The following is a 56,720-nucleotide window of genomic DNA, read 5'->3' on the forward strand; positions in this document are numbered from 1 at the left end:
CTGCTCCAGGGTGGAGAAACGCCAGTACAGTGCGTCCCGTACGGCGGCGGGATGGGTGTAGGTCAGCACCGGCAGGACGAACATCTCGGTGTCCCAGAACGCGTGCCCGTCGTACCCGGGGCCGGTGAGCCCCTTGGCCGAGATAGGCCGCCGTTCCGCCCGCGCGCCCGCCTGGAGCACGTGGAACAGGCCGAACCGGACCGCCTGCTGCACCTCCGGATCCCCGTCGACCACGACGTCGGCGGCGTCCCAGAACTCGTCCAGGTACTCCCGCTGCTCACGGACCAGCCCATCCCAGCCGTCCAGCTTCGCCGCTGCCAGGGCGGCACCGACCTGATCGCGCAGGGCCGGCAACGAGCGCCGGCTGGACCAACCGTAGGTGAGGTACTTGACCACCTGGAGCTTCTGCCCCGGCTCCAGCACGCACGCCACGGTGGTACGGACCCAGTCCTCGTAGCCTTCGGAGCCGACGGACGTCCGGGCCGGCGAGGCCACCTCGTGGTCCATGGCGGCGGCGACCCGCAACCCGGAGACCTTGGTCTGATGGACCAGCAGCCCACCGGCCGGGGTGGTCAGTTCCTCCTCCGCCTGCAACGGTGATTCCAGCACCGCGGCGACGCGCGGGTCGCGGCTCTGTGGCGGCAACGTCTCGTTGGCCACCAGCTCCGACTGGATGATCAACCGCAGCGGCTTGTCGTCGGCCACCTCCACCTCGTAGCGGATCGCGGCCACCGAGCGCTGCCGGAAGGAGACCAGCCGGGTGCTGTTCACCCGGACCTCGCGCCCGGCCGGCGACCGCCAGTGCAGCGACCGGTGCAGGGTGCCGGCGCGCATGTCGAGGATCCGCTCGTGGGCGAGCACCTCGCCGTAGCGCACGTCGAGCGGCTCGTCATCGACCATCAGCCGGATGAGCTTGCCGTTTGTGACGTTCACGATGGTCTGGCCGGACTCGGGAAAACCGAAACCGGCCTCCGCGTACGGCAGGGGCCGCAGCTCGTAGAACGAGTTGAGGTAGGTGCCGGGCAGCCCGTGCGGCTCCCCCTCGTCCAGGTTGCCGCGCAGCCCGACGTGTCCATTGGAGAGTGCGAACACCGACTCGGACTGGGCGAGCACGTCCATGTCCAGCCGGGTCTCCCGGACGTGCCACGGTTCGACCGGATACGCCCGCTCCCGGATCACTCGGGCCGCCCGGTGTCGAGCAGGTCTCCGAGGTCGTCGACCACCACATCGGCGCCGTGTGCGCGCAGTTCGTCTGCGTGGCCGGCCCGGTCCACGCCGATCACGTACCCGAAACCGCCGGCCCGCCCGGCTTCGACGCCGGCCAACGCGTCCTCGACCACAGCCGCCTTCTCCGGTGCCACGTCGAGCAGTTTCGCCCCGGCGAGGAAGGTGTCCGGGTGCGGCTTGCCGCGTAGCCCTTCGGCTCGGGCGGTGAGCCCGTCCACCCGCGCCTCCAGCAGCGGCTCCAGGCCGGCGGCGGCGACCACCTCGCGGCCGTTGGCGCTGGCCGTGACGACCGCCCGCCGCAGCCCCGCCGCAGCCACCGCCTTGAGGTACGCGACCGAGCCGGGGTAGACGTCCACTCCGATGGTGCGGATCCGCTCCAACACCATGGCGTTCTTCTGGTTGCCGAGGCCGTGCACGGTCTGGGCCCCCGGCGGATCCTCCGGTGCGCCCTCGGGCAGGGTGATGCCGCGGGAGGCGAGGAAGGTCCGCACCCCGTCCAGACGGGGGCGACCATCGACGTAGCGGTGATAGTCCGGCCCCGGATCGAACGGTCGGTACGGCTCACCTGTGGTGGCCGACCGCCGTCTCAGGTAGTCGTCGAACGTCTCGGTCCAGGCGGCGTTGTGCACCCGGGCGGTCTGCGTGAGCACCCCGTCGAGGTCGAACAGAACAGCGGTCACATGATCAGGCAGGCCGAGCATCGTATCAATCTATCCGCCGACACGTACCGGCAAACGCACTTCCACGGATACCGGCGCGGCGGCGTGCGGGGTGCAGTCAGTCGACCGCAGCTGGTTCACCTCGCATGGTCAGAGTCCGGCTGCGGAGTCGTACCGACGGCGCAGGTCGGCCATCTCGGACGCCTCCAGCGCCTCCTTCTCCGCCAGTTCCGCGTACTTGGCCGGGAACATCTGCCGCAGCCGGTCGATGAACCGGGTGTCCTCGGTCGCCTCGACCACCTCGATGCCCGCCGGCTCAGTGGACATGTCGATGATCACCGGACCGGCCAGTTTGACCGCCCAGTCCCAGGGGCGCCCCTGCTCGGCGACCCCGCAGAGATGGAAGCCGTAGACCGTCTGCACGTCAGCGAGCACGGTGACCTCGGCCGGCTCGAAGCCGTAGACGTGCACGCCGCAGATCACCGCGGGCTTCGTCTCCTCGCCGTTCGCCACCTGCTGGATGTCGTGCCCGGCATGATTGTGCTGCTCCGGGTCCGCCTCCTCCAGCGTGGTACGCATCCAGTTCATGATCTGCCCGTGCAGATCCGGCGGCTCCGTCTTCGAGCTGGCCGAGCTGACCAGTACGACAGCGCCCGCCGACACCACCAGCAGGATCGCCGCCGCCCACACGTAGCGGTGTCGGAGCCACCCTGCGAAACTCTCCCGGGAAATCATGATCGCTTCTCACCTCGTCGCCGGTTCTGTGCTTTGCGGACCACTGGGACGCCTCCGGCGGGTCGACGCTCGACCGCCTCGGTCGACGCGCAGACGCATGCCGGTGATACGAACGGTGGAACACCGTGCCCGGGTAGGTGTGACCGGTGAAGTTGGCCCAGGTGAGCGGCGCGCAGGCATCCGCCCGAGCGATGCGCAACCGGCACTGCGTTGACTCCCGTGCTGGCCGTGCTCAGCGCGTTTGCCCCCGCGCTGCGGCGATATGAGCCATTCCAGCACGCTTGGGCCCGCTCCGGCAACATCGACGGCCCTCAACGGTCACGACGACAGCCGCAACGGTCTCGGCGGCGGCGCTCAATCCGATCATCGCCGCACGACCCGACGACATCCCAGTCACCCGGCACCCGGCACCCGGCACCCGGCACCCGGCACGATCCCCCGGCGCAGGGCAGGCGCAGGATGCCGCATGTCGGGTGATCCCCGAGTCAGGAAGCCCCAACATGCCGCATGCCGCGCGCGCAACCAGAGAGGGAGGGGGCGACGACATGCCGCGCGCAACCAGGACAGGAGGGGGGCGGCGACATGCCGCATGTCGGGCCATCACCAGGACGGGAGAGGGCGAGTTGCGGCATGTCGGGCCGCCATGAGGACCCGAAGCACCCGACTTGCGGCCATGTCGGGCGTGCGACCAGGATGCGACGGAGCGACTTGCGGCAGGTTGGGGGGGACTGAGGCGGGGGTGTTGCGGGCCCGAGCGGCAGGGTGAGCTTGCGCGGTCAGTTCGGGCGAAGGGTCCAGATGACGGTCATTTCCGAGGTCGGCTTGCCTTCCTCGGTGGCGATCTCCACGCGTACCGGAAACTCGGGTCGCTCGCCCGCCTCAAGTTCCGCGACCACCTCGGCCGGCGGGCGGCCGAGCCGCGCCGTCGCTCGCACCGGCCCGAGAGCGAGCTTGCGGTACGCGATCTCCGCCCGCACCGCCAGCGGCGTGGCCCGGTCGAGCAGGTGACCGAACGCGGCGAGCACCACCGCACCGGAGGCCGTCTCTCCGAGGGTGAACATGGCCCCGGCGTGCGGGCCACCGATGTGATTGTGGGTGGCCGGCGAGTCGGGCAGCCGGACCACCGCCCGGACCGAACCCTCCGCCTCCGGGGCCACCTCGACGAATTCGAAGCCGAGCGTACGGGCGAAGGGCACCGCCTCAAGCATGCCGGCCGCCACCTGCCGCGAGTCGATGGTCATACCCAGACGCTACCCGTCGGTAACTTCCCCGGCAAGGAGCCGTTCGGGTCAGCGCCAGCCGACGTCGATGCGGTCGCCGCGCTCGTCGAAGAAGTGCAGGGCGTCCATGCGTACCTGGACCGCGAGCGGGTGGCCGGCGGTGACGGCGGGGTACGGCGCGAGGCGGACCGCGAGTTCGGCCGGGCGGCGGTGGTGCCGGCCCGGGTCGTGCAGCACGCTGGTCCGGCTGCCGTTGGTCGCCTGGGTCGTCGGCTCGTTGGCCCGGCCGGTGATCCGCTGCATCACCTGGCCGAACCGGCGCAGGCCGCGCTGGCCGGGCGGAGTGTCCGCATCCACCGGGGCACCGATGTCGTCCACCATGATGGCGGTCGCACCGATGTCGAGGAAGGCGAGCGACTCGTGGCCGTGGTGTTCGAGATAGCGGATGCGGCCCTGGAGCACGTCACCGGGGGTGTCCGGGGCGACCGGGGTGAGTGCCTCGGCCCGCATCCCGACCACGATCCGCTCGCCGTGGTAGTGCGCCACGGCCCGGCTGCGGATGTCGTCCCAGGGCAGGTAGAGCGCCTGCTCCCCGAGGGTGAGCGTGACGTAGCGGTCGAGGTGGACGTAGACCGACGCCTCCAGCAGATTCATCCGGGGGCTGCCCAGGAACGCGGCCACGTAAAGGGTCGCCGGTCGGCCGTACACCTGGGTCGGCGTACCGACGTCCTGGAGAACGCCCTTGCGCATGATGGCGACCCGGTCGGCCATGGTCAGCGCCTCGGCCTGATCGTGCGTCACGTAGATGGTGGTGACCCCCAGCTCGCGGGTCAGGCCGGAGATCTCCGCCCGCAGTTCCGCCCGCAGGCCGCTGTCCAGGTTGGACAGGGGTTCGTCCATCAGGAACAGCCCCGGCCGGCGGACGATCGCCCGGCCCATCGCGACCCGCTGCCGTTGCCCACCGGAGAGCTGGCTTGGGCGCCGCGCCAGTACGTCACCGATGCCGAGGGCGCTGGCCACGTCGGTGACCCGCTCGCCGCGCGGGGTCGGCTCGACCCCGGCCAGTTTGAGCGGGAAGGCGATGTTGTCGTTGACGCTCATGTGCGGGTAGAGCGCGAAGTCCTGGAAGACCATCGCGATCTTCCGCTCCCGGGGCGGCAGGTCGTTGGCCAGTTCCCCGTTGAGCATCACCGCACCCGAGGTCGGGTCCTCCAGGCCCGCGACCATCCGCAGCACCGTCGACTTCCCACAGCCGGACGGCCCGAGCAGCACCATGAACTCACCGTCGTTCACGTCCAGATTGATGCTGTCGACCGCGACCGTGCCGTCGCGGAAGACCTTTGTGACGTCCTTGAGCGCGACGGTGGTCACCGTCTCCTCCCCACCTCGTCCACGGAACCCCGAATGACTGTGGCCAGGATCATGCGGATGGCACATCGGGTAAACGTGCCATGTTTGAATCGTGACAGACCTATTACGTTCCATCGATTAGCGGCGATTGTGCGGAACTTCCAACTCAGACCGGGTTCTCCCCGAGGAACACCTGGCGTACCACCCGCTCTGCGGCACGCCCGTCCTCCAGAGCGCAGAACCGCTCCCGGAAGCGTGCCCGGGCCCGCTCGGCGTCGGGTGACCGCAGCGCACCCGAGCGGAACACGTCGAGCAGTTCGGTGAAGGTCCGGGCCACCGGGCCGGGCGGCTCGGCGACGATGTCCAGGTAGACGCCCCGGGTCAGCCGGTAGGCGTCCCAGTCCGGCGCGTAAATGACGATCGGCCGGTCCAGGACGGCGTAGTCGAACATCGCCGACGAGTAGTCGGTGACCAGCACGTCGGCGGCGAGGTAAAGGTCCTCGACCCGGGGGTGGGCGCTGACGTCCAGGAGCCGACCACGGGTGGTCGGAGGAGGCAGCCGCCGGTCCCGGTCGTGGAAGTAGTGGCTGCGCATCAGCAGCAGGCCGGTAGGGCCCAGCGCGTCCAGGAAACGCTCTGGTTCGAATGGCGGCCGGTACCGGGGCAGATGCTCCCGGTGGGTTGGCGCGTACAGCACGACCTGCTCACCGAGGCCGGCGTCGAGCTCCGCGCGCAGCCGCAGCACCTCCTCGGGGCTTGCGGTGACCAGCCGGTCGTTGCGCGGGTAGCCCACCTCCAAGGTGGCGTACCCGGCCGGATAGGCGCGTTCCCACATCTGGGTGGAGAAGCTGTTCGAGGTGACGCTGTAGTCCCACCGGTCCACCCGGCGCAGCAGCCCGACGAAGTCCATCCCACCCGCGCCGAGCGGATAGCGCTGCTGGTCCAACCCCATCACCTTGACCGGGGTGCCGTGGTGGGTCTGCACGTGCACCGTGCCCGGCCGCTTGCGTACCGAGTCCGGGAAGTTGACGTTGTTGATCAGCCACCGGGCCCGGGCCAGCGCCCGGTGGTACGCGGGAGTGCCGGCGACCACGTACTCGACTCCCTCCGGAAGCGTGTGCACCCGGTCGCGCCGGACGATCCACACCCCCCGGACCTGCGGTGCCAGCCGGCGGGCCGCCTCGTAGACCGCGGCGGGATTGCAGGCGTAGCCGCGATACCAGTACGCGGCGTAGACGGCCAGGTTCTCCTCCACCGGCCGACGCCGCTCGGCCCGCTGGTACTGGCGCAGCACCGCGTCACGCGCACGCCGCACGCCGACCCGGGCCGGTGGCAACACCCGACGGCGGGCCCCGCCGGCAACCCGGCGAACGGTCTCCCCCGCCCGGCTCGCGGTCCGCAACGCGCTGAACGTACGCCACCTGCCGGCCGCCACCAGCCGGTGCTTGAGCCCCGCCACCCCAGCCGGCACCCGGTGCCCGTCGGGCGGCCGGAACCGGGCGTGCTCGATGGCGACCCGGGAAAAGAAGGTCGGTCGCAGCTCGGGCCCGATCCGGTCGCCGTTGCCGAGCACCACCAGGTAGTGCCACATCATCCGCTCGAAGATCGCCGGCCGTAGTTCCTCGGCCCCGAGCCGGTCCAGTTCCCGGAACACCCGGTGCCACTGCTCGAACACGTCGAAGTGGCGCTCGCCGCGGGTCCTCGTGATCGCCCCTGCCCGCCGCTGCCGGTAGTTCACGCAGACCAGGTCCAGCACGCCGATCCGGTCGGCGGCCAGCAGCGTCGGGTAGCTGAAGGAGACGTCCTCGTACCAGCCGGGCGCGAAGCGCAGCCCCGTGTCAGCCAGGAACTGCCGACGGACCAACCGGTTCCACGCGGTGTGCAGCAGCTGCACCGTCTCTGGCCGCTCGACCAGCCGGAACGTGACAGGACCGGGCGGGATGGGAAAGACCTCGGCCATGGCGCTGCGGGTCAACGTGTCGTCCCAGTGCGCGCGTACGTGGTCGACGAGCAGCACGTCCGGCCGGGTCTCGCGCAGTCGGGCGGCCACCTCGACCAGGCAGTCCGCCGTCAGCCAGTCGTCGCCGTCGACGAACCAGACGTACTCGCCGACGGCCCGGTCCAGCCCGACGTTGCGCGCCGGGCCGAGCCCGACGTTGCGGTCCAGGCGTACGGCGGTCACCCGGTCGTCGCGATCGGCGTACTCGGCGAGGATGTCGCCGCTGCCGTCCGGTGAGCAGTCGTCGACTCCGATCACCTCGATGTCGGCAACCGGTTGCGCGAGAATCGAATCCAGGCATTCCCGCAGATAGCCCTGCACCCGGAAGGCCGGGACGACGAAGCTGACAAGCGTCATCGTCCCGGCCCCTCCTCAGCGCGTCGCGCGACCTCCCGCACCCGCCGGCGCCTGCGCGGCACGTACCGGCCGGACCACCCAGGCCAGCACCACGCTCGCCACGAACAGGGCCAACAGGTAGATACCGAGTGTAGCCAGACCAATACTCACGATTCCGGCGATCGCCGCCAGTGCCAGTACCGCCGAACGCCCCTCCCAGCCGAGTGTGGCGGCGTGCAGCGGCGGTGCGGGCTGCCGTTTCTCCAGCCGGGCGACGAGATCGTAGTGATGCAGGGTGAGCACGAAGAGGTACCCGAAGATCAGCCAGAAGGGTGCTCCGCCGATCACGCCGACCGCGATGGCGAACAGGTACTCCCCAGCCCGCAGCGCCGCCGGCACCAGCCAGTCCAGCGGCCCGTTGTGCGCCGCCCGCGCCCCGGCCGCACCGACCAGCAGCACCAGCAACGCCACCAGCACCGCGACCCAGCGAAGCCACGGCGGCGCGCCGTTCCCGCTGGCGTCCACCAGCGTCACCAGCAGCAGGATCGCCGCGCCGAGCGCCGCCACCACCGCGAGCGCCAGTGGCCCCGGCCGCCGCAGCACCGGTAGCCGAGCGGCCAGCGGGCCGTCGTCGCGGTGCAGGGTCGCGTCAAGCGTGTCCAGCACCGGCACCCACATCCAGCGGGCCCGCAGGGTACGCAGCGCGCCGGTGTACGCGAACGCCAGCACACCCCAGGTCAGCACCGCGAACAGGGCGATCCGCTGGTCGAAGAGCGCCACGGTCAGCGAGATCAACGCCCACCGCTCCCCGATCGGGAAGACCACCGTGCGCTTGAGCCAGTACGACACCGAGCCGGCGTCGGCCTGCACCCGGGTCGACGCGGCGTTCAGCCGGTCACCGATGCCGCCGCCACCGGCACCGACGCTCTTCGGCCGGCGTGCCGCCTCGTCGTGCAGCACGCCGTACCACGCGTCGGTCATGTGCCGCACGGTCTGCAGCGTCATCGCGGCGATGGCGAGGGCCCAGCCGTACCGGAACCCGGCCTGGGTCGCGCCGAGGCCGAGCCCGGCGTAGACGAGGTACTCCTTCGCCCGGTCGGCCATGGTGTCCAGCCAGCCGCCCCAGGCGCTGAAGTTGCGGGTGTACCGGGCCAACTGGCCGTCCACGCAGTCCAGCACGAACCCGAGGTAGAGCAGCACCGCCCCGACGACCAGCAGCGGCCGGCCACCGGCGGCGAACATCGCCGCCGCGGCCACCGCGAAGGCCACCGACACCATGGTCACCGCCGTCGGGCTCAACCCCAGCCGGGCGCAGAGCTTGGTGACGTACGGCGACCAGGTGCTGACGAAGTAGGTGGTGAAGAAGTCGTCCTTCTCCTTCACCGACAGCCGCAGCTCGGCCCGGTCCTCGTCGACCGCGGCCACCGCCGCCTCCGCCCGGGCCAGCTCCGCGGCCTCGTCGACCCGGTGCGCGACGAGCAGGCGTACCCGGTGCGCGAAGACCAGCGCGCCCTGCCCGGTGAGGGCGGCGAAGAGCTGGTCCACGACGGGCCCCGCCGCTGCATCCGGGCGGGCGGCCGGCCCGGCCGGTTCGACCGGCCCCGCCCGCTCGGCCGGTCCGGCCGACTCGAACAGCTCGACCGCGACGGCTCCGGCCGGTAGCCGACCGGCGGCGACCGCACGGGCGGCGGCCACCAGCGCCGGTACGTCCTCCCGGCCGACCCGGACCGCGCCGCCGAAGATGCCGGTGGCCGCACCTCCCACCAACTGGTCGGGGCGGCCCGCCTCGACCACCTGGCCGCGCTCCTCGCGCAACACTGTCCGTCCAGCGCTGGGCGGATCGGTCAGCACCAGCGCCACGGTCGGCCCGACCGGACTGGTCAGCAGGTGGCGCAGTACGGCCGTGTGGGCGACCAGGTCGGCCCCGCTGATCACCACCGGGCCGGTCGCCGAGCCGGCCAGCTCGGCCAGCTCGTCCAGGTCGGCGGCCACCCGCACCTCGGCCGCACCGGCTTGGCGCCACTGACCGGCCAGCCGTTCGCCCATGCTCCCGCCGGTACCCGTCGGCAGGCTCGCGGCCGGTGATCCGGCGGCGAGCACGATCGCGAGGGTCACCGGGGAACCGCGTCGTGGTACGCGGCCAGCGCCTCGGCGATCGTGCCATCGACGCTCAGCCGACCCGCGTCGAGGTAGAGCCCCCGACGGCAGAACCGGGTCAGATCCTTTTCGTTGTGTGACACCAGCACCAGAGTGCGCCCCTCCCCGAGCAGCCGATCGATGGTCGTGTAGCACTTTTCCCGGAACTCGGCGTCGCCGACCGCCGTCACCTCGTCCATCAGCAGGATCGGGTGCGGCAGATGCGAGATGATCGCGAAGCCGAGTCGCACCTTCATGCCGGACGAGTAGTGGCGTACCGAGGTGTCGATCGCCCGTTCCACCTGCTCACCGGCGAACGAGACGATGTCGTCGAAGTGCCGTTTCAGATAGCCCGACGAGAGCCCGTGCAGGCCGCCCACCAGGTACAGGTTCTCCCGCCCGGTCAGGTCGTTGGAGAAGCCGGCGGAGAGTTCCAGCAGCGGCGCGACGTCACCGGACACCCGGATCCGCCCCTCGTCGGGGATCAGCACCCCGGCGATCAGCCGTAGCAGGGTGCTCTTGCCGGTGCCGTTGCGGCCGATCACCCCGACGGTCTCCCCCGGCGCGATCGCGAAGGAGACGTCGCGCAGCGGCCAGAACCGACCGTCGTCGGCACCCCGCGTACCCCGGTGGATGAACAGCTCCCGCAGCCGCAACTGCCGGCGGCGGTTGCGGACGAACCGGATGCCGAGGCCCTCCGCCTCGATGATCGCCTCACTCATCAGAGTTCCTTGAGCACGGCGGGTTCGAGCCGGCGGAAGGCCCACCAGCCGGCCACGAGCAGCAGCACGCTGATGCCGACGGTGGTGGCGAGCATTCGGGCACCCGGGAACTCGTCCGGGTACCACACCGCGTGGTGCAGCTGGAAGATGCCGACCAGCGGGTTGAGTTCGTAGGTCACCCGGACCCAGCCCGGCAGGCCGGAGTCGTGGACCAGGCTCAACGGGTAGATGATCGGCGTGGCGTAGAAGAGCACCCGGATGACCAGGCGCATGAACCGCTCCACGTCGCGCATCAGCACGTTGAACGCCGACAGCAGCAACGCCAGCCCGATCAGCAGGATCGCCTGCACCAGCACCGCGAGTGGCAGGGCGAGCAGCGACCAACCCGGTTCGATCCGGCCCTGCGCCGCGTACCAGACCGCGATGGCGGCGAGGATCGGCAGGCCGGCGGCGTACTCCGCGAAGCGGCCGGCGACCCGGCCGATCGGGAAGACCTGCCGGGGCACGTTCATCGTGGTGATCAACCGGGCCTGGCCGGTGAGCGCGTGGGTGGCCTCGCTCAGCGCCGAGCTGGTCCACATCCAGGCGAAGATCCCGGTGATCAGGAACAGCGGGTACGACCCGGCGGCCTCGCCGAGATACCGGTTGGTGTCGCGGGAGTAGAGCACACCGAAGACGAACCAGTAGATCGCACCCATGCCCAGCGGCTCGATCAACGACCAGAGGTAACCCAGCACCGACTGCTGGTACTTCACCGCCAGGTCGCGCCGGACCAGGATGCGCAGCGAGTTGCGGTGCGACCACAACGCCCCGACGCCAGAGGTCACCGCCGTCTCCCGCCTGGTAAGAGCCTCGGCCAGGACCCGCCTCGCCTCCACCGCCCTGCTGCCGGCCGCGCTGAACGGACGACAGGTTAGCAGCCGGTGAACGCCGCCCCACGAGCGCTCAGCACTCGATCACGTTGACGGCCAGGCCACCGCGCGCCGTCTCCTTGTACTTGACCTTCATGTCGGCGCCGGTCTCCCGCATGGTCTTGATGACCTTGTCGAGCGAGACGGCGTGCACCCCGTCGCCGCGCAGCGCCAGCCGGGCGGCAGTGATCGCCTTGATGCTAGCCACCGCGTTGCGTTCGATGCACGGGATCTGCACCAGGCCACCCACCGGATCGCAGGTGAGTCCCAGGTTGTGCTCCATGCCGATCTCGGCCGCGTTCTCCACCTGGGCCGGCGTGCCGCCCAGCGCCTCGGCCAGCCCGGCGGCGGCCATCGAACAGGCCGAACCGACCTCCCCCTGGCAACCCACCTCCGCGCCGGAGATGGACGCGTTCTCCTTGAACAGCACCCCGATGGCACCGGCCGCCAGCAGGAAACGCACCACTCCCTCCGCGGAGGCGCCCGGCACGAACCGGGTGTAGTAGTGCAGTACCGCCGGGATGATCCCGGCCGCCCCGTTGGTCGGCGCGGTCACCACCCGGCCGCCGGCCGCGTTCTCCTCGTTGACGGCCAGCGCGAACAGCGTCACCCAGTCCATCACGTGCAGCGGATCCCCACCGGCGCCCGCTACCGGTCCGCCGGGCGCGGTCGCGGCCGGGGCGGCGTCAGCCTCCAGACTGCGACGCAGCTCGGCGGCACGGCGGCGCACCTTCAGGCCGCCGGGCAGGGTGCCGTCGCGGGTGCAGCCGCGCTCGACGCACTCCCGCATGACCCGCCAGATGTCGAGCAGCCCGGCGCGGACGTCCGCCTCGGCCCGCCAGGACACCTCGTTGGCGAGCATGACCTCGCTGATGGACAGCCCGGTCGCGGCGGTCACGTCGAGCAGTTGCGCGCCGGTGAGGAACGGGTACCGGACCGGGGTGCTGTCCGGCTTGATCCGGTCCGCCCCGGCGGCGGCCTCGTCCACCACGAACCCGCCACCGACGGAGTAGTAGGTACGCATCCGCACCTCGGCCCCGCCCACGTCGTACGCCGAGAAGATCATCCCGTTCGGGTGGTACGGCAACGACCGGCGGCGGTGCAGCGTCAGGTCCCGATCCGGGTCAAAGTCGATCTCGTGGGTGCCGGACAGGCACAGCCGGTGCTCCGCCCGGATCCGGCTCACCAGCGCCTCGACGCCGTCCGTGTCGACCGTCTCGGGCTCCTCGCCGGCCAGACCGAGCAGCACCGCCCGGTCGCTGCCGTGCCCGTGCCCGGTGGCGCCGAGGGAGCCGAACAACTCGGCCCGCACCCGGGCGGTGCCGGTGAGCAGACCGTCGGCCTTGAGCCCGGCGACGAAGGTACGCGCCGCTCGCATCGGCCCCACCGTGTGCGAACTGGATGGCCCGATACCCACACTGAACAGGTCGAACACGCTGATCATGACTGTGCCTTCTCGCCGTCGCCGGGGTCACCGGTCAGCGGCCGGTCATGGTCGGCTCCGTGCTGCGGACCCGACCCGGTCGTGGCCGGTCCTCGCTGCGGTCCGGCCCTGGTGACGCCCGGGTGCGGGCGTCCGACCGGCGAGCCTACTACCCAGGACGCGACCGTGACTGACGTGCGAGCGCTGTCGAGCTGACGGCGCAGACGAATCACGCCCGCGACGGCACAGACGGCTCAACTCGACATCGCAGTCGCCCCTGATCCCGACGGCAGGCGTCGTCCGGAAGCCACGCGGGTAAGCACCTACGGGTCAGCAGGGTGGCCTTCCTCCTCCCGACCGAGGTCAGGACGGCCATCCGTGCCTAGCGTTGATTCCAGCAGCGGCGGAAAGCCGCAGAGGGGAAGTGACACGAATGAGTCGCAAACTCGTCCGGCCCCGCCAGGGGCGCATGCTCGCTGGCGTCTGCGCCGGCCTGGCCCGCCGGTTCGGCACCTCGGCCGGGTTGATCAGGCTGCTGTTCCTGCTGTCGCTACTGCTCCCGGGCACCCAGGTGATCGTCTACCTGGCGCTCTGGATCATCATGCCCAACGAGGACCGCCACCTGGCCCCCAACCCCTGACCACCCCCACCCCACCCCACCCCGCCCCACCCCCACGCCGCGCCCGCAAGCCGGTGCAACTTCAGGGCTGTTGCTGTATCCGGCGCGCGGCAGGCGACAACAACCCTGAAGTTGCCCGCCCCGCCCTGCTACGTGGCGTGGTCGGCGGTCCCCCGCAGGGATGGGGGTCGGAGGTGGGGTGGGGGCGGGCGCGTGGGGCGAGCGCGGGCGTGTGCGTGGCGTGGGCGTGGGTGGTCAGGGGGCGATGTAGGTGACGCTGACGTGTTCGAAGCCGAGTGAGCGGAGCAGCCCTTCCAGCATCTTGCGGGTGTTCTCCTCGGCGCGGGCATTCAGGCCGCTGTCCCTGGCCGCCGCGGTGATCCGGTCCTCGGCCAGCCGGTAGACCTCCTGCTGCCGGTTCGGGTCACCGCCGATCAGGTCACCGACGCGGTTGAGCAGGCCGCGCTCCTCCGCGAAGACGTAGCTCTTCTCCAGGTCGAGGTTGGTCTCGGCCAGCTGCGGTGCCGGCAGCTTGATCTCGACCGACTTCCCGTCGGCCGACTGCACGATCGCCCCCTCGGTGAGCGTGCCGAAGTCGACGTACGCCTCGACGCTGCCCGACCCGACGAACAAGGTCCGCTGGTTGAGCAGCCAGTCCGGCACGTTGCGCCGGTCGTTCTGCAGGTCGACCACGACTTGGAAGTTGCCCTCGGCGGCCACGTAGCGGCTGAGATCCTGCATCGACTCGAGCAGTGCCGGCTGCGTGCGATCGGTCTGTTCCTTGGTGAACGGGTTGCGGAACTCGGGCAGGATCCCGGTGGTCTGCACGCCGAGCAGCACCACCACCGCGAGCGCCGCGGCACCGAGCACCCAGAGCAGGGCACGGACCGCCCCGCCACCTGACTGCGGGGCCGGGGGTGGTGTGTCCGGGGCGTCCGTGAGCACATCGCCCGACCGGTGGTCGGCAAACTCGCTGGTGGGCTCGTTGATGTCGCCGTCGCGTGCCATCGCCCTCACCGTCCTCGTCAGACGCGGTCTCTGTTGATGACGGTAAGCCCAACGTACGACAGCCGCTCGTCGAGCCCGTCGGATGGACCCGGTCAGGGTCAGGTGAACGCGGAGACCCCGGTGAGCCGCTGCCCGACGACCAACTGGTGGATCTCCGAGGTGCCCTCGTAGGTCAGCACGCTCTCCAGGTTGTTGGCGTGCCGCATCACCGGGTAGTCCCCGGAAACCCCGTTGGCACCGAGGATCGTCCGGCACTGCCGGGCGATGGCCAACGCCTCCCGTACGTTGTTCAGTTTGCCGACGCTTACCTGCTCCGGGCGCAGCTTTCCGGCGTCGGCCAGCCGGCCTAGCTGGAGGGCCAGCAGATAGCCCTTGTTCCACTCGACCGCCATGTCGGCGAGCTTGGCCTGGGTGAGCTGAAAGCCGGCCAGCGGTCGCCCGAACTGGGTGCGGGTGGTCGCGTACGTGAGCGCGGTCTCCAGGCAGTCGCGGGCCGCGCCGAGGGCGCCCCAGACGATGCCGTGCCGGGCCTCGGTCAGGCAGCTCAACGGTGCCTTCAACCCGGTGGCGTCGGGCAGTTGCGCATCCGCCGGCAGCCGGACGTCGTCGAGGGAGATCTCGCCGGTCAGCGACGCGCGCAGCGACATCTTCCGGGTGATCTCGCGCGCCGTCACCCCCGGCGTGTCCATCGGTACGACGAAGCCCCGCACACCGGATTCGGTACGCGCCCAGATCACCCCCACGTCGGCGATCGGCGCATTGGTGATCCACATCTTGCTGCCGTCGAGCACCCAGTCGTCGCCCTCGCGGCGTGCCCGGGTGGCCATCGACGCCGGGTCGGAGCCGTGGTCCGGCTCGGTCAGTCCGAACGAGCCGATCGCCTCGCCGGCCGCCATCGCCGGCAGCCAGCGCTGCTTCTGCTCCTCGCTGCCGTAGCGCCAGATCGCGTACATGGCCAGTGAGCCCTGCACCGAGACCAGCGACCGGACCCCGGAGTCACCGGCCTCCAGTTCCAGGCAGGCCAGCCCGTACGCGACGGCCGTCGAGCCGGCGCAGCCGTACCCGGTCAGGTGCATGCCGAGCAGGCCGAGCTTGCCGAACTCGCGGGCCAGTTCGCGGGCTGGCGCGTGACCTGCCTCGTACCAGCCGGCGACGTGCGGTCGGACCAGGTCGTCGACCACCTGGCGTACGACGGCGCGGATCGCTCGCTCGTCCTCGGTCAGGGACGCATCAAGGTCGAGCAGGTCCACCTGGGTCACTCGACCGCCTCGGCGAGCACGAACACCCGGGCGTGGATCTGGTTGCGCTGTTGCAGCGCGGCACGCAGCGCCCGGTGCAGGCCGTCTTCCAGGTAGAGACCACCGTTCCACTGCACGACGTGCGGAAACAGGTCACCGTAGAAGGTGGAGTCCTCGGCGAGGAGCTTGTCCAGCGCCAGCTCGCGCTTGGTGGTGATGAGCTGATCCAGGCGCAGCGGGCGGGGCGGAATCTCCGCCCACTGCTTCAGGGTCAGGTTGTGTTCCGGATAGGGACGCCCGTCCCGGACCGCTCTGAAGATCACGACGGCACGCTCCCCTCCCCCTGGCCGGCCGATACCACGACGCCGGGCCGGGTCGCGGCACGGCGCCGCGACCTGCGGCGCCGATGACCGTGCCAGCGTAGCCGGACCCCGCACCCCACGTTCTGCTCCCTGATGCCAGTTTCGCCACGGGTCGTCCGGTTCTCAACCGGACGAAACCACCGGTTCGGGTCAGCTCCACCGCCCCCGCCGGACGACCTCGTCCACCGGACGGCGCCCGCGACGCAGCGATGGTGACCGGTGGTCGGCGGCTCGATAACCGACAGTGAGGGCACCGATGGGGTGATACGCCTCCGGCACACCGAACGCCTCCCGATAGGACACCAACCGCTGCGGCGGGATGCCGAAGAAACAGCAACCCAGCCCCTCGTCCACGGCGGTGAGCATCATCAGCAGCGCGGCGAATCCGGTGTCGACGTACCAGTAGGGCACCGGCCAGCGATCCGTCGACCGGTCCGCCCAGCCCTTGTCCGGCTCCGCGTACCGCTCCAGGTAGACCGAGCGGTTGGCGTGCGGCACCACGATCAACGGTGCCCGGCGCATCCCAGCCAGCCACCGCTGCATCCCGCCGCCCTCCGGGGTGCTGGCCGCCCAGAAACGCTCCCGGTCCTCCGGCGACTCCAGCACCAGGAAGCCCCACCCCTGCGAGAACCCGGCCGACGGGGCCCGCACCGCGTGCTCCAGCAGCCGTTCCACCACCTCCGGCGGGACCGGCCGGTCCGGGTCGTAGTTGCGCACCATCCGGCGCCGCCGGACGACCTCCGCGAACTCCACGCCGTACTCCTCACGTGCCCGCCCGGTCCGCGACCGGACGCTCAGCCACCGGGCCGAATGCCCCAACTCCCGCGCCAGGTGTCGCCCGGCGCCAGAGTGATGAGATCCCGGCCGGAGCGGAACGCGTCCGGCGGGCAGGTCATCGGCTCCACCGCCACCGACCGGCGGAACCGCTCGCCGGTCAGCGTGTCACCGGTGTAGACCTGCCACCAGCCGAACTGGTCGTCGGCCCAGATCCGTAGCCCGGTCGAGGCGTCCGGCCCGGTCAGCGTCACCGAGGAGCCGCCGTCGGCGTCCCGGTTCACCTGCCCGAAGGCGAGATCCAGGACGGCCTCACCGATGCGACGCGGCTCGGTGTAGTCGTACTCGGTACCGGCCACCGCGGCCGCGCCGACCGGCAGCAGCCGACCGTCCAGCAGCAGCCGGGACCGGCCGGGTACGCGCAGTGCGATGTCCTCCACCGACACCCCCGGCAGTTGCAGGTACGGGTGCACGGAGAAGCCGAAGGGCACCGCCTCGGTGCCGACGTTCGTGACGTCGTGCTCGGCGCGCAGCCCGTCGGCGCCCACGACCCACCTGGTACGCAGCCGCAGCGGCCACGGGTAACCGGGCTGCGGCAGCAGGTCGTAGCCGACCGTGACCTCGTCCGGCCGCTGCTCGATCAGGTGCCACGATGCCCAGTTCACCAGGCCGTGGATGGCGTTGTGCCGCTCCGGCTCGGTCAGATTCAGCTGTCTCGACTGCCCGCCGAAGGTGTAGACGCCGTCGCGGATCCGGTTCGGCCAGGGTGCCAGCACCTGCCCCGCCGAGCCCGGGCACATCTCGTCGGTGGCGTACCCGTCGAGATGCTCGACCCCGTCCTGGCGGTAGGCGCGGAGTCCGCCGCCCAGCTCGACGATTACCGCCTCGTGGCCGGCGGCTGAGATGCTCCACTGCGCTCCCGACAGGGGAAGCGGATCGCGGCTGTCCATTCGCCAGACCCTAGCCGCCGACGCCGTCGTTCGCTCGCCGCGGTCCACGGCCCTCGTCGTGCTCGCGTCCAGCCGCTCCGGTCGGCGGCCGGTAGCGGGTCAGCGCCGGGAAGGCCACGGCGAGCAGCACCGCGAGCACCGCCGCCGCGACACCGCCACCGATCCAGGCCACCCCGCTGCCGAACCCGGCCGCCATGGCACCGGCCCGCAGGTCGCCCAGGCGCGGACCGCCGGCCACCACGACGGTGTTGACGCCTTGGAGCCGGCCACGCATCCGATCCGGCGCGTAGATCAACAACATCGACTGCCGTACCACCGAGCTGACCAGGTCGGCAGCGCCGGCCAGCACCAGCAGTACGACCACCAGCCAGAGCTGGCCGGCCAGTCCGGCCAACGCCACCGCGACGCCCCAGCCCACCACGGCGAGCACCAGCACCAGACCCTGCCGGCGAACCTGGCCGATCCAACCCGAGACCAGGCCGGCGAGCAGTGAGCCGATCGCGATGGAGCTGTAGAGCCAGCCCACCGCCGCGCCACCACCGAACCGTTCGGTCGCCACCTCGGGAAAGAGCGCTCGCGGGAAGGCGAACACCATCGCGATGAGGTCGATGGCGAAGGAGAGCAGCAGCACCGGGCTACCGGCCAGGTACCGCACCCCGTCGACGATGCTGCGCAGCCCCGCCTGCCGGGGCCTGCCGTCCGGATCGGGTTCCGGCGGCATGGCTGGCAGCCGTAGCGCCGCCCAGACCAGGGCGGCGAGCAGCGTCGCGTCCACGGCGTACGCGACCGGCAGTGCCACCCCGAGGTCCCAGATCGCCAGGATCAGGCCGGCGGCCAGCGGCCCGAGGACCGCGGTGGCCATGGCGGTGGTGAAGTTCAAGGTGGTGGCCGCCGGCACCAGCTCGGTCGGGACCAGCCGGGCCACGAGCGCCCCACGGGCCGGCCCGGAGATCGCGAACGCCACCGAACTCAATGCGACAAGGGCCAGCAGGAGAACCGGGCTGCCGACCCCCAGCAGCGCCTGGATCAGCAGTCCCAGCACGGCGACCCAGAGCAGGACCGAGCCGCCCAGCAGCACCCGCCGCCGGTCGATGGCGTCGGCGACCGCCCCGCCCCAGAGCCCGAAGACCAGCAGCGGTACGAAGGCGGCGACGCCGAGCAGACCGACCCAGAGGGAGTCCTCGGTCAGCGCGTACATCTCCACCGGCACCGCGACGGCGGTGAACTGGAAACCGAACATCGCGATGGCGTTGCCGACCCAGAGCCGCCGGTACGCCGGTACCCGCAGCGGGCGCAGATCGATCGCCCAGCGGCGCTGCTCGCGCGGCCGGTCGGTGCTGCTGACGGTCACGGTGCCAGCCGCTCCACGACCCAGTCCGCGCCGGTACGCCGGAACCGCAGCCGGTCGTGCAGCCGGCTGGCCCGGCCCTGCCAGAACTCCACCGAGTCGGGACGTACCCGCAACCCGCCCCAGTGCGGCGGAGCGGGGATCGGGTCCACGTCGGCGAAGCGCTCGGCCGCGGCCCGGTAGGCGTCGTCGAGGGCGGCCCGTTCCGGCAGCACCGACGACTGGGCGCTGGCCCAGGCGCCGAGTTGCGAGCCGCGCGGCCGGCTGGCGAAGTACGCCTCCGTCTCCGCCCGGTCGACCCGTTCCACCGGTCCGGTGACGATCACCTGCCGCTGCATCGGAAACCAGGGAAAGAGCAGACTGGCGTACGGGTTGGCGGCCACCTCGGCGCCCTTACGGGAGCCGTAGTTGGTGAACAGCACGAAACCCTCCGGGTCGTACCCCTTGAGCAGCACCGTCCGCGCGCTCGGCCGCCCGGCGGCGTCGGCGGTGCCGAGCACCATGGCGTTCGGCTCGGGCAGTTCAGCGGCGACCGCGTCGGCGAACCACCTGTCGAACTGGGTGTGCCAGTCGGCGGCCAGTTCGCTCTCCATCAGGCCGGAATCGGCGGCGTACTCGTGCCGCATCCCAGCTGGCACCGGTGTGTCCCCCATCACGTTCCCGCTCCTCCCCCGTCGGGCCGGTACGCGCCCGCCGACCAGCCCGTCCGGCCCAGTCTTATCCGTGCCGGAAGGGGCCCGGCAAGCGGGATGTCGCCAGCAGCACATCGACAGCGTCTCGCGCACCCGGCCACCAGCAGGCAAGATGTCACGAACACATCCCTGAGGGTCGCCTAAGGCGCTCACCCGGCCGGGGCCGGGACACCGAGCCCGGGCGGGCGCACCGACCACACACCAGGAGCAGTGAGATGGCCGATTTCAAACCCGGACTTGAGGGCGTCGTAGCCTTTGAAACCGAGATCGCCGAGCCCGACCGCGAGGGCGGTGCGCTGCGCTATCGCGGGGTCGACATCGAGGACCTGATCGGCCAGGTTTCCTTCGGCAACGTCTGGGCGCTGCTGGTCGACGGCCGCTTCGGCCCGGGCCTGCCGCCGGCCGAGCCATTCCCGGTGCCGGTGCACTCCGGCGACATCCGGGTCGACGTGCAGTCCGCCGTCGCCATGCTCGCTCCGTACTGGGGCTTGCAGCAGCTGCTGGACATCTCCGACGAGCAGGCCCGCGAGGACCTGGCTCGGGTGTCGGTCACCGCCCTCTCCTTCGTCGCCCAGTCCGCTCGCGGCCTCGGCCTGCCGGCGGTTCCGCAGAAGGAGATCGACAAGGCGGAGACGGTCGTCGAGCGCTTCATGAAGCGGTGGCGCGGCGAGCCCGACCCGAGGCACGTCAAGGCCGTCGACGCGTACTTCATCTCGGCTGCCGAGCACGGCCTGAACGCCTCCACCTTCACCGCCCGGATCGTCGCCTCCACCGGCGCGGACGCCGCCGCCTGCATCTCCTCGGGCATCGGCGCGCTCTCCGGCCCGCTGCACGGCGGCGCGCCGTCGCGGGTGCTGACCATGCTGGAGGCGGTCGAGCGCAGCGGTGACGCGGAGGGCTACGTCAAGGGCGTGCTCGACCGGGGTGAGCGGCTGATGGGCTTCGGTCACCGGGTCTACCGGGCCGAGGATCCGCGCGCCCGAGTGCTCCGCCGCACCGCCAGGGAACTGGGCGCCCCGCGCTTCGAGGTCGCCGAGGCCCTGGAGAAGGCCGCCCTCGCCGAGTTGCAGGCCCGCCGACCGGATCGGGTGCTCGCCACCAACGTCGAGTTCTGGTCCGCCGTGGTGCTCGACTTCGCCGAGGTGCCGGCACACATGTTCACCTCGATGTTCACCTGTGCCCGGATGGGCGGTTGGAGCGCCCACATCCTGGAGCAGAAGAAGCTCCAGCGACTGGTCCGTCCCTCGGCCCGCTACGTGGGCCCGGGCACCCGCAAGCCGCACGAGGTCGACGGCTGGGACGCCGTACCCCACGACGTCTGAGTCGTACCGCCTGAGGCAGCGGAAGGGCCCACACTGTCGGAGCGCGGAGACCCCGGCCGACCAGCCGGGGGTCTCCGCGCCGCCGTATCCGGCCCAGCATCAGCACGGACAGTGGGGCGCCGACGTGTCCTCGCGGTTCGTTCGGTGCTGGCGGCGGGAGCGGGCGATGTGGTGCAGGACTCACGCCCGGTCGTGGGACCAGCGGCCGGTCGGGGTGGCTCTGGTGCGAGGATAAGGATCGGCAGTGTCGCCGGACCGGGGCCCGGATCCTCCGACCGAGCCGTGCGGGGTACGCATGGCGTCCTCGATCCGCATCGGCGTGGACCAGGCCCGACCCGCCCATTCGGAAGGATCTTCAAGACCGTGGCTGACGCACCGACCATCCGGATACCCGACGAGATCAAGCCCGCCGACGGCCGATTCGGCTGCGGGCCGTCCAAGGTCCGTCCGGCCGCGGTCTCCGCGCTCGCCGAGGTGGCCACGAGCTACCTGGGCACCTCGCACCGGCAGAAGACCGTCCGCGACCAGGTGGCCCGGCTGCGCTCCGGCATCGCCCAGTTCTTCTCCCTCCCCGAGGGCTACGAGGTGATCATCGGCAACGGTGGCACCACCGCCTTCTGGGAGGTCGCCACGTTCGGCCTGATCCGGGACCGGGCCCAGTTCGCCAGCTTCGGCGAGTTCGGCGCCAAGTTCGCCAAGGCCGTCAAGGACGCGCCCTTCCTCGGTGAGCCGACGGTCCGCAAATCCGACGCGGGCAGCGCCCCGGCCCTGGCCGCCGAGGCGGGCGTGGACGTGTACGCCACCCCGCACAACGAGACCTCGACCGGCGTCGCGGTGCCGATCGGCCGGGTGGCCGATGCGGACCCGGGCTCGCTGCTGCTGGTCGACGCCACCTCCGGCGCCGGCGGGCTCGAGGTCAACGTGGGCGAGACCGACGTGTACTACTTCGCCCCCCAGAAGTGCTTCGGCTCGGACGGTGGGCTCTGGCTGGCCCTGATGTCGCCGGCCGCGCTGGAGCGGGCCGCCGAGATCAAGGCCTCGGGGCGGTACATTCCGGCGTTCCTCGACCTGGTCACCGCGATCGACAACTCGCGGCTGGAGCAGACGTACAACACCCCGGCGCTGGCGACCATCTTCCTCGCCGCCGAGCAGACCGACTGGATGAACTCCCAGGGCGGTCTGGCCTGGGCGGCCAAGCGCACCGCCGAGAGCGCCTCGGTCGTCTACGGCTGGGCCGAGCGCTCCTCCGTCGCCACGCCGTTCGTCACCGACCCGGCGCTGCGCTCCAACGTGGTCGCCACCATCGACTTCGCGGACGGGGTGGATGCCGGGGCGATCGCCAAGGTGCTGCGCGCCAACGGCATCGTCGACACCGAGCCGTACCGGAAGCTGGGTCGCAATCAGCTGCGGGTCGCGCTCTTCCCGGCGGTCGAGCCGACCGATGTCGAGGCGCTGACCGCGTCGATCGACTACGTCGTCGAGCGGCTGTAACCGCCCGACCGGCCATACCACGGGCCCGGCACCCCCGTTCGGGGCGCCGGGCCCGCACCGTACGACGCCACGGTCGACGTCCGGCAGTCAGCCGATCCCGCACCACTTCGGACCGTCTACCACGCCACTGTCGGCCACCGACAGCTGACCCGCCACACAGTGGCGGAGCAGGCGGATCCGCCGCTTACCCGGGCGTGGCGTCTCCCACCGGGGCACGGATGGGCGTACCGTGGAGCGCAACGCCCCGGGTGGCCGGCTCGTGGCGTACGGCCAGCGAAGCGGGACGGAGGCAACGCGATGCGCCCAGTACGCTTCGTCGCCCTCTCCGAGGACGGCCAGGCCCTGGTGCTCGCCGACGAGGTCGGGCGACTGCTCGCCCTGCCGTTGGACGAGCGTATCGCCGGAGCGCTGCACGCCGAGCCGGGTACGCCCACGCTCGCGGTGGCACCGGCCGCCGCCGACCCGGTGCCCTCGCTGTCTCCTCGGGACATCCAGGCCCGGATCCGCTCCGGTGAGTCCGCTGAGGACGTCGCCCGGATCGCCGGTGTCCCGGTCGACCGGGTGCTCCGCTACGCCGGGCCGGTGCTCCAGGAGCGCGCGATGCTCGCCCAGCACGCCCGGCGTACCCGGCTCAAGGGTGCCGAAAAGCCGACGCCGCTGGCTGAGGTGGTCAACGGCCGGCTCGCGCAGCACGGGATCGACACCGAGAAGATCTCCTGGGACGCGTGGCGGCGCGACGACGGCACCTGGCGGATCGTCGCGACCTGGCCGTCCGGCAAGGCCACCGCCCAGGCGGTCTGGGATCTGGACAAGACCCGGCAGTCGGTCGCCCCGCACGACGACATGGCGCAATATCTCTGCGCCGAGCGTCCGACGCCGATCCTCGGCCAGGAACCCGCACCGGAGCGGGGCGGCCACGCCCTGCCCGGCCCCTCGCGCGGCGAGCCGAGCCGCGGGGGGCACGGGTTGCCGTCGCCTGCCGAGCCGGGGCGCTCGGGGCGTGACCCGATCCGAGCCGGCCGCGACGCCCTGCTCGCCTCCCTCGACCGGCCCCTCGGCGCGACTTCGGGCCGTGGTCTCGAACCGCGCTCACCGGCCGCTCTTGCCGGCGGCCCGGACGCCCAGCGCCAGCGGGCGGTCGCGGGGGGCGCTGCGGCGCTGCTCGGCGGCGGTCAGGGCTCGGCCTTCGACGACGACGCGGACGCACCAAAGGAGGTCCCGGCGGTGCCCTCGTTGGCGGTGCTGCGGCCCCGCCGGACGAACGCGCCGGCCGCTGGTGGCACCGAGTCCGGCGAGGCCGGCGGCAAGCCGCGCAAGCGTCTCCCCAGCTGGGACGACGTTCTCTTCGGCAGCGGCCCGGCGGCCCGCGAGTCATCCTGACCCGCGGGCCCCGCGCCCGCCCACGCCGCCGCCCCTTGTGGATTCAGAGGGGCCAGGCGGCGAGCCGGTGGTAGCTCGCCGGGGGTCCGGGCCGGCTGTGCACCAGCACCAGCTCGTCGGCGGCCCAGGGCGGCCCGAGGTAGGCGTCGAGCGTGGCCAGGTCCGCCTCAATGTCGGCGTGCGGCAGCCGGTCTCCCGGGCGCGCAATGGTCAGGTGTGGTCGGAAAGGTCTCTCGTCGCCGGGTAACCCCGCCGTGGCCAAGGCGACGCGCACGGCACCGGCGAGGGCCCCCAGGCGGGTGACCTCGCCGCGTACGTCGACCCAGAGCACGGTGCCGCGGCCCCAGCCGAACCGGCCACCGCCGCCCAGCCGCAGTACGGGCGGACCGCCCCGCCCTTCGCCCACCGCGGCACCGCCGCGCGCATCGCCGACGGCGTCACCGAGAACCTGCCGCACATCGTCCAACCGGGCCGGGTCGACCTCGCCGAGGAAGGCGAGGGTGAGATGAGCCCTGGTCGGGTCGACCAGCCGGACGTTCGTGCCGGCAGCCGAGGCCGCCGCCAGCCGCAGCCCGGTCACCTGCGCGGTCAGGTGCGCAACGGCATCGGCCGGCGGGTAGATCGCAGTGAAGAGTCGCACCTGTCACAGGATGGCAGTCAGTGGTTCCGCTCGGGCTGCTCGGGGCGGGCGGCGGGCAGGCGTAGGCCGGCGGCGTCCAACTCGGCCTCGACGCGTACCCGTTCGAGCTGCCGGTCCAGACCGGACAACTCGGCGAGATGCTCGGTGATGCCCAGCGCCTGGCAGGCCAACCGAAGCCGATCGTCGTACGCGTGGAGCACGTCGCGGTGCCACACGACCGGTCTGCTGCCGCCGGCCCGATCCCGACGCAGACACCGCAGGTCGGCGGCGATCTGCTCCAGCGGCCGCCGCTCCGCCCGGTCGAGCGCGTCGAGGTCGACCCGGTCGGCGACCGCACCCGCGTCGGCGGCCTCGTTCAGCCGGGCTACCAGGCACCGGTCGCGGCGCCGCTGCCGCCACTCGCTGTACCGACAGGTCAGCCGGTCGACGATCTCGTCGGTGCAGACGGCCAGCGCGATCAGCACCGGCACGAAGACCACGGCGGCCAGCGCCACGGCCAGGAGCACTATGCGTAGGACCTCCACCCATCGAAGCTATGCCGCTGCATAGCGTCACGTAAGCGATTTTCCGCATTCCGGGGCCAGGTGGGTGGTGCGGCAGGCTGGCGCGACGGTGAGCCGACCCGCCGACCGACCCGTGCTCACATCTCGGTGACGTAGAAGCGGGGCAGCGGCAGGATGCGGAACCGCAGTCGAGCACCCGCCCGGCGCAGCTGCCAGGCCAGCGCCAGCAGCGCGGTGGTCAGCGAGAGCAGGCCACCGGCCCAGATGCTGGCACCGGCGCCGAAGGTCTCCGCGACCCAGCCGATGATCGGCGCGCCGACCGGGTTGGTGCCGAGGAACACAAGCACCCACAGCGCCATCACCCGTCCACGGAAGGCGGCGTCGGTGCCGAGTTGCACCCGCTGGTTCGCCGCCTGGGCGAAATAGACCATGAAGAAGCCGGTCGGTGGCAGCAACGCGACCACCATCCAGTACGCCGGGGCCAGCCCGACGAGCGTGCCGAAGGTGGCGCAGCCGATCGCGGCACCCAGGACCAGCCACACCGAGGGGCGGCTCCGCCGCCCGGTCCCGGCCAGCGCGCCGATCAGCGCGCCGACCGCAAGCGTGGTGCTGAACAGGCCGAACGAGGCCGCCCCGGTGTTGAAGACGGTTTTGGCCAGGGCCGCCAGCGTCAGCTGGAAGTTGAACAGCGACATCCCGATCACCGACATCACCACCATCGGTAGCAGCAGATCGGGACGGCGGGCGACGTAGCGCAGCCCGTCGAGCACGGTCGCGGCGGCCCGCTCGTCGCGCGGTGGCAGCGGGTCGCGGTGCAGTTCGGTCGGGCGCATCCGGATCACCGTGACCAGCGGCGCGATCGAGCTGAGCGCGGTGACGAGGAAAACCGGCCCGACGTCGAAGAGGGCGATGGCCAGGCCGGCCACGGCCGGGCCGACGATCCGGGCCGAGTTGAACACGGCCGCGTTGAGCGAGAGCGCGTTGGGCAGCAGCGCCGTGCCGACCAGTTCGGAGACGAACGCCTGTCGTACCGGGGTCTCCATCGCGTTGGCCACACCGAGCAGGGCGGCGAAGACGAAGACGTGCCAGAGCTGAACCAGATCGGTGAGCACCAGCACGCTCATGGCCAGCGACAGCACGGTCCAGAACGCGTTGGCGATGAAAAGGAGCATCCGCTTGTCGTACCGGTCGGCGAGCCGGCCGGAGAGCAGCGTGAGCAGCAGCACCGGGGTGAACTGGAGGGCGACGACCACGCCGAGCGCGGTGGCAGAGTCGCCGGAAAGCTCGAGGACCAGCCAGTCCTGGGCGATGAACATCATCCAGACACCGATCAGCTTGACCAGTTGCCCGAATGCGAAGAGCCGGTAGTTGCGGACCTGTAGGGACTGGAACATCGTGCTCAGCCTTGCCTGCACTCTTGGTGCGCCTCCTCGCGGTCGTACGCGTCGTCAACGACGGACGGCACGGCGCGGGGCGCACACCCGGTGTGCGCGGCGTCAGGCGCGGGAGATTCGCTGAAGGATCTCCGCAGCCCGGTGCAGGGTCTCCCGGTCGGGGTCACTCAGCTCGGCCAGCCGGCGGGCCAGCCATTCGTCCCGGACCCGCTCGAACTGGTCGAGCACGGCCCGGCCCCCCTCGGTCGTCGCGAGGATGACCTGCCGGCCGTCGGTCGGGTGCGGGGTCCGCTGCACGAGGCCACGCTCCTCCAGCTTCGCGACGATCTTGGTCATCGTCGGTGGCTGCACCCGTTCGACGTCGGCGAGTTCCCGCGGCGTGAGCGCGCCCGCCAGCCGAAGACTGGTGAGCGCGGACAGTTGGGTGACCGTGAGGTCACCAACCGGCCGGGCCTGGCGGACCCGCCGGTTCAACCGGGTGATCGCATCACGCAGCTGAAGGGCCAGCTGCGCCGGTGGCATGCTCTGAGCCGTCACCGTCCGCTCCGTCACGATAGTTAGCCTAACTAATTAGCCGACCGGGCCGCAGCGGATATGACCATGCTCACCCCGACGTATCTCCTGCTCCGGGCCGGGGGTGCGGATCACGTCAGACGGATCACACACCCCCGGCCCGGGCGGCTGTCAGAAGAGCAGCGCCTCGATCGGGCCGCGCAGGAAGTACACCACGAACAGCGCTGCCACCGCGTACAGCAGCGGGTGGATTTCCCGGGACTTGCCCTTGGCCAGCTTGATCACCACGTACACGATCAGGCCGGCCCCGATCCCGTTCGAGATCGAGTAGGTGAACGGCATCAACACGATGGTGAGGAAGGCCGGGATGGCGATCTCGTAGTCGGACCAGTCGATCGTGCGTACCGCCGTCATCATCAGGAAACCGACCACCACCAGCGCGACGGACGCCGCCTCGAACGGGACGACCACCACCAGCGGCGCCAGGAACATGGCCAGCAGAAAGAGCACGCCGGTGACCAGGTTGGCCACTCCGGTCCGGGCACCCTCCGCGACACCGGCGGCACTCTCGATGTACGACGTGTTGCTGGAGACGCTTGCCGCACCACCGCTGGCCGCCGCGATCGAGTCGACCAGCAGGATCTCCCTGGTGCGCGGCGGGGTGCCCTGCTCGTCGAGCATGCCGCCCTCCTGACCGACGGCCACCATGGTGCCCATCGTGTCGAAGAAGTCGGTGATGAGCAGGGTGAAGATGAACATCAGCACGACCAGCCAACCGGCCCGCCCCCACGAGTCCAGCACGTTGAACTGACCGAGCAGGGAGAGATCCGGAACGTCGAACGGGTTGCTCGGCAGCGTCGGAACGTTGAGCGACCAGCCCTTCGGGTTCGGCACACCGTCGACGAAGGAGGGGCCGATGTTGCCCACCGCCTCCACCACCATGGCCAGCGCCGTGGAGGCGAGGATGCCGACCAGGATGGCGCCCTTGACCCGGCGTACCACCAGCACCAGGGTCACCAGCAGGCCGACCACGAAGACCAGCATCGGCCAGCTGACGAGCTTGCCGCCGATGCCGAGACCGACCGGGACGGTGGTGTTGGCATCGTCCGGAATCCGCCGGACGAAGCCGGCGTCCACCAGGCCGATGATGGTGAGGAACAGACCGATGCCGACACCGATCGCCGTCTTCATCTGGGTCGGCACCGAGCGGAACACCGCCGTCCGCAGCCCGGTCAGCACCAACACCGCGATGATCAGACCCTCGATCACCACCAGGCCCATCGCGTCGGCCCAGGTCATCTCGGGCGCGATCTCGTACGCCACCAGGGCGTTGACGCCGAGCCCGGCAGCCACCGCCAGCGGGAAGCGGCCGACCACGCCCATCAGGATGGTCATCAGACCAGCGACCAGGGCGGTGGCCGCCGCGATCGCTGGGATCGGCAGGGTCTGGTTGTCACCATCGACGGCGCTGCCGAGGATGAGCGGGTTGAGCACCACTATGTACGCCATGGTGAAGAAGGTGGCCAGGCCGCCGCGTACCTCGCGGGTGAGCGTCGAGCCGCGGGCCGAAATCTCGAAGTACCGGTCGAAGCCGTTGCGCGGCTGGCTCGAACCGGGTGGGGTGCCGTTGTCGGGCGGCGCTACTGCCATCAGGAACCTCACAGCGGATCATCGGGTTGTCGCGCGCATCGTCGCAGATGGCCGGCCTGTCGGAAAGCGGCGTCACGTACGCTGGCCGGGTGCCCACCCCGCCACCCCGTCCCGAGCCGCTCGACCCGCCGATGGTGCCGTTCGCCCTCGCCGGGATGGCGGCCTGGGCCGTCGCCGGGCTGGTGCTGCTGCTCTTCCGCGACCGGCTGGTCGCCGGTGGCCACGAGAACTGGCTCTGGATCTGCCTCGCCGGATTCCTGTGGGGCTTCCCCGGTCTGGCGGTGATGATGCGGCACGACGCCAACCGCCGTCGCCGTCGCGCCGCAGGTTGACCCGACGGGCGCCGACCACGGTCAGGAGTGCCCGTACGGCTCCGCCGGCTCGCCGCTCTCCACGGACCCGGCGGCACGGCTGACCGCCATCGGCTCCACCGCGCTGTCGTCGTAGACGGTGGGCATCTCGTCGACCGCCGTGTCGGCCTCGACAAGTGTCTCCGAGTGGGCACCGCAGCCGTGGTCGGCGCTTACCACCCGGCCGTCGTCCGGCGCGTAGAAGTTGCCGCAGACACCGAAGCACTGCCGCAGCCTGCCCGCGAGTGGCAGGTAGAAGCCGCAGGTGCCGCAGCGGGCGGCGGCGGGTGCGGAGGCGGAGATCGGCGCCGAGGGGCCGTGATCGCCGTCATACCAGCGTTGGGCCGTCTCGATCCGCCCCTCCCGTGACATCACCCGGGGCCGGCCCAGCCCCAGCTCCCAGACGGTCTCCTCGACCGCCGGGTCGTCGGAGAGGAGATAGCCGGGCTGGAGCCGCTCGTCGTCCGACGGGGTCGGCAGCAGGTCGCCGGGGCCGAGGTCGCCGGGCTTCAGTCGCTCCTGCCACGGCAACCAGCCGGGGGCGAGCAGCGCGTCCGGCCCGGGCAGCAGGACCGTCTCACAGATCGTCACCGTACGGCTGCGCGGCACCCGGGTCACGGTTACCGCCCACCGCCAGCCGCGATAGCCGGCCAGCCGGCACTCGAAGTAGTGCGTGACGAGCCGATCTCCCTCGGCGACGACCTGGAGGTGGTCGCCGACGTCGTCGGGGCCCACCTCGGTGATGCCGGCGCGCGCCACCTCGACGGCAGCGGCGCAGACCTGGTCAAGGCGGGCGGCACGGGCGGAAGCGGGCCTGGTCACCCGACCATTGTTCCCCATCGGGTGGGTGAGCCGTGAGGCACTCCCCAGAGGTGTTCTCCGGCGGTGGCGCAGCATTGCCCGGGCCGATGGGTCAGGATGGGTGCCATGCCGCTGTTCTCCCGCTCTGAGCGGTCCCTCCTGGGGCGGACCGTCGGCACCGGCATCCGCGCCACCCGGCTGATGCTGCGCGGCTCCCTGTCCAGCAGCCGCTGGGTGACCCGCAGCGCCGCGCGGGCCCGGGCCCGGGGTGCCGGCGGGGAGACCGGCATGGTCCGTCTGTTCGACCTGCACGCGATCTCCTGTGCCGGTGACACGCTGATCGCCATCGGGCTGGCCGGGACGATCTTCTTCAACGTGCCGCTCGGCGAGGCACGGAGCAAGGTCGCGCTCTACCTGCTGGTGACCATGGTGCCCTTCGCGATGCTCGCACCCGTGGTCGGGCCACTGCTCGACCACTTCCGGCACGGCCGTCGCTACGCCCTGGCCACGACCATGTTGGGCCGGGCGTTCCTGGCCTGGTTGATCTCCGACTACATCCACGGCTTCGGGCTCTATCCGGCGGCCTTCGGCGTGCTGGCGCTCTCCCGGGCGTACGGGGTGGCGCGTTCGGCGGCCGTACCCCGGCTGCTGCCGGAAGGGCTCGGACTGTCCCAGGTCGGTGCCCGGGCCAGCGTCTACGGCACGGTCGCGGGTGCGCTTGTCGCCCCGATCGGCCTGGCCGCGTTCTGGTTCGGACCGCAGTGGCCGTTACGGGTCGCATCAGTGATCTTCCTGGTCGGCATGGTGATCGCCCTCCGGCTGCCGCCGAAGGCGGACTCCGAACCGCCGGAACGGGTACCGCGACCACTGCGGGCGCTGCGTCGAGGCACGGACGAACGACCACTGGGCCGGGGCAGACCCGCTGGACGACTGGTGATCTCGACCCTGATCGGCGCGGCCACGCTGCGCGCGGTCTACGGTTTCCTGCTGCTCTTCCTGGCCTTCACCATCAAGGCGGGCGACCTGACCACCGTGGTGTTCGGGCGTGATCTGGGGGACGAGGGATCACTCGGCCTGGTCGGCGGCGCACTGGCCGTCGGCACCTTCCTGGCCACCGCGATCGGTACCCGGTTGCGCATCCACCGCCCGGCCGCCCTCCAGTCCAGCGGCATGGTGATCGTCGCCGGGGTCGGCGTGCTCACCGTGCTCAGCTTCTCGCTGCCGATGGTCGCCCTGCTCTGCGTGGTCACGGCGATGATGAGCGGCATCGCCAAGCTGGCCGTGGACGCCTCGATCCAGGAACGCATCCCGGAACGGCTGCGGGCCAGTTCCTTCGCCCATTCCGAGACGGTGCTGATGCTCGCCTTCGTCGCCGGTGGCGGGCTGGGGCTCGTACCCTTTGACGGCCGGATCGGCATCGCCGTCGCCGCCGGTGTCGGTGCCCTCGCCGCCGCCCGGGGCCTGGTGATGGCCCGGCGGCTCCGGGCCGAGAAGCTGCACGGACGGCCGCTGACCGACGACGAGTTGGCCGCTGAGAAGCAGGCCGAGTCGGAGCGCACCACCGAGGCGGAGCGTGAGTCCACCCCCACGTCCCCCGCCCCGTTCCAGGGTGGACGTGGTCCCGAGGAGCCGGGGATGGCACCGCCGGGCTTCCACATCTATCGCCCGTCCTCGACGATCACCGGTTCCGGTGGTGGCGACGACGAGACGCGGCGCAGCTCACCGGGGTCGCTCACGTGAGCGGTCTGCTCGTGGTGACCGCGGTTCCCGCCGAGGCGGAAGCGATCCAGTCCGGCCTCGCCGACCCGACCGTGGCGGTGCTGCCGGTCGGGGTGGGCCCGGCGGTCGCCGGTGCGGCGACGGCCCGGTTGCTGGCGCTCGCCGAGATGGCCGGCCGCCCGTACCGGGCAGTGGTCAGCGCGGGGGTTGCTGGCGGCTTCGCCGACCGGGTCGCGGTCGGCGACACCGTGCTCGGCACCCGGGCCGTCGCCGCCGACCTGGGCGCGGAGTCACCCGACGGCTTCATTCCGATCGACGAACTCGGCATGCCGGCCGAACTGCTCGGCGGCGGCACGGCCCTCGACGCCGACCCGGCACTGCTCGCCGGCCTGCGGGCCGCGCTGCCGGCCGCGACCGTGGGGCCGGTGCTGACCGTCAGCACCGTTACCGGCACCACCGCCAGCACCGAGGAACTGGTCCGGCGTCACCCGGAGGCGGTGGCCGAGGCCATGGAGGGGTACGGCGTGGCGGTCGCCGCCAGCCAGGCCGGCGTGCCCTTCGTCGAGCTGCGTGCCATCTCGAACCCGATCGGCCCCCGCGACCGCGACGCGTGGCGCATGCGCGACGCCCTCACCGCCCTCACCGCCGCCGCCTCCGCCCTACGCTGACGCGTCAACCCCATCCCAAGATCCGCGCAACTTCGGCGATGTTGCTGATTCGGGCCGAGTTCAGGCAGCAAGATCCGGGATGTTGCCCCGGATCTTGGGTGGGGGCGCTGCCGCGCTGGCAGCGGGTCGGGTCGACGGGGTTACGGTGGGGGTGTGGCGCTCTCGCTGGCGATCTCGCCCTGTCCCAACGACACATTCGTCTTCCACGCGCTGGTGCACGGGCAGGTGCCCGGCGCGCCGCCGGTCGAGGTGACGTACGCCGACGTGGACGTCACCAACACGGCCGCCGAGCGGGGCGCGTTCGACCTGGTGAAGGTGAGTTACGCGGCGATGCCGTGGCTGCTGGAGGACTACCACCTGCTGCCCTGTGGGGGTGCGTTGGGCCGGGGATGTGGCCCGCTGGTGCTCACCCGCACCGACCACGGCGGCGGACCGGAGCGCGACGATCTCACCGGTGCCACCGTGGCGGTGCCGGGTGACCGGACCACGGCGTACCTGCTGTTCCGGCTCTGGGCGGCCGGACGGACGCCGCGACGCATCGAGGTGGTGCCGTTCCACGAGATCATGCCGGGCGTGGCCGCCGGCCGGTACGACGCCGGCCTGGTGATCCACGAGGCCCGGTTCACCTATCCCCGACACGGCCTCACCGCCCTGGTCGACCTGGGCGAGTGGTGGGAGTCGGACACCGGGCTGCCGATCCCGCTCGGCGCCATCCTGGCCCGGCGGGGCGTGGTCGACCCGCAGCAGGCCGCCGGCTGGATCCGGGACTCCGTCCAGCGAGCCTGGGCCGATCCGGCGGCCAGCCGGGGGTACGTGCTGGCGCACGCCCAGGAGATGGAGCCCGACGTGGTGGACCGGCACATCGGCCTCTACGTCAACGAGTTCACCGCAGACCTCGGTGAGGCGGGGTTCGCTGCCGTCGAGGCGCTGCTCGGCCGGGCCGCCGACGCCGGGCTCGTGCCTCAGACCTCCAGCTCGCGGGCGACCGCGTGGACCAGCTGAGCGATCTTCTGCGCGGTCCTGCGATCCGGGAAGCGGCCCCGGCGCAGGTCAGGTTGAACCTTCGCCTCCAGCACCTTGATCATGTCTTCGACCAGGCCGTGCAGTTCCTCGGCGGGGCGTCGGCGCAGTTCCGCCACGGACGGCGGCGCGTCCAGCAGCTTCACCCCCATCGCCTGCGCACCCCGCCGGCTGTCCACCACGCTGAAGTCGACCCGCTGGCCGCCCTTGAGATCGGTGACCCCCGCCGGTAGCGCGCCCTTCGGCAGGAACACGTCGCCACCCTCGTCACTGGTGACGAACCCGTATCCCTTGGCCGCGTCGTACCACTTCACTCGACCCGTAGGCACCTGAGAACCTCTGCTTCGCTTGAACCGTCTACTGCCTCAAGGCTAGCCGGATCATCCCGTCGAGCGCCGCCGGGAATCCGGTGAGATCCGCAAGCACCGCCGCCGCCCCGGCGGCACGCAGCTCGTCGGGGGTACACGGGCCGGTGGCCACCGCGATCCCGGGCACCCCGGCCGCAGCGGCGGCCACCATGTCCGCCACGTGGTCGCCGACGTAGTGGGTCGCCCCGTGCGCCCGCAACGCGGTCGCCTTCTCCTCGGCGAACAGGTCACCGGCCAGCTCGTCCACGACCAGCCCAAGATGGTCCAGGTGCAGCCGGGCCAGCCGGCCGATCTTGGAAGTGACCACCAGCACCCGGCCGCCCCGGTCGCGGACCGCGGCGAGGGCCGCCACCGCGCCGGGCAGCGGCACGGTCGGTGTGATCGCGTACGCCGGGTACAGCTCGCGGTAGACGGTCACCGCCTCCTCGACCTGCTCCGGCGGGAACCAGTGGGCAATCTCGGTACGCAGCGGCGGGCCGAGCCGGGACACGGCGACGTCGGCGTCGACGGGTACGCCGGTCCGCTCGGTGAGTGCGCGATAGGTCGCGGCGATACCGGGACGCGAGTCGACGAGGGTCATGTCGAGGTCGAAGCCAACGGTCAACGGGGGCATCCTGGAAAGCTACCCGGCCAGCCGGACCGGCCGGGTCGTCCGATGGGCGGGAGTGGCCCCGACCGGGCTAGCGTGGAACGACGATGAGCACCTCACTCGCCGACCACCTGCGGTCGCTGCCCGACGAGTCCCTCGCCGCGCTTCTCCAGCTCCGGCCCGACCTCGTCGTGCCGGTCCCCGCCGACGTGGCCGCCCTCGCCATCCGGGCACAGTCCCGCGTCTCGGTGTCGCGCGCGCTCGACGGGCTGGACCAGTTCACGCTTCAGATCATGGACGCCGCCCGGTTGACCCGTGACCCGGCCGACGGCACCACCTCGGTCGACGGGGTTCTGGCCCTGGCCACCACCGGCCCCAACCCGCCCGCCCCGACCGCCGTCCGGGCCGCCGTCGACCGGCTGCGAGCCCGGTTCCTGCTGTACGGCCCCGACAACGCCCTGCACCTCGTCGGAGGCATCGACGAGATCTCTCCGTACCCTGCGGGGCTCGGCCGGCCGGCGACGGAGCTGGACCCGCGCACGGCCGCGCTCTGCGCGGACCCGGCGAAGCTGCGGCGGACGCTGCTGTCCGCGCCGCCGTCGGCCCGGGCGATCCTGGACCGGCTGGCCGCCGGCCCACCGGTCGGCAGCGTGCCGCCCGGGGCGTTGCAGGCACCAGCGGTCGGCGCGGACGACGACCTGCCGCCGGACGACACGAACGGCGGGGCGCCGACCGGGTCACCGGTGCGTTGGCTGGTCGACCACCGGCTGCTGGTGCGGGTCTCCGGCGGCAAGGGTGGCACCACCGGCATGGTCGAGCTGCCCCGGGAGATCGGGCTGCTGCTGCGCCGCGAGACCGGTCCGCTGGGCCCGTTGAGCAGCAGTCCACCCCGGGTGGCCGCGACGCCGCGCGAGCCGAAGGCTGCCGACTCCGCCGGGGCCGGGCAGACCATGGAGGTGGTACGCCACACCGAGGCGCTGCTGGAGCAGTTGGCCGCCGAACCGGCGCCGGTGCTGCGGTCCGGCGGCATCGGGGTACGTGACCTACGCCGGCTGGCGCGGGCCACCGGGTCGGACGAGTCCACGGCCGCACTGCTGCTGGAGGTGGCGTACGCGGCCGGCCTGACCGGTGAGATGGAGCTGCCCGGTGCCGCCGGTCGGTACGGCGCCGACCAGCAGGTGCTACCCACCGCCGGGTACGAGATGTGGCGTGCCGGTTCGCTGGCTCAGCGCTGGGAGCAACTGGCCCGGGCCTGGCTGACCATGACCCGACAGGTCGGGCTGGTCGGGCAGCGCGACGACCGGGACCGGCCGATCACGGTGCTGTCGGCGGAGGCGGAACGGGCCGGCGCCCCGGCCGCCCGGCGGGCGGTACTCGGCGTACTCGCGGACCTGGAACCGGCGGCCGCGCCCAGTGCCGAGGAGGTGTTGGCGCTGTTGGACTGGCGGGCGCCCCGACGCAGCCGTGGCCGGGAGAACGCGCATCGGGAGGTCCTGGCCGAGGCGGCCACGCTGGGCGTGACCGGGCTGGGGGCGCTCACCTCGTACGGGCGGCTGCTGCTGGCCGAGGCGACGGCGAGCGAGGACGACGCCACGGACGACCCGCTGGGGCTGCGGGCCGACGCCGAGGACGGTGGCAGCGCGATCCGGGTCCTGGACACGCTGCTGCCCGCTCCGGTGGACCACTTCCTCGTCCAGGCCGACCTGAGCGTGGTGGTGCCCGGGCCGCCGGAGCCGGCGCTCGCCGCCGAGCTTGAGGTGGTCGCCGAGCCGGAGTCGGCAGGTGGGGCGAGCGTGCACCGGATCACCACCGGCAGTGTGCGGCGGGCGTTGGATGCCGGCTACTCCGCGGACGACCTGCACGACCTGTTTCGTCGCCGGTCCCGCACGCCGGTGCCGCAGGGGTTGACGTACCTGGTCGACGATGTGGCCCGCAAGCACGGCGGGCTGCGCATCGGCTCCGCCGGGGCGTACCTGCGCAGCGACGACGAGGCGCTGCTGGCCGAGGTGCTTGCCGACCGGCGGGTGGAGGCGCTGGCGCTACGCCGCCTCGCGCCGACCGTGCTGGTGACGCCGTACCAGGGCGGCCGGCTGCTCAGCGTGCTCCGGGAGGCCGGCTACGCCCCGGTGGCCGAGGATGCCACCGGGTCGACGGTGCTGACCCGACCGAAGACCCGACGGGCACCGGCCAGGGTGTCGGTGGCGACCCGGGCGCTCGACCCGCTCGCCACCCCACGCCTGCCACTGCCGCGCCTGCTCGGCGTGGTGGAGCAGATCCGGCGGGGTGACGCGGTGGCGCGGGCGGCCCGCCGGGCTCCGGCGGTGGTGCGCGGCGCGACGTCGGACGGGCCGGTTCCCGCGCACAGTCACCACGACGCCCTGGCCGTGCTCCAACAGGCGGTACGCGACAAGGCGCTGGTCTGGGTCGGCTACGTCGACGCGCACGGGGCAACCGCGTCCCGGCTGGTGCGGCCCGTCTCGCTCGGCGCGGGCTACCTGCGTGCCGAGGACGAGCGCACCGAGATGCTGCACACCTTCGCCCTGCACCGGATCACCGCGGCGGTGCTGGAGAAGTGAGGTTCAGCGGCGACTGCGCCGCACCGACCCGACGATCGCCACGATCAGGAGCAGGGTGAACCCGGTGCCGGCCGCCTCGCCGACCGAGTCGACGAAGCCCTGCTGGAGCACCAGCCAGCCGAACAGGAACCAGCCGAACAGGACGACACCGACGATCGCGTACGCGACCACGGTGGCGGTGGAGACGGGTTCGGACGGCTCTGCCTGCTCGCGCTCAGGGACAACTTCCTGGTCAACGGTCATCTGCCCTCCCCCGTACGGTCCGGCCCTGGAACGTCAAGGGTGTCACCCTTGACGGCTGTCGGCCAGCACCATCGGGTACCGATCCGACTCTGTCCGTATCCGGGCGGTACCGGCGGCGCAACGGTGGGGTGGGGCGCCGGTACGGCCCCGGGCGCGCCGCTCGCCCCCGTTGGCTTCCACTGCGACGGGAACGGCCCCCGCTTTCCTGGCCCGTCCGGCCGTGGATCGAACGCGCTGCGCACCGGCACCGACCGGCATGACGACCGCGAGGGCGTACGGTGGCCCGTTTCGCGACCCATCGGGCCGCCGACCTCGACAACTCGTCCCCTACTGCTAGACGCACCGAAGTACCGGCAGGGTTGCGCAGGATGAGCACTTTCTCGCCGCCCGCCTGCACGTGCAACACTGGATGGTCGCCCGGTGGCAGGTCAGCCACCTGCTCCGGCGGCCGGATCAGCCGTACGGACGAGAGGATTCGGCGTGAGTGGTGGACCACTTATCGTGCAGTCGGACAAGACCCTCCTGTTGGAGATCGACCATCCCGACGCACAGTCCTGCCGGATGGCCATCGCGCCTTTCGCCGAGTTGGAACGCTCGCCCGAGCACGTGCACACGTACCGGTTGACGCCGCTCGGGTTGTGGAACGCCCGCGCCGCCGGCCACGACGCCGAGGGCGTGGTGGACGCGTTGATCAAGTATTCGCGGTACCCGGTGCCACACGCGCTGCTGGTGGACGTGGCCGAGACGATGGACCGGTACGGACGGCTCCAGCTCGCCAACGATCCGGCGCACGGCCTCGTCCTGCGCGCCCTGGACCGGGTGGTCCTGGTCGAGGTGGCCAAGAGCAAGAAGCTCGCCGGGATGCTCGGCAACCGCATCGACGACGACACCATCGCGGTGCACCCCTCCGAGCGGGGGCGGCTCAAGCAGGCTCTGCTCAAGCTCGGCTGGCCGGCGGAGGACCTCGCCGGGTACGTCGACGGCGAGGCGCACCCGATCGAGCTGGCCGAGGCCGGCAAGGACGGTGGTAAGGCGTGGACGCTGCGGTCGTACCAGCGGGAGGCGGTCGAGGCGTTCTGGGCCGGCGGGTCGGGTGTGGTGGTGCTGCCCTGCGGCGCCGGTAAGACGCTTGTGGGTGCGGCGGCGATGGCGGAGGCGAAGGCCACCACGCTGATCCTGGTCACCAACACGGTGGCCGGCCGGCAGTGGAAGCGGGAGCTGATCGCCCGCACCTCGCTGACCGAGGAGGAGATCGGCGAGTACTCGGGCGAGCGCAAGGAGATCCGCCCGGTCACCATCGCCACGTACCAGGTGCTCACCTCGCGGCGCGGCGGCGCCTTCACCCACCTGGACCTGTTCGGTGCCCGGGACTGGGGCCTGGTCGTCTACGACGAGGTGCACCTGCTGCCCGCGCCGATCTTCCGCTTCACCGCGGACCTCCAGGCCCGCCGCCGGCTGGGCCTGACCGCCACCCTGGTACGCGAGGACGGCCGTGAGGGCGACGTGTTCAGCCTGATCGGCCCGAAGCGGTACGACGCGCCCTGGAAGGACATCGAGTCGCAGGGCTGGATCGCCCCCGCCGAGTGTGTCGAGGTCCGGGTCACCCTGACCGACGCCGAGCGGATGGCGTACGCGACGGCGGAGGCGGAGGAGCGCTACCGGATGGCGGCCACCGCCCGCACCAAGCTGCCGGTGGTACGCGCCCTGCTCGACCGGCACCCGGGCGAGCAGACGCTTGTCATCGGCGCGTACATCGACCAGCTGCACCAGCTGGGCGAATATCTCGACGCCCCGATCGTGCAGGGCTCCACCACGAACAAGGAGCGCGAGCGTCTCTTCGACGCGTTCCGCACCGGGGAGATCCGCACTCTGGTGATCTCCAAGGTGGGGAACTTCTCCATCGACCTGCCCGAGGCGGCGGTGGCGATCCAGGTGTCCGGCACGTTCGGCTCCCGGCAGGAGGAGGCGCAACGGTTGGGGCGGGTGCTGCGCCCGAAGGCCGATGGCCGGCAGGCGCACTTCTACTCGGTGGTCTCCCGGGACACCATCGACACCGAGTACGCCGCCCACCGGCAGCGCTTCCTCGCCGAGCAGGGGTACGCGTACACCATCGTCGACGCCGACGACGTTCTCGGCCCGCCCCTCCCCACCGTCGACTGACCGGATCGCCGGCAAGATCCGTGCAACATCCCTGTTGTTGCTGCCTCACCTCGGGGCAGACAAGCAGCAACAGGGATGTTGCCGCATCGGAGTCGTCCCTCAGAGCACGCGGGTGACCTGCTCGGCGGCGATGAGCGTGTCCCGGCGGGACGGGTCGAGGTTGGCGCAGAGCAGCACCGAGGCACCGGCCGCCAGCGGGGCGAGCAGCCACTTGAGCGGCTGGTCGTGCTCGGCGACGTCGACCAGCAGCCGGTCACCGACCCGCAGGTCGAGTTGCTCGGCCACCGCCCTGGCGATCGAACCCCACTCGGCGTAGCTGGTGCCGTCCGGGCTGGCCGCGTCGTTCGCGTGCAGCACGGGCCGGCCGGTCGGGGCGACGCCGTGCCGCAGCACCTCCACGGACCAGTCGAGCCAGCCGACCGGTACGTCGACCAACGGCTGCGGTCCGGTGCCGACGAGGTAGCGGTGCAGCCCGTCCGGTACGTCCTCCAGCCAGTCGTCCAGGCGCTCCGGGGTCACCAGGACCGCGTCGTACGGCCGGTCGCCGCCCGGCTCCAGCACCGGCAGCCCGGCGGTGGCGCGCGGCCGGAACGACACCTCAAGCCCCACCGCCCAGGCCCCCAACAGCACGGCGGCGGTACGCCAGTGCGGCGGCAGCAGCACCGCCACCCGGCTGCCGGGGATCAGGCCGCAGCCGTCCCGCAGCAGGCCGGCGGCCCGCGCCGACCATTCGCCCAGCTCAGCGGCGGTCATGTCGTGACGCGCACCGGTCCGGTGATCGAGGTGGCTGAGCAGTGGCCCGTCCCGGTCGGCGAGACCGGCGGCGGACGGTACGGGAAGGGCAGCGCGCATACGTACGTCCTACTCCTGCCGCTCGGGCCTGTCGAGGCCGACCCTCCGCCCCGGGCCGGCCGAAGACATGACTGATGGCATTGGTGCGGGGTACCACGGCACCGGGAGAGTCAGAGTCATGACTACTCACGGCGAAGATCGGGCAGCCCTCGACGGCGTCCGGCAGCCGATGCTGCGGCGGCTCGTACCGGTCGTGGCGCTGCTGTTCCTCGCCCCCTGGGCCGCCGAATGCTCGTGGGGTGGTTTCGCCGGCACCGACATGCTGGGCGTGGTGGTCGTCCTGGCACCGATGTACGGGGGCGCGGCGGTGCTCATCCGGGAGGCGGCCCGACGCACGGGCGGCGGCTGGCCGATGATCGTGCTGCTGGCGGCGGGGTTCGGGGTGGTTCAGGCGGGCCTGGTGGACCAGTCGCTGTTCAACCCCGACTACCTGGCCGACACCGAGTTCGCCGAGCTGAGCGCGGCCGACCGCACCCGCGTTCCGGTGCTGGGCATCAGCGCGCAGGAGGCGATCAGCTTCCTCGGTAACCACGTGGCGTTGACCATCTGCGCGCCGATCGCCATCGTCGAGTCGTACCTCTCCCCGGCCCGCCGGCTGCGGCCGTGGCTGGGCGCGCCCGGCTTGGTCGCCGTGACCGTCCTCTACCTGCTGGGCAGCCTGCTCGTCTTCGCCGACGACAGTGGACGCAAGGGGTTCCTGGCCAGCCCCGGTCAGCTCATCGGGGCGACGTCTGTGGTCCTCGCCCTGGTCGCGGTGGCGGCCCTGCCCCGCTGGCGGCGGCGACCACCTCCGGCTCCGGCCGACGCGCCCCGGCCGACCCGTCCGGGCCTGCTGGTGCTGCTCGTCTACCTGGGGGTCAGCATGCTCTCCGGCTGGGTCGGCGTCGCCGTGTCGGTGGTTGTCGTCGCCGCGCTTGTGGTGATGTTGGTCCGGTGGTCGGGACGCACCGGGTGGGGTCAGCGGCACGTGTTGGCAGGTGCCGCCGGGGCGCTGGTCGGGGCGGCCGTGCTGGCCTACCTGGTGCCTCCGTACTCACCGGCGTCACCCACCCAGGCGTTGGTCAGCGACGTGATCGTCAGCCTGCTCGCGATCGCCATGCTCGCCGGGGCGTACGCGCGACTGCGGCGGCACGGCGAGTCGTCACCCGTGGCACCCGCCAGCTGAGCGGATCGCGGCTGTCCTACTCCGGAAGCTCGGGGCCGCCGTCGAGCAGTGGGGCGAGCAGGTCGCCGTGCTTCTCGATCCGGTCCAGCACCTCGCCAGCGGTGTAGGGCTTGGTGGCCGGACGTCGGCCCGCCGCACCGGCGGATACCTCGTCCCAGGTCAGCGGCGTCGACACCGACGGGACGGGCTGGGCGCGCAGCGAGTACGGGGCCACCGTGGTCTTCGCCGCGTTGTTCTGGCTCCAGTCGATGAAGACCTTGCCCGGTCGCAGGTTCTTCGCCATCTTCGAGACCACCAGTTTCGGCTGGTCGCGTTCGAGTTCCTGGGCGATGCGCCGCGCGTAGGCCGACACGTTGTCGGCGGGCTGGGTGCCGGAGATCGGGCAGCAGAGCTGCATGCCCTTCTTGCCGGAGGTCTTCGGGTAGGCGGTCAGGCCGTCGGCGGCCAACCGGTCGCGCAGCGACAGAGCGACCTGGCAGCACTGCTTCAGCGCCGCCGGGGCGCCCGGGTCCAGGTCGACCACCATCAGGTCCGGGTGCGCGCCGACCTTCCACTGCGGGGTGTGCAGTTCCAGGGCGGCGAGGTTGGCCAGCCAGACCAGGGTGGGCAGGTCGTCGGCGACGACGTAGTCGATGGTCTCCCGACCCTTGGTGGAGCCCGGCGCCGGCAGCGTCTCGACGCGTACCCAGGACGGGGTGGCGGCCGGGGCGTTCTTCTCGAAGAACGAGCCGCCGGTCACCCCGTTCGGGTAGCGGATGCGGGTCAGCGCCCGGTCCGCCAGGTGCGGCAGCAGCACCGGGGCGATCCGGGTGTAGTAGTCGATCACCTCGCCCTTGGTAAAGCCGGCCGTCGGGTAGAGGACCTTGTCCAGGTTGGACAGCTCCAACGTGCGGCCCTGCACGTCTACCGGGAACCGCTCAGCTGGCATCGTCGACCTCCTCGGCCGGTTTGTCCGGGCGGATCCGCAGGACTCGGGGGAACCGCAGCCGCCCGTCCGGGGTGCGCTGGCCGTACTTCACCTCCACCACGACCCGGGGAGTTACCCAGATCGCGCCCCGGGCATCCTCGCGGGGGACGTCGCCGCTGAACGGCGAGCCGGTGGCGCGCAGGGGCTCCAACTCGCGCAGCAGTTCCCGTTCGAGGGCGGCACCGATCCCCCCACCGACCCGGCCCCGGTAGACGAGTCGGCCGTCCGCGCCGGGGACCCCGACCAGCAGGCCACCGATCCGCCGCGCGCCGGGTCGCCAGCCGCCGACCACGAAGTCGCCGGTCACCTCCAGCTTGACCTTCACCCAGTCCGGCGAACGCACCCCGGGCCGGTAGGCCGACTCGACCCGCTTGGCCATCACCCCTTCGAGGCCGTGCTCGCCGGCCGCCTCGTAGGTGGCCGGGCCGTCGGAGAAGACCGGGGGCACCGCCCACCGCGCCGCGCCCAGCGCCAGGCCGTCGAGGGCTTCCCGCCGCCGTGCGTACGGCCAGCCGGTGAGGTCCTGACCGTCCAGCCGCAACACGTCGAAGATCATGTACGTGACCGGTACGGTTGCCGCCAGCCGGGCCGCCTTGGCGGCGTTACGCACGTGCATCCGCTCGGCCAGGGCGGTGAACGAAGGCCGCCCGGCCTGGTCGAAGAGGACCACCTCGCCGTCGAGCAGGACGTCGTCGGCCTGCTCGCTCAGCGGAATCAACTCGGGGTAGGCGGTGGTGATCTCCACACCGGAACGCGCGTACAGGCGTTGCCGTCCGGCGACGATGTCGGCCAGCGCGCGTACCCCGTCCCACTTGAACTCGTACACCCAGTCGGGACCGGTCGGAAGCTGCCCGGTCATCGCGAGCATCGGCTTGAGCGGCGCGCCGGACACAGGACGACTGTAGTAGCCGGCCGAACACCTCGCGTCCGGTTCCCTGTGATGCGAGCATGGTCGATACCGGGGAAGGGAGCGCAGCATGCGAGCCATCTGGAAGGGAGCCGTGTCGTTCGGCCTGGTCTCGATCGCGGTCAAGCTGTATTCCGCGACGGAGGAGAAGGACATTCGGTTCCACCAGGTGCACCGGGCCGACGGCGGACGGATTCGGTACAAGCGGACCTGCCAGGTCTGTGGCGAAGAGGTCAGCTACGACGACATCGCCAAGGGCTACGACATCGGCGGCGGGGAGATGGTCATCCTCACCGACGAGGACTTCGCCGACCTGCCGCTGAGCACCTCCCACGCGATCGACGTACTGGAGTTCGTGCCGGCCGAGCAGGTCGATCCGATCCTCTACAACAAGGCGTACTTCCTGGAGCCGGAGGGCACCGCGACCAAGCCGTACCTGCTGCTGCGGGACGCGTTGACCGACTCGGAGCGGGTGGCGATCGTCAAGGTGGCGCTGCGTCAGCGGGAGCAGTTGGCCACCCTGCGGGTCCGTGAGGGTGTGCTGCTGCTGAACACGATGCTCTGGCCCGACGAGATCCGTAAGCCGGACTTCGGTTTCCTCGACGAGGACCTCAAGATCCGGCCACCGGAGTTGGCGATGGCCACGTCGCTTATCGACTCGATGGCCGGTGACTTTCAACCGGACGAGTTCAACGACGACTACCGGGCGGCGTTGCAGGAGGTCATCGACGCGAAGGTGGAGGGCCGCGAGGTGGTCCAGCCGGAGGAGGTGGAGGAGGCTCCCGCCGCCGCGGTCGACCTGATGGCCGCGTTGAAGGCGTCCGTGGAGCGGGCCAAGGCGGCTCGTGGCGAGGCGCCGGCCGGCGCGGGCGCCGAACCGACACCGATCTCGTCGGCCCGCTCGGCGCAGAAGAAGGCGGCGGAGAAGAAGGCCACCAAGGCGCCGGCCAAGAAGGCGCCCGCGAAGAAGACCGCCGAGAAGAAGACCACCGCCAAGAAGGCCCAGCCCGCTAAGAAGACCGCGGAGAAGAAGGCTACCAAAACCGCCAAGAAGACCACTCCGCGTAAATCCGCCTGACTGCGCTCCTGGTCGCCCGAATGCCCCTTTGGGCGGTTGCTGGACCACCCGGACTTCATGATCGGCACAGCCGTGCCTGCGGACGTGGGCCATCGATGGTCGGAAGTGCGTCGGACACCAGGTACCGTGTGTCGGCGACGGCTGCCCGTGGCCGGACCCACCCCACACCTCTCAGCAGGGAGTCGAGGACGTGAGCGAGCAGGAGACCAAGGCGCGGCGGCGGCTGGCCGAGCAGTTGGCGGCTCAGAAGGCAGCCGAGGCGAAGCGCCGCCGGCAGGCCTGGGCCGGTGCGTTCGCCGGGATCGCCGTCGTGGCGGTGCTGATCACCGTGTTCGTGATCGTCGGCCAGCGCGGTGGTGACGACGCGCCCGAGCAGGCCGCTGGCACTCCCTCCGCCGGTGCGGAGGCGACGAACGAGCCGGGGGCGCCGCCCGCGCCGCAGCTGCCGGAAGGCGCGGACCCGGCCCTGGGCAGCAAGCCGACCGTCACCGCCGGGGAAGGTGAGCTGACCAAGCTGACCGTCACCCCGCTGATCGAGGGCACCGGGCCGAAGGTGCAGGCCGGCCAGTCGATCACCACCAACTACGTCGGCGTCTTCTACGAAAGCGGCGAGGAGTTCGACTCCTCCTGGGATCGGGGCGAGCCCGCCACCTTCCCGATCGGCGTCGGGCAGGTCATCCCGGGCTGGGACAAGGGCCTGGTGGGCGTGACCGTGGGCAGCCGGGTGCAGCTCGACATCCCGGCCGAGGACGCGTACGGCGACGGCGGCGGCGGTCGCCCGGCGGGCCCGCTGCGCTTCGTGGTGGACGTGCTCGCCGCCGAGTGAGCCCCGAGTCGGGTCGTCCGACAGAACATCGATGCCGTTGACCACAGATGGCTTCCGAACGGTCACCGACCGGCAGTAGGTTCGGCAGCGTCCCGGGCAGTTCGCCCGGGACGCTTGTCGAAGCGACACGGAGGTGCACGTGACGGCAGTGGACGCCGACGGGCGGACCGCCCGGTTGATGTGGACGTATTACGAGCCGGTACACGCCGTCACCTATTTCCACCCACGCGCCCGCGCCGCCTACGGCGCGGCCGGGCTCCGCGGCTACTGGCGGGGTTACTTCGCCGGTCGGGCCGCCCCGCTCGGGCCGACCGGTCCCGCGCCGGTGATCGCCGCTTTCTACAACTTCGCGCCGCACATGGTGAGCCGGGCGCTGCCGGCGGTGTGGCAGCTGGCCTCGCCGGACCAGGCGCTGCGTGCCCGGCTGACCGGGGCGGTGCAGGCGCTCGCCGAGTTGACCTACGAGTTGCCCGAGCGGCACCTGGTGGAGGCCGCCGACCTGCTTGAGGCCGCCACCGACGGGCTCGGGACGGCCGGCCGGGTGCTCGGCGCGGCGAATGCCGCCCTGCCCCGTGGCGAGTACCCGCTGGCTCGGCTCTGGCAGGCCGCCACCACACTGCGCGAGCATCGCGGCGACGGGCACGTGGCGGCGCTGGTCGCCGCCGATCTCGACCCGGTGGAGACGCTGGCCTGGCGGGTCGCGGTCGACATGCCGCCGGCCAATCTGCTCGGCCGGGGCTGGTCGGAGCAGGACTGGTCGCAGGCGCGCGAGCGGCTCACCGGCCGTGGCTGGCTGGACTCCGACGGCAAGCCGACCGAGCGCGGGCGGGCGGCCTTCCAGGCGATCGAGGACGCCACCGATCTCGCCGCCGCCCGCCCCTGGCTCACCCTCGACCCCGACCGCGCGCACCGCCTACGCGAACTGCTAGACCCCATCGCCCGCGCCGCCCACACGGTCATCCCGTCGGACAGCCCCATCGGCCTCCCACCCCTGTCGAGTTGACCAAGAGGTTTGCGTCTGGCTGCTGCGGAATCCCCGACGCAAACTTCTTGATCGACGCGGTGCTGGGTGGGGGTGGGGTGGGGTGGTGGGGGTAGTGGGTGGGGGAGGATGGGGGTGTGATGGTGGATGGGGTGGTTTTCGACCTGGACGGCGTGATCGTCGATTCCGAGCCGGTGTGGGAGGAGGTTCGGCGGGCGTACGTCGCCGAGCACGGCGGCAGCTGGCAGGACGACACCCAGCGCCGGCTGATGGGGATGAGCACCGGTGAGTGGGCCCGGTACCTCAGCGACGAGTTGGGGGTGCGACGCAGCGCCGACCAGGTCGCCGCCGAGGTGGTCGAGGAGATGGCCCGCCGGTACGCGGCCCGGGTGCCGGTGATCGACGGCGCGGTCGACGTGGTCCGCCGGATGGCCGCACGGTGGCCCCTGGGGCTGGCCAGTTCCTCGCCGACCCGGCTGATCGCCGCGGCGCTGGCCGCCACCGACCTGACCGACGCGTTCCGCAGCACCCTGTCCACCGAGGAGACCGAGCGCGGCAAGCCGGCGCCGGACGTCTACCTGAGCGTGGCCCGGCGGCTCGGCCTCGACCCGACGCGCTGTGTGGCGGTGGAGGATTCCTCGAACGGGGTCCGTTCGGCGGCTGCCGCCGGCATGACGGTGGTGGCGGTGCCGCACGGGGCGTACCCACTGGATCCGGACGCTCGACGGCTGGCCGTGACGGTGCTGGAGTCGATCGACGAGTTGACTCCGGAGGTCGTCGACCGGCTGGGCTGAACCGCCACCGGGCGGTCCCCGGCCCGCCTACGGTCGGTGGCATGAAGGCGATGGTGTACGAGCGCACCGGTGATCCCTCCGTCCTCCAACTGGTCGACCGGCCGGTGCCGGATCCCGGTCCGGGCGAGGTGCTGGTGCGGGTCGCGGTGTCCGGGGTGAATCCGACGGACTGGAAGTCGCGCCGGCAGGGCCCGTTGCCGGCCGGCTGGCAGACGCCCGGCCAGGACGGCGCCGGGGTGGTCGAGGCGGTCGGCGAGGGGGTCGACCAGGCGCTGATCGGCGAGCGGGTGTGGGTCTGGGAGGCCGCCTGGCAGCGGCCCTGGGGGACCGCCGCCGAGTACACGGTGGTCCCGGTCCGCCAGGCGGTACGCCTGGGCGAGGCCTCCTTCGAACTGGGTGCCTGCCTGGGCATTCCCTTCCTGACGGCGCACCGCTGCCTGACCGCCGGAGAGTATCTGCCGAACAGCCTGCGCCCGGGTGCGCTCAGCGATCACACGGTGCTGGTGCAGGGCGGGGCCGGTGCCGTGGGCAACGCGGCGATCCAGCTGGCGGCCTGGGCCGACGCATGCGTGATCGCCACGGTGAGCAGTGCCGAGAAGGCTCAACTGGCGGCGGCGGCCGGTGCCTCGGCGGTGGTCAACTACCGGGAGCAGGACGTGGTGGAGGAGGTCCACAAGCTCGCGCCCGACGGGGTGCACGCAATCGTGGAGGTCTCGCCCGCGCGCAACGCGGCCACCGACGTACGGCTGCTGCGTCCCGGTGGCGTGGTCTGCGTGTACGCCGACGACGGCGGTGACGAGGTGACGTTGCCGGTCCGACCACTTATGGCACCGAACGCCCGCTGGCAGTTCGTGCTTGTCTACACGATGCCGAAGGCGGCCAAGGCGCAGGCGGTGGTGGACGTCGCGGCGGCCGCCGCGCAGGGCGGGATCCGGGTCGGCGAGGACGCGGGCCTGCCGTTGCACTCCTATCCGTTGTCGGCGACCGCTGCCGCCCATCAGGCGGTGGAGGACTCGGTGGTCGGCAAGGTGCTGCTCAGCGCCGGCGAATAAGCGGTCCGACCTGGGAGTTTTCGCCGTCTGCAGGACAGAGGCGAACAAGTCTCGCAATACTGGCATTGCGGGTCGCCCCGCAAGGAACGGGCGGCCCCGGCGCGGTGCGAACGCCGGGGCCGCCCACCGGAGAGAGGTCTGTGCAGGCCACTACTCCCAATGGCGATGATGCGCCGAAAAACGTTACGGCGTGGCCAGTTCCCGCACATTCAGGTCGCCGTCGGCGTACCGGGAGCGCACCACCTTCTTGTCGAACTTGCCGACGCTTGTCTTCGGCACCGCCTCGATGAACGCCCACCGCTCCGGCAACTGCCAGCGCGCCACCGACCCGGCCAGGAAGTCGCGCAACTCCTCCGGGGTCGCCGAGGCACCCTCCCGGAGCACCACGGTGGCCAACGGCCGCTCGTCCCACCGCTGGTCCGGTACGCCCACCACGCAGGCCTCCAGCACCGCGGGGTGGGCCATCAGCGCGTTCTCCAGCTCCACCGAGGAGATCCACTCGCCGCCGGACTTGATCACGTCCTTGGCCCGGTCGGTGAGGGTGATGTAACCGTCCGCCGACAGCGTGCCCACGTCACCGGTACGCAGCCAGCCGTCGCGGAACTTCTCCGGGTCCGGCGCGTCGTCCCCGACGTACCGGGCGGTGATCCACGGCCCACGGACCTCCAACTCACCGACGGAGGTCCCGTCCGCGGGCAGCGGCTCCCCGGCCGGACCCACGATGCGGGCCCGTACCCCCGCCGGCACCCGGCCCTGCGTGTACCGGTACCGCCAGGCGTCGTCGCCGCTCGCCCCGGCCGGTGGGCGCGACACCGAGCCCAGCGGCGACATCTCGGTCATCCCCCAGGCGTGGATCACATCGACGCCGTGCCGCTCGTCGAACGCGTGCATCAGCGACGGCGGACAGGCCGAACCACCGACGATCACCTCCTTGAGCGAGGCGGTATCGACGTCGTGGCCGTCCAGGTAGGCCAGCAGGTCGGTCCAGATGGTCGGCACCGCACCGGCCAGGGTCGGCCGCTCCGCGGCGATCATCTCGGCGATCGGCGCGGCCTGGAGGAAACGGTCCGGCATCACCAGCGACGCGCCGGAGAGGAAGGCCGCGAACGGCAGCCCCCACGACATCGCGTGGAACATCGGGACGATGGCCAGTTCCCGGTCGGTCGGCCCGAGCCCGAACCCCTCCGGCATGCAGATCTGCAACGAGTGCAGGTAGATCGATCGGTGCGAGTAGGCCACCCCCTTGGGGTTGCCGGTGGTGCCGGAGGTGTAGCAGAGGGCGGCGGCGTCGCGTTCGTCCACCTCGGGCCAGTCGTACACCTCGGGGCGGTCGGCCAGCAGCGCGTCCCAGTGATGTACGGCGATCCGGTCACCCGCCGCCGCCACCAGCGGAGCGGGATCGCCGCCACCGACCACCACCACGTGCCGCACGCTGGTCATGCCACCGAGAGACTTCGCCAGCAGCGGGATCAGCGTCGAGTCGACAAGCACCACCCGGTCCTCGGCGTGGTTGGCGATGTAGGTGACCTGGTCGGGAAAGAGCCGGATGTTCAGCGTGTGCAGCACCGCACCCATGCTGGGCACGGCGAAGTACGCCACCAGGTGCTCGGTGTTGTTCCACATGAAGGTGGCGACCCGCTCATCGCCGGTCACCCCGCACTCCGCCCGCAGGGCGTGCGCGAGCCGGGCGGCGTCCCGCCCGACGTCGGCGTACGTGCTGCGCCGTGGCTCGGCGCCGGTCCACGTCACCACCTCGGCCGCGCCGTGCACGGTGGCGCCGTGTTCGAGGATCCGGGAGACCTGGAGAGGGGCGTCCATCATCGTGCTACGCATGGGTAACAAGTTAGTGTCGCCGGTCACACGTTGGGAACCCCCGTAAATTGTCCGGGTGAGCATCTCCTGGGCTGATTCGTACGTCGGGCAGCTGCGCGCCCTGGCCGGCGACCGGACGCTGATGTTCGTCGGGGCGCGAGCCGTGGTGCGCGACAACTCGGCCCGCATCCTGCTGATCCGCCGCTCCGACAACGGCCAGTGGGCACTGCCCGCCGGCGCCATGGAGCTGGGCGAGTCGATCGCGGACTGCGCCGTGCGGGAGGTACGCGAGGAGACCGGGCTGCGGGCCCTCCGGGTCAGCGCTTTCGCCCTCTACACCGGCCCGGACCGCACCCACACCAACATGTACGGCCACACCTATCAGATCTTCACCACCGCGTTCCGGGTCGAGGAGTGGGACGGCCGGCTGGCCCGGGTCACCGACGAGACGATCGACGCGGGCTTCTTCCACCGCGAGGCGATGCCCCAGCCGCTCTCGGCCAGCGTCCTGGAGACCCTGGCCGACCTGGACGTCTTCGAGCAGACCAACCGCCTGATCCTGAAGTGACAGGCAGCGCGGTGGCCTCGCCCGAGCGGGCGAGGCCACCGAACGAGCGCTGCCGCAGGATCAGTGCCGACCCTCGGCGAACTCCTCGACGATTTTGGCGCAGAAGGCCGGCAGGTCGTCGGGCTTACGGCTGCTCACCAGCCCGTTGTCGGTCACGACCTCCTCATCGACCCACTCCGCGCCGGCATTGACCAGGTCGGTACGTAGGCTGGGCCAGCTGGTCAGCCGACGCCCCCGCACCACGTCCGCCTCGACAAGCGTCCACGGACCGTGGCAGATCACCCCGACCGGCTTGCCGGCGTCGAAGAACGACCGCACGAACCGGACGGCGTCGGCATCGGTACGCAGGAAGTCCGGATTGGCCACCCCACCGGGCAGCACCAGCGCGTCGTACCGGGCGGGATCCGCGTCGGCCGCGCTCACATCCACCTCGTACGTGGTGGAGGGGTCCAGGTGCTCGAAGGAGGTGATCTTTCCAGGCTTGATCGACACCAGTTCGGCGGTCGCGCCGGCCTGCTCGACGGCCTGACGCGGCTGGACGTACTCGATCTCCTCCACGCCGTCGGTGGCCAGGAAGGCGACCCGCTTGCCCTGCAACGTCGCTGCCATGACGTTCTCCTCTCCGGGGGTTCGTCCATATCCGTTCCCGACGCCAACGTCACGAAACGCGGCGGGTCGGTGGCCCAGCACACGTCGCCGCCAGCGGGTGCCTGGCCGGCAGGTTTGACCCCGCCGACCGGAGGGGAACCGCCGGCATGGCACGAGCAGCAGCGGAACAGCTCCGGCTCGCCGACGTCGTGCAGAGCTGGCTCGGGCGTCCGGTCCTGGTGATCGGTGACGCCATGCTCGACGAGTGGCGGTTCGCCGACTCCGACCGGTTGTGCCGGGAGGCCCCTGCCCCGGTCCTCACCCTGCGCCGCCGTATCTCGGCGGCGGGCGGCGCCGCCAACACCGCCGTCAACATCGCCACGTTGGGCGGGCGCTCGGTGCTGGTCGCACCCGTGGGGGCCGATGCGGCCGGCGACGAGCTGCACGACTGTCTCGACCGGGCCGGTGTCTGGGACCGCACGGTCAGCCAGCCCGGGCGACCCACCCCGGTCAAGCGCCGGATGCTGGCCGGTGACCAGATCCTGCTGCGGGAGGACTCCGGCGACCCGGACGACCCGCTCAGCGACCTGGGGGTGGACTGCCTGCTCACCGCCCTGGACTGCGCGAGTGCGGAACTGCGGGCCGCCAGCGGGGGCGAGAAGCCGACCCTGGTGGTCTGCGACTACGGTCTGGGCGCGCTGCCCGCGCCGGTCCGCGCCTGGCTGGTCGAGCATCGGGACCGGTACGCCACGGTCGCGCTCGACGCGCACGACCTCGCCGACTGGCGGGGCCTCGCCCCGACCGTGGTGACCCCTAGCTTCGCGGAGGCCACCCGCCTGCTCGCCCGCGCGGGCGTGGTCGGACCGACCACGAACCCGGCCCCCGCCGACCCGGCCGGCACCGCGACGACCGGTGGGCACGAGTTGCACCTGGAGCATCCCGAGGTCGATCCGGCCGACGGCCCGTCCGAGCTGACCGTGGGAACGGCGCCGGGTGAGGCCGGGATGCGGCGTACCGACGGGCCCACCGGGGAGCCCACCCCGGGCGAGAGCCGGGTGGCGATGACCCGCGACGGACTCAGCGTGACCGGCACCGGAGTGACAGTGAACGCCGAGATCGGTGCCGGCGTGGACCGGGCCGTCCTGGCCGAGTCCCGCCTCGCCGAGCTGCGCGCCCACACCGGCGCGGCCGTGGTCGCGGTGACCCTGGACACCGAGGGCGCGGTGGTCGGCGGGATCGACGGCGAACCCGCCCGCAGCCACACCACACCCGTGCCCGCCAGCCACACCGTCGGTGCCGGCGACGCTTATCTGGCGGCGATGACGCTCGCGCTGGCCGCCGACGCTCCACTGTCCACCGCCGCCCAACTGGCCCAGCTCGCCGCGACGAGCACCGTCGCCGGCACCGGCACCTGCGTGTGCCGCCGCGAAGACCTGCTGGCCGCGCTGGGCCGGCCGACACCCGACGACCGTCAGGTGCTTGTCGACACCGGGCACCTGGCGGAGATCGTGGCCGGGCACCGGCGCGCCGGACGCTCGATCGTCTTCACGAACGGCTGCTTCGACGTGTTGCACCGGGGGCACGTGCGCTACCTGGAACAGGCCCGCGCCCTGGGCGACCTGCTGGTGGTGGCGGTCAACTCCGACGGCAGCGTACGCCGGTTGAAGGGTGCGGACCGGCCGGTGAACCCGATCGAGGACCGAGCCGCCCTGCTCGCCGCGCTGACCTGCGTCGACCACGTGGTGGTGTTCGAGGAGGACTCCCCGGCCGCCCTCATCGAAGCCGTCCGGCCGGACGTCTACGTCAAGGGCGGCGACTACCCGCCCGAGCTGGTGCCGGAGGCGCCGCTGGTGCACCGGCTGGGCGGTCAGGTACGCACTCTCGGGTACGTGCCGGACCGCTCCACCTCGGCGATCATCGACCGCATCCGCGCGTACGGCCAGGAGGGCCTGACCGGCGCGGAGGCCGGGCCGACCGCGCCCGCTCCTGAGGTGGAGACCTCCGGAACGACCGGAGCCACCGGTGCGGACGCGCCGCCACTGACCGGCAAGGCGCCGTGAACCGACCCCTCGACGCCGGCGCGCCCGCGCAGTTCCGCGTCGACCGGCTGGTCGACGTGCTCGTCCCGACCCGTAACCGGCCCACCGAACTCGCCGTCACCCTCTCCGGGCTCGCCGCCCAGGAGGGGGTGCCGGGATTCGGCGTGGTGGTCAGCGACCAGTCCGACGGCGACCCCGGGTACGCCCATCCGGCGGCGGCCACCATGGTCCGGGCCCTGCGTCACCGGGGACATCCGGTGCTGCTGACCCGACGGCTGCCCCGGCGAGGGCTCGCCGAACACCGCAGTTTCCTGCTCGCCACCTCCACCGCCCGGTACGTGCTCTTCCTCGACGACGACGTCTGGCTGGAACCGGGAACGCTGCGCCGGCTGGTGACCGCGATCGGCGAGCTGGGCTGCGGTTTCGTCGGCAACGGGGTGCACGGACTGTCCTACCTGGACGACGTCCGGCCGCACACGCACCGGCACTACCGGGAGTGGCCGGGACGACCGGTGCCGGAGCGGATCCGCCCGGGCACGCCCGAGTGGGACCGGGCGCAGATCCATTCGGCGGCGAACCTGCTGCACGTGACGGCGTCGCTGACGCTGGCGGACGACGAATGGCGGGCGTACCAGGTGTCCTGGGTCGGCGGTTGCGTGCTCTACGACCGGGCGAAGCTGGTCGACGCGGGCGGCTTCGACTTCTGGCGTCGGGTGCCGGTGCGGCACCAGGGCGAGGACGTCGCCGCGCAGCTCGCCGTGCTGGCCCGGCACGGCGGCGCCGGTGTCCTGCCCAGCGGCGCCTACCACCTGGAGTCGCCGACCACGGTCACCGAACGCGATGTGGAGGCGTGGGAGGTCGTCCTCGCCGACCCGGACGCCTGAGCCAGCGGATCTCTTCAGCGGAACAGCAGCTCCCGGGCGGCTTCGAGCACCTCGGGGACCGGCACGTCAACGACGAAGGAGTCGCGGTGCGGGCAGTCGCCGTCGCCCGGACGGTGCGGGTAGATGCCGGGGGTGCAGTCCACCCCGCAGACCGGACAGTGCACCGTCCACGAGGTGATCGGCCGATGCCGGCCCCGTAGCACCGGAGCGGTGGTGATCAGGTTGCCGACCCAGAAGATGCCGACGGTGGGGGTACCGACGGCGGCAGCCAGGTGCAGCGGACCGGTGTCGTTGGAGACCACCACCTCACAGCCGCGGTAACAGCCGGCCAGCCCACCAAGACTGAGCGTGCCCACCTGCGGCCGGACCGGCACACCGGCGGTGGCGACCACCCGGTCGACCACCTCCTGCTCGGCCGGGGTGCCGGTGACCAGCACCTCGTACCCGTCGGTGTGCAGCGTCCGGGCCACCTCCCCGAAACGGTCGGCGGGCCAGCGCCGGCGGGTGTCGGTGGCCCCGGGATGCAGCGCCACCCGGGGACGCTCCGGCTCGCCGAGCACGGCCCGCGCCTCGGCCCGGTCGGCTTCGGTGACCGCCAACGCCGGCGTAATCGTGGTGGTCGGAGCACCCACCAGAGCCACCGCCTCCAGATAGCGGATCACCTCGTGCTGGTAGTAGACGTAGCGCAGCCAGCGGTCCAGCGGCGGCGCGTCCTCGGCCCGCAGGCCGGCGGTGACCCGGGCACCGAGCGCGGCCACCAGCGGGTTGGAGTTGGCACCGCCGCCGTGCAGTTGCATCGCCACGTCGAACCGTTCCGCGCGGGCAGCGGCCAGGAAGTCGACCATGCTGGACTCTGGCTCGCCGTCGGTCGCCGTCCGGATCCCCGGCGCGGGCGGCACCACGATTACCCGGTCGACCGGGCCCGGCCGGTCCCGCCACAGCTGCGCGTGCCAGGGCGCGCCGAGCAACACGATCTCCGCTTGGGGGTACGCGGCCCGCAGCGCCTCCAGCGCGGGTAGCACAAAGATGAAGTCACCGAGCGCGTTGGCGCGCAGCACGGCGATCCGGGCCACGTCGGGCACCCGGTCGGCAGCCTCTTCCAGCACGGCCCGGGCCACGGAACGCGCTACCGACCGGAATCGCCGGTGGCGACGTCCGGCTGGTGCAGTTCCCGGTCCGCCGCCGGGTCGACGCTGCTCGGCACACCGCCGGACGCGCCGGCCGGACGTGGGCCGGTACGACCGACGGTGATGGTGCGTGGCGCGGGCCGGTTCGCCCGGGGCAGCCGTACCCGCAGCAGACCGTGGTCCATCACCGCGTCGATCGCCTCAGGGTCCACTCGCGACGGCAACTGCACGCGGTACTCGAAGCCCCGGGTCTCGAACCCGCCGGGAATGCCATGGTCGGCGTTGACCTCGGCCTCCGTACGCGCCCGTACGCACAGCTCGCGGTCGTCCAGTTCCACCGCGACCTCCTCCGGAGCGACGCCGGGCAGCCGGACGACCACCTCCCAGCCGTCGCTGGTCTCGCCCAGCTCCACCTCGGGCGGACCCGGTCGACCACCGACCAGCCGGCTCAGCTCGGCCCGCAGCGACTGCAACTCGCCCATCGGATCCCAGCCCTGCTGACCGCCCCGCCAGCCGCGTCCCGGCCTGGTCATCGCGCATCTCCCATCCGTTGACTGGCGGCCACCGGCCGCAGGGAACTCGGCGCGTCGAGGCTGGCCTCCCGGTCGACCCCGACCCCGAGCCGGTCGACGAGTTCACCACCGAGCCAGCCGCCGACCCCGAGGATGCCGAGCGCCACCACCTCGATGGCGATCAGTGCCCCGCCCGCGCCGCGCGAGTCGGCGTTGAGCCGTACCACCCAGACGGCGGCGAAGAGCAGGATCACCGCGACGTTCGCGGCGGCGTGGGTCAGCGCCACCCGCTTGGCGCGGGTACCAGAAGGGATGGCCAGCAGGTCGAACGTCCCGGCCGCCGCGGCCAGCAGGCCGCCGATCAGGCCGACGGTGAGGTTCCAGTACGCCACCTCGCCGAGGAAGTCCGGCCCGCCGACCGTGTCGATGACGTCGAAGAGCACGGCCGTGACCAGCAGGGCGAACGGAAACATCACGAGCATCGGATGGACGGGATGCCCCAGGATCTTGAGCCGACTCTCCATCTCCGGGCCTCCACTGCTCTCCGAGGGCGCTCAGTGGGCCGGTACCCCGGTCACCGAGGGACAAACCTCACGGGCGGGCGCGACTAGACTGACCGTGGCGGTTTCCCGCCCGGGTGCCGCCACCACGGTCAACTCCATGGGGAGGCACCCAGTGACGGTGGAGATCACATCCGCAGCCGAATTGACCGAGCTGCTCGGCACCCCGGCACCCCGCGCAGTCGCCAAGGAGCGCACCGAACTGCACGAGCGTGACCGGCAGTGGCTCGCCGCGTCGCCGTTCTGTCTGGTGGCCACCGCCGGAGCGGACGGCACCTGCGACGTCTCACCCAAGGGCGACCCGGCGGGTTTCGCACATGTGCTGGACGAGCGGACCATCGCCATTCCGGAGCGTCCCGGCAACAAGCGCGCCGACGGCTACCGCAACATCCTGGCGAATCCGCACGTCGGCCTGATCTTCCTCATCCCAGGGCGCACCGACACCCTGCGGATCAACGGCCGGGCGCGGCTGCTCCGTGACGCGCCCTGGTTCGACGCCATGGTGGTCAAGGGGCACCGGCCGGTGCTCGCCGTGGTGGTCGAGATCGAGCAGATCTTCTACCACTGCGCGAAGGCGTTTCTCCGGTCCCAGCTCTGGCAGCCGGAGACCTGGCCAGCGGACCCGTTGCCCAGCCGGGCCCGCCTGATCAAGGAGGTCGAGGCCCCGGCGGACACCCTCGTCGACCTCGAACGCCACTACGGCCCCCAGTACGCCGCAAACCTCTACACCTGACCCGTCCCCGCCGGCTCCCGGCCCGCAACTTCGGTGATGCTGCTGCCTGCGGTCCACAAGACACGACAACATCCGCGAAGTTGCAGGCTGGGTTACCCGGGCGGGTCAGCTGCGGGGGATCACGGTGGTGGTGACGATGACACTGTTGACGACGGTCGCGGTCATGGTCCGGGTCACG

General features: G+C 71.8%; 55 protein-coding genes (2 of these 55 running past the window's edge). 20 read left to right on the plus strand and 35 right to left on the minus strand.

Annotated elements, in window-relative coordinates:
- The 10 genes from O7624_RS13120 to O7624_RS13165 form a co-directional block, all read right to left on the minus strand.
- Positions 1–1,179, minus strand: the start of a protein-coding gene (locus tag O7624_RS13120) for a glycosyl hydrolase family 65 protein (protein WP_282240199.1). The gene continues 1,197 nt to the left of window position 1, outside the view; only the first 1,179 of its 2,376 coding nucleotides appear in the window; it begins with the start codon at positions 1,177–1,179; its stop codon lies off the left edge, out of view.
- Positions 1,176–1,928 (minus strand): beta-phosphoglucomutase family hydrolase, encoded by a 753-nt coding sequence (locus O7624_RS13125; protein ID WP_093404155.1) that lies wholly within the window; start codon positions 1,926–1,928, stop codon positions 1,176–1,178. The genes O7624_RS13120 and O7624_RS13125 overlap by 4 nt, the downstream gene beginning before the upstream one ends.
- 108 nt (positions 1,929–2,036) lie before the next feature.
- Positions 2,037–2,621: a hypothetical protein gene (locus O7624_RS13130; protein ID WP_093404153.1), complete on the minus strand. Its 585-nt coding sequence runs from the start codon at positions 2,619–2,621 to the stop codon at positions 2,037–2,039.
- Positions 2,622–3,397: 776 nt separating this feature from the next.
- Complete coding sequence (locus O7624_RS13135) at positions 3,398–3,862, minus strand: DUF4442 domain-containing protein (RefSeq protein WP_282240200.1); 465 nt, start codon at positions 3,860–3,862, stop codon at positions 3,398–3,400.
- 48 nt (positions 3,863–3,910) lie between these two features.
- A complete protein-coding gene (locus tag O7624_RS13140; protein WP_282240201.1) occupies positions 3,911–5,212 on the minus strand; it encodes an ABC transporter ATP-binding protein in 1,302 nt (433 codons plus the stop codon).
- Between the two features lie 145 nt (positions 5,213–5,357).
- Positions 5,358–7,547 carry a bifunctional glycosyltransferase family 2 protein/CDP-glycerol:glycerophosphate glycerophosphotransferase gene (locus O7624_RS13145; protein WP_282240202.1) on the minus strand — a complete coding sequence of 730 codons (2,190 nt, stop codon included), beginning with the start codon at positions 7,545–7,547 and terminating at the stop codon, positions 5,358–5,360.
- A 15-nt stretch (positions 7,548–7,562) separates the two neighbouring features.
- Positions 7,563–9,572: a DUF5941 domain-containing protein gene (locus O7624_RS13150; protein WP_282240619.1), complete on the minus strand. Its 2,010-nt coding sequence runs from the start codon at positions 9,570–9,572 to the stop codon at positions 7,563–7,565.
- Between the two features lie 65 nt (positions 9,573–9,637).
- On the minus strand, positions 9,638–10,384 hold the full coding sequence (locus tag O7624_RS13155) for an ABC transporter ATP-binding protein (RefSeq protein ID WP_093404147.1): 747 nt from the start codon (positions 10,382–10,384) through the stop codon (positions 9,638–9,640).
- Positions 10,384–11,211, minus strand: a complete 828-nt coding sequence (locus tag O7624_RS13160) for an ABC transporter permease (protein ID WP_282240203.1) — start codon at positions 11,209–11,211, stop codon at positions 10,384–10,386. Before O7624_RS13160 ends, O7624_RS13155 begins: the two co-directional genes overlap by 1 nt.
- 118 nt (positions 11,212–11,329) lie before the next feature.
- The gene (locus tag O7624_RS13165; protein ID WP_282240204.1) at positions 11,330–12,739 is read right to left on the minus strand and encodes an L-serine ammonia-lyase; all 1,410 of its coding nucleotides are present in this window, start codon (positions 12,737–12,739) and stop codon (positions 11,330–11,332) included.
- A gap of 412 nt (positions 12,740–13,151) precedes the next feature.
- On the opposite strand from O7624_RS13165, the gene O7624_RS13170 reads away from it, so the two are divergent.
- Positions 13,152–13,358, plus strand: coding sequence for a PspC domain-containing protein (locus tag O7624_RS13170; protein WP_093404145.1), 207 nt, complete (start codon positions 13,152–13,154; stop codon positions 13,356–13,358).
- Between the two features lie 234 nt (positions 13,359–13,592).
- Here O7624_RS13170 and O7624_RS13175 read toward each other — a convergent pair whose 3' ends face one another.
- The 7 genes from O7624_RS13175 to pdxH all read right to left on the minus strand — a co-directional run bounded on the left by O7624_RS13175 (position 13,593) and on the right by pdxH (position 19,670).
- A complete protein-coding gene (locus tag O7624_RS13175) occupies positions 13,593–14,345 on the minus strand; it encodes a DUF4230 domain-containing protein (RefSeq protein WP_282240205.1) in 753 nt (250 codons plus the stop codon).
- Between the two features lie 98 nt (positions 14,346–14,443).
- Positions 14,444–15,604: an acyl-CoA dehydrogenase family protein gene (locus tag O7624_RS13180; RefSeq protein ID WP_282240206.1), complete on the minus strand. Its 1,161-nt coding sequence runs from the start codon at positions 15,602–15,604 to the stop codon at positions 14,444–14,446.
- A complete protein-coding gene (locus O7624_RS13185; protein WP_093404142.1) occupies positions 15,601–15,906 on the minus strand; it encodes a type II toxin-antitoxin system VapB family antitoxin in 306 nt (101 codons plus the stop codon). The genes O7624_RS13180 and O7624_RS13185 overlap by 4 nt, the downstream gene beginning before the upstream one ends.
- 189 nt (positions 15,907–16,095) lie before the next feature.
- On the minus strand, positions 16,096–16,698 hold the full coding sequence (locus O7624_RS13190; RefSeq protein ID WP_282240207.1) for a nitroreductase family protein: 603 nt from the start codon (positions 16,696–16,698) through the stop codon (positions 16,096–16,098).
- 41 nt (positions 16,699–16,739) lie between these two features.
- A complete protein-coding gene (locus tag O7624_RS13195) occupies positions 16,740–17,669 on the minus strand; it encodes an aldose 1-epimerase family protein (RefSeq protein ID WP_093404139.1) in 930 nt (309 codons plus the stop codon).
- 10 nt (positions 17,670–17,679) lie between these two features.
- Positions 17,680–19,020 carry an MFS transporter gene (locus O7624_RS13200; protein ID WP_282240208.1) on the minus strand — a complete coding sequence of 447 codons (1,341 nt, stop codon included), beginning with the start codon at positions 19,018–19,020 and terminating at the stop codon, positions 17,680–17,682.
- Positions 19,017–19,670, minus strand: coding sequence for a pyridoxamine 5'-phosphate oxidase (pdxH, locus tag O7624_RS13205; RefSeq protein WP_282240209.1), 654 nt, complete (start codon positions 19,668–19,670; stop codon positions 19,017–19,019). The genes O7624_RS13200 and pdxH overlap by 4 nt, the downstream gene beginning before the upstream one ends.
- Before the next feature lie 254 nt (positions 19,671–19,924).
- On the opposite strand from pdxH, the gene O7624_RS13210 reads away from it, so the two are divergent.
- The 3 genes from O7624_RS13210 to sepH all read left to right on the plus strand — a co-directional run bounded on the left by O7624_RS13210 (position 19,925) and on the right by sepH (position 23,902).
- On the plus strand, positions 19,925–21,031 hold the full coding sequence (locus O7624_RS13210; protein WP_093404137.1) for a citrate synthase 2: 1,107 nt from the start codon (positions 19,925–19,927) through the stop codon (positions 21,029–21,031).
- 363 nt (positions 21,032–21,394) lie between these two features.
- The gene (serC, locus tag O7624_RS13215; RefSeq protein ID WP_282240210.1) at positions 21,395–22,522 is read left to right on the plus strand and encodes a phosphoserine transaminase; all 1,128 of its coding nucleotides are present in this window, start codon (positions 21,395–21,397) and stop codon (positions 22,520–22,522) included.
- Positions 22,523–22,819: 297 nt separating this feature from the next.
- The gene (sepH, locus tag O7624_RS13220) at positions 22,820–23,902 is read left to right on the plus strand and encodes a septation protein SepH (RefSeq protein ID WP_282240211.1); all 1,083 of its coding nucleotides are present in this window, start codon (positions 22,820–22,822) and stop codon (positions 23,900–23,902) included.
- A gap of 43 nt (positions 23,903–23,945) precedes the next feature.
- On the opposite strand, the gene thpR is transcribed toward sepH, so the two are convergent.
- The 5 genes from thpR to O7624_RS13245 form a co-directional block, all read right to left on the minus strand.
- Positions 23,946–24,542 carry an RNA 2',3'-cyclic phosphodiesterase gene (gene thpR, locus O7624_RS13225; protein WP_282240212.1) on the minus strand — a complete coding sequence of 199 codons (597 nt, stop codon included), beginning with the start codon at positions 24,540–24,542 and terminating at the stop codon, positions 23,946–23,948.
- 17 nt (positions 24,543–24,559) lie between these two features.
- Positions 24,560–25,066 carry a hypothetical protein gene (locus O7624_RS13230; RefSeq protein WP_282240213.1) on the minus strand — a complete coding sequence of 169 codons (507 nt, stop codon included), beginning with the start codon at positions 25,064–25,066 and terminating at the stop codon, positions 24,560–24,562.
- Positions 25,067–25,182: 116 nt separating this feature from the next.
- Positions 25,183–26,460 carry an MFS transporter gene (locus O7624_RS13235; protein ID WP_282240214.1) on the minus strand — a complete coding sequence of 426 codons (1,278 nt, stop codon included), beginning with the start codon at positions 26,458–26,460 and terminating at the stop codon, positions 25,183–25,185.
- An 81-nt stretch (positions 26,461–26,541) separates the two neighbouring features.
- On the minus strand, positions 26,542–26,991 hold the full coding sequence (locus O7624_RS13240; RefSeq protein ID WP_170863417.1) for a MarR family transcriptional regulator: 450 nt from the start codon (positions 26,989–26,991) through the stop codon (positions 26,542–26,544).
- A 132-nt stretch (positions 26,992–27,123) separates the two neighbouring features.
- Entirely contained in the window at positions 27,124–28,602 is a 1,479-nt protein-coding gene (locus O7624_RS13245) for an NCS2 family permease (protein ID WP_093404218.1), read from the minus strand.
- 131 nt (positions 28,603–28,733) lie between these two features.
- Between O7624_RS13245 and O7624_RS13250 the strand changes: the two genes are divergently transcribed.
- The gene (locus tag O7624_RS13250; protein ID WP_232511232.1) at positions 28,734–28,934 is read left to right on the plus strand and encodes a DUF2530 domain-containing protein; all 201 of its coding nucleotides are present in this window, start codon (positions 28,734–28,736) and stop codon (positions 28,932–28,934) included.
- A 21-nt stretch (positions 28,935–28,955) separates the two neighbouring features.
- Here the strand turns inward: O7624_RS13250 and O7624_RS13255 are convergent, their stop codons facing one another.
- Positions 28,956–29,792, minus strand: a complete 837-nt coding sequence (locus tag O7624_RS13255; protein WP_282240215.1) for a DUF3027 domain-containing protein — start codon at positions 29,790–29,792, stop codon at positions 28,956–28,958.
- Between the two features lie 87 nt (positions 29,793–29,879).
- Here O7624_RS13255 and O7624_RS13260 point away from each other — a divergent pair, with 87 nt between their 5' ends.
- The 3 genes from O7624_RS13260 (at position 29,880) to O7624_RS13270 (ending at position 33,142) form a co-directional block, all read left to right on the plus strand.
- Positions 29,880–31,493, plus strand: a complete 1,614-nt coding sequence (locus O7624_RS13260; RefSeq protein WP_093404216.1) for an MFS transporter — start codon at positions 29,880–29,882, stop codon at positions 31,491–31,493.
- Positions 31,490–32,140, plus strand: coding sequence for a futalosine hydrolase (locus tag O7624_RS13265; protein ID WP_282240216.1), 651 nt, complete (start codon positions 31,490–31,492; stop codon positions 32,138–32,140). Before O7624_RS13260 ends, O7624_RS13265 begins: the two co-directional genes overlap by 4 nt.
- Positions 32,141–32,293: 153 nt before the next feature.
- Positions 32,294–33,142: a 1,4-dihydroxy-6-naphthoate synthase gene (locus O7624_RS13270; RefSeq protein WP_282240217.1), complete on the plus strand. Its 849-nt coding sequence runs from the start codon at positions 32,294–32,296 to the stop codon at positions 33,140–33,142.
- Here the strand turns inward: O7624_RS13270 and O7624_RS13275 are convergent.
- The gene (locus tag O7624_RS13275) at positions 33,103–33,489 is read right to left on the minus strand and encodes a cold shock domain-containing protein (protein WP_093404122.1); all 387 of its coding nucleotides are present in this window, start codon (positions 33,487–33,489) and stop codon (positions 33,103–33,105) included. The genes O7624_RS13270 and O7624_RS13275 overlap by 40 nt on opposite strands.
- A 28-nt stretch (positions 33,490–33,517) precedes the next feature.
- Positions 33,518–34,141, minus strand: coding sequence for an HAD hydrolase-like protein (locus O7624_RS13280; protein WP_093404120.1), 624 nt, complete (start codon positions 34,139–34,141; stop codon positions 33,518–33,520).
- 83 nt (positions 34,142–34,224) lie between these two features.
- Between O7624_RS13280 and O7624_RS13285 the strand changes: the two genes are divergently transcribed.
- Complete coding sequence (locus tag O7624_RS13285; protein ID WP_282240218.1) at positions 34,225–36,693, plus strand: helicase-associated domain-containing protein; 2,469 nt, start codon at positions 34,225–34,227, stop codon at positions 36,691–36,693.
- Positions 36,694–36,696: 3 nt separating this feature from the next.
- On the opposite strand, the gene O7624_RS13290 is transcribed toward O7624_RS13285, so the two are convergent.
- Positions 36,697–36,936, minus strand: coding sequence for a hypothetical protein (locus O7624_RS13290; RefSeq protein WP_093404117.1), 240 nt, complete (start codon positions 36,934–36,936; stop codon positions 36,697–36,699).
- Positions 36,937–37,416: 480 nt separating this feature from the next.
- Between O7624_RS13290 and O7624_RS13295 the strand changes: the two genes are divergently transcribed.
- On the plus strand, positions 37,417–39,096 hold the full coding sequence (locus tag O7624_RS13295) for a DNA repair helicase XPB (RefSeq protein WP_210937468.1): 1,680 nt from the start codon (positions 37,417–37,419) through the stop codon (positions 39,094–39,096).
- A 99-nt stretch (positions 39,097–39,195) separates the two neighbouring features.
- On the opposite strand, the gene O7624_RS13300 is transcribed toward O7624_RS13295, so the two are convergent.
- Entirely contained in the window at positions 39,196–39,948 is a 753-nt protein-coding gene (locus O7624_RS13300; RefSeq protein ID WP_282240219.1) for a TIGR03089 family protein, read from the minus strand.
- Between the two features lie 118 nt (positions 39,949–40,066).
- Here O7624_RS13300 and O7624_RS13305 point away from each other — a divergent pair, with 118 nt between their 5' ends.
- Entirely contained in the window at positions 40,067–41,113 is a 1,047-nt protein-coding gene (locus tag O7624_RS13305) for a hypothetical protein (protein ID WP_282240220.1), read from the plus strand.
- 16 nt (positions 41,114–41,129) lie between these two features.
- Here O7624_RS13305 and ligD (O7624_RS13310) read toward each other — a convergent pair whose 3' ends face one another.
- Together ligD (O7624_RS13310) and ligD (O7624_RS13315) are read right to left on the minus strand one after the other, a co-directional pair.
- A complete protein-coding gene (gene ligD, locus O7624_RS13310) occupies positions 41,130–42,041 on the minus strand; it encodes a non-homologous end-joining DNA ligase (RefSeq protein WP_282240221.1) in 912 nt (303 codons plus the stop codon).
- Positions 42,031–42,972 (minus strand): non-homologous end-joining DNA ligase, encoded by a 942-nt coding sequence (gene ligD, locus O7624_RS13315; protein WP_282240222.1) that lies wholly within the window; start codon positions 42,970–42,972, stop codon positions 42,031–42,033. The genes ligD (O7624_RS13310) and ligD (O7624_RS13315) overlap by 11 nt, the downstream gene beginning before the upstream one ends.
- 85 nt (positions 42,973–43,057) lie before the next feature.
- On the opposite strand from ligD (O7624_RS13315), the gene O7624_RS13320 reads away from it, so the two are divergent.
- From O7624_RS13320 to O7624_RS13340, 5 genes are all read left to right on the plus strand, one after another.
- A complete protein-coding gene (locus O7624_RS13320) occupies positions 43,058–44,065 on the plus strand; it encodes a Ku protein (RefSeq protein WP_282240223.1) in 1,008 nt (335 codons plus the stop codon).
- Positions 44,066–44,255: 190 nt separating this feature from the next.
- Positions 44,256–44,891 (plus strand): FKBP-type peptidyl-prolyl cis-trans isomerase, encoded by a 636-nt coding sequence (locus tag O7624_RS13325; protein WP_282240224.1) that lies wholly within the window; start codon positions 44,256–44,258, stop codon positions 44,889–44,891.
- 178 nt (positions 44,892–45,069) lie between these two features.
- Positions 45,070–45,894 carry a hypothetical protein gene (locus O7624_RS13330; RefSeq protein WP_282240620.1) on the plus strand — a complete coding sequence of 275 codons (825 nt, stop codon included), beginning with the start codon at positions 45,070–45,072 and terminating at the stop codon, positions 45,892–45,894.
- A gap of 119 nt (positions 45,895–46,013) precedes the next feature.
- A complete protein-coding gene (locus O7624_RS13335; protein WP_093404104.1) occupies positions 46,014–46,667 on the plus strand; it encodes an HAD family phosphatase in 654 nt (217 codons plus the stop codon).
- A gap of 41 nt (positions 46,668–46,708) precedes the next feature.
- Positions 46,709–47,719, plus strand: coding sequence for an NADPH:quinone reductase (locus O7624_RS13340; protein ID WP_282240225.1), 1,011 nt, complete (start codon positions 46,709–46,711; stop codon positions 47,717–47,719).
- Positions 47,720–47,902: 183 nt separating this feature from the next.
- Here the strand turns inward: O7624_RS13340 and O7624_RS13345 are convergent, their stop codons facing one another.
- Positions 47,903–49,552 carry a long-chain fatty acid--CoA ligase gene (locus O7624_RS13345; protein WP_282240226.1) on the minus strand — a complete coding sequence of 550 codons (1,650 nt, stop codon included), beginning with the start codon at positions 49,550–49,552 and terminating at the stop codon, positions 47,903–47,905.
- A gap of 55 nt (positions 49,553–49,607) precedes the next feature.
- Between O7624_RS13345 and O7624_RS13350 the strand changes: the two genes are divergently transcribed.
- The gene (locus O7624_RS13350; RefSeq protein WP_093404100.1) at positions 49,608–50,099 is read left to right on the plus strand and encodes an NUDIX domain-containing protein; all 492 of its coding nucleotides are present in this window, start codon (positions 49,608–49,610) and stop codon (positions 50,097–50,099) included.
- Positions 50,100–50,159: 60 nt separating this feature from the next.
- Here O7624_RS13350 and O7624_RS13355 read toward each other — a convergent pair whose 3' ends face one another.
- Entirely contained in the window at positions 50,160–50,708 is a 549-nt protein-coding gene (locus tag O7624_RS13355; protein WP_093404098.1) for a type 1 glutamine amidotransferase domain-containing protein, read from the minus strand.
- Positions 50,709–50,854: 146 nt separating this feature from the next.
- Between O7624_RS13355 and rfaE2 the strand changes: the two genes are divergently transcribed.
- Complete coding sequence (gene rfaE2 / locus O7624_RS13360) at positions 50,855–52,747, plus strand: D-glycero-beta-D-manno-heptose 1-phosphate adenylyltransferase (protein ID WP_282240227.1); 1,893 nt, start codon at positions 50,855–50,857, stop codon at positions 52,745–52,747.
- Positions 52,744–53,610, plus strand: coding sequence for a glycosyltransferase (locus tag O7624_RS13365; RefSeq protein WP_093404096.1), 867 nt, complete (start codon positions 52,744–52,746; stop codon positions 53,608–53,610). The genes rfaE2 and O7624_RS13365 overlap by 4 nt, the downstream gene beginning before the upstream one ends.
- A 14-nt stretch (positions 53,611–53,624) precedes the next feature.
- On the opposite strand, the gene O7624_RS13370 is transcribed toward O7624_RS13365, so the two are convergent.
- The 3 genes from O7624_RS13370 to O7624_RS13380 are packed head-to-tail and all read right to left on the minus strand — an operon-like array spanning position 53,625 to position 55,773.
- Positions 53,625–54,716, minus strand: a complete 1,092-nt coding sequence (locus tag O7624_RS13370; RefSeq protein WP_282240228.1) for a glycosyltransferase family 9 protein — start codon at positions 54,714–54,716, stop codon at positions 53,625–53,627.
- Positions 54,717–54,736: 20 nt separating this feature from the next.
- Positions 54,737–55,270 carry an Hsp20/alpha crystallin family protein gene (locus tag O7624_RS13375; protein WP_093404093.1) on the minus strand — a complete coding sequence of 178 codons (534 nt, stop codon included), beginning with the start codon at positions 55,268–55,270 and terminating at the stop codon, positions 54,737–54,739.
- The gene (locus tag O7624_RS13380; protein ID WP_093404092.1) at positions 55,267–55,773 is read right to left on the minus strand and encodes a DUF2231 domain-containing protein; all 507 of its coding nucleotides are present in this window, start codon (positions 55,771–55,773) and stop codon (positions 55,267–55,269) included. Before O7624_RS13380 ends, O7624_RS13375 begins: the two co-directional genes overlap by 4 nt.
- 151 nt (positions 55,774–55,924) lie before the next feature.
- On the opposite strand from O7624_RS13380, the gene O7624_RS13385 reads away from it, so the two are divergent.
- Positions 55,925–56,542 (plus strand): pyridoxamine 5'-phosphate oxidase family protein, encoded by a 618-nt coding sequence (locus tag O7624_RS13385; RefSeq protein ID WP_282240621.1) that lies wholly within the window; start codon positions 55,925–55,927, stop codon positions 56,540–56,542.
- Between the two features lie 105 nt (positions 56,543–56,647).
- Here the strand turns inward: O7624_RS13385 and O7624_RS13390 are convergent, their stop codons facing one another.
- On the minus strand, positions 56,648–56,720 hold the end of the coding sequence (locus O7624_RS13390) for a GPP34 family phosphoprotein (RefSeq protein ID WP_282240229.1). The gene runs 629 nt beyond the window's last position; the window shows 73 of its 702 coding nt (coding positions 630–702); its start codon lies beyond the right edge, outside the window — the gene reads right to left on this strand; it ends in the stop codon at positions 56,648–56,650.

Source organism: Verrucosispora sp. WMMD1129, from assembly GCF_029581255.1.
Taxonomy (GTDB): domain Bacteria; phylum Actinomycetota; class Actinomycetes; order Mycobacteriales; family Micromonosporaceae; genus Micromonospora; species Micromonospora sediminimaris.

What these genes read in the sequence shown, in the direction of transcription:
- O7624_RS13145 (WP_282240202.1), bottom strand. Translation starts at nt 7,547, where the DNA reads ATGACGCTTGTCAGCTTCGTCGTCCCGGCCTTCCGGGTGCAGGGCTAT.
- sepH (WP_282240211.1), top strand. Translation starts at nt 22,820, where the DNA reads ATGCGCCCAGTACGCTTCGTCGCCCTCTCCGAGGACGGCCAGGCCCTG.
- O7624_RS13340 (WP_282240225.1), top strand. Translation starts at nt 46,709, where the DNA reads ATGAAGGCGATGGTGTACGAGCGCACCGGTGATCCCTCCGTCCTCCAA.
- O7624_RS13260 (WP_093404216.1), top strand. Translation starts at nt 29,880, where the DNA reads ATGCCGCTGTTCTCCCGCTCTGAGCGGTCCCTCCTGGGGCGGACCGTC.
- O7624_RS13130 (WP_093404153.1), bottom strand. Translation starts at nt 2,621, where the DNA reads ATGATTTCCCGGGAGAGTTTCGCAGGGTGGCTCCGACACCGCTACGTG.
- O7624_RS13155 (WP_093404147.1), bottom strand. Translation starts at nt 10,384, where the DNA reads ATGAGTGAGGCGATCATCGAGGCGGAGGGCCTCGGCATCCGGTTCGTC.
- O7624_RS13245 (WP_093404218.1), bottom strand. Translation starts at nt 28,602, where the DNA reads ATGGCAGTAGCGCCGCCCGACAACGGCACCCCACCCGGTTCGAGCCAG.
- O7624_RS13255 (WP_282240215.1), bottom strand. Translation starts at nt 29,792, where the DNA reads ATGGGGAACAATGGTCGGGTGACCAGGCCCGCTTCCGCCCGTGCCGCC.
- O7624_RS13125 (WP_093404155.1), bottom strand. Translation starts at nt 1,928, where the DNA reads ATGCTCGGCCTGCCTGATCATGTGACCGCTGTTCTGTTCGACCTCGAC.
- O7624_RS13135 (WP_282240200.1), bottom strand. Translation starts at nt 3,862, where the DNA reads ATGACCATCGACTCGCGGCAGGTGGCGGCCGGCATGCTTGAGGCGGTG.
- O7624_RS13300 (WP_282240219.1), bottom strand. Translation starts at nt 39,948, where the DNA reads ATGCGCGCTGCCCTTCCCGTACCGTCCGCCGCCGGTCTCGCCGACCGG.
- O7624_RS13150 (WP_282240619.1), bottom strand. Translation starts at nt 9,572, where the DNA reads ATGGGCGAACGGCTGGCCGGTCAGTGGCGCCAAGCCGGTGCGGCCGAG.
- O7624_RS13290 (WP_093404117.1), bottom strand. Translation starts at nt 36,936, where the DNA reads ATGACCGTTGACCAGGAAGTTGTCCCTGAGCGCGAGCAGGCAGAGCCG.
- O7624_RS13305 (WP_282240220.1), top strand. Translation starts at nt 40,067, where the DNA reads ATGACTACTCACGGCGAAGATCGGGCAGCCCTCGACGGCGTCCGGCAG.
- O7624_RS13375 (WP_093404093.1), bottom strand. Translation starts at nt 55,270, where the DNA reads ATGACCAGGCCGGGACGCGGCTGGCGGGGCGGTCAGCAGGGCTGGGAT.
- O7624_RS13355 (WP_093404098.1), bottom strand. Translation starts at nt 50,708, where the DNA reads ATGGCAGCGACGTTGCAGGGCAAGCGGGTCGCCTTCCTGGCCACCGAC.
- O7624_RS13195 (WP_093404139.1), bottom strand. Translation starts at nt 17,669, where the DNA reads ATGGACAGCCGCGATCCGCTTCCCCTGTCGGGAGCGCAGTGGAGCATC.
- O7624_RS13170 (WP_093404145.1), top strand. Translation starts at nt 13,152, where the DNA reads ATGAGTCGCAAACTCGTCCGGCCCCGCCAGGGGCGCATGCTCGCTGGC.
- O7624_RS13210 (WP_093404137.1), top strand. Translation starts at nt 19,925, where the DNA reads ATGGCCGATTTCAAACCCGGACTTGAGGGCGTCGTAGCCTTTGAAACC.
- pdxH (WP_282240209.1), bottom strand. Translation starts at nt 19,670, where the DNA reads ATGGGGGACACACCGGTGCCAGCTGGGATGCGGCACGAGTACGCCGCC.
- O7624_RS13335 (WP_093404104.1), top strand. Translation starts at nt 46,014, where the DNA reads ATGGTGGATGGGGTGGTTTTCGACCTGGACGGCGTGATCGTCGATTCC.
- O7624_RS13280 (WP_093404120.1), bottom strand. Translation starts at nt 34,141, where the DNA reads ATGCCCCCGTTGACCGTTGGCTTCGACCTCGACATGACCCTCGTCGAC.
- O7624_RS13165 (WP_282240204.1), bottom strand. Translation starts at nt 12,739, where the DNA reads ATGATCAGCGTGTTCGACCTGTTCAGTGTGGGTATCGGGCCATCCAGT.
- O7624_RS13285 (WP_282240218.1), top strand. Translation starts at nt 34,225, where the DNA reads ATGAGCACCTCACTCGCCGACCACCTGCGGTCGCTGCCCGACGAGTCC.
- O7624_RS13380 (WP_093404092.1), bottom strand. Translation starts at nt 55,773, where the DNA reads ATGGAGAGTCGGCTCAAGATCCTGGGGCATCCCGTCCATCCGATGCTC.
- O7624_RS13175 (WP_282240205.1), bottom strand. Translation starts at nt 14,345, where the DNA reads ATGGCACGCGACGGCGACATCAACGAGCCCACCAGCGAGTTTGCCGAC.
- O7624_RS13320 (WP_282240223.1), top strand. Translation starts at nt 43,058, where the DNA reads ATGCGAGCCATCTGGAAGGGAGCCGTGTCGTTCGGCCTGGTCTCGATC.
- O7624_RS13345 (WP_282240226.1), bottom strand. Translation starts at nt 49,552, where the DNA reads ATGCGTAGCACGATGATGGACGCCCCTCTCCAGGTCTCCCGGATCCTC.
- O7624_RS13330 (WP_282240620.1), top strand. Translation starts at nt 45,070, where the DNA reads ATGTGGACGTATTACGAGCCGGTACACGCCGTCACCTATTTCCACCCA.
- ligD (WP_282240221.1), bottom strand. Translation starts at nt 42,041, where the DNA reads ATGCCAGCTGAGCGGTTCCCGGTAGACGTGCAGGGCCGCACGTTGGAG.
- O7624_RS13250 (WP_232511232.1), top strand. Translation starts at nt 28,734, where the DNA reads ATGGTGCCGTTCGCCCTCGCCGGGATGGCGGCCTGGGCCGTCGCCGGG.
- rfaE2 (WP_282240227.1), top strand. Translation starts at nt 50,855, where the DNA reads ATGGCACGAGCAGCAGCGGAACAGCTCCGGCTCGCCGACGTCGTGCAG.